This is a genomic window from Methanosarcina sp. UBA289 (genome assembly GCA_002496565.1).
GTDB lineage: Archaea > Halobacteriota > Methanosarcinia > Methanosarcinales > Methanosarcinaceae > Methanosarcina.
Map to the genome: position 1 here is coordinate 48,953 of DAKJ01000015.1, position 57,671 is coordinate 106,623.

At 41.1% G+C, this 57,671-nt stretch carries 52 protein-coding genes and 3 tRNA genes (1 of these 55 cut by a window edge); 26 read left to right on the top strand and 29 right to left on the bottom strand.

What is annotated here, in order from left to right; genetic code table 11:
- The coding region (locus tag BP549_RS04545) for a hypothetical protein (protein WP_292378524.1) at window positions 1-2,300 on the top strand (2,300 nt) is incomplete at its 5' end.
- 315 nt (window positions 2,301-2,615) lie between these two features.
- Here BP549_RS04545 and BP549_RS04550 read toward each other — a convergent pair.
- Window positions 2,616-2,828: a zinc ribbon domain-containing protein gene (locus tag BP549_RS04550; protein WP_292374656.1), complete on the bottom strand. Its 213-nt coding sequence runs from the start codon at window positions 2,826-2,828 to the stop codon at window positions 2,616-2,618.
- Window positions 2,829-3,033: 205 nt separating this feature from the next.
- Between BP549_RS04550 and BP549_RS04555 the strand changes: the two genes are divergently transcribed.
- The 3 genes from BP549_RS04555 to comE all read left to right on the top strand — a co-directional run bounded on the left by BP549_RS04555 (window position 3,034) and on the right by comE (window position 6,215).
- Window positions 3,034-3,492 carry a hypothetical protein gene (locus BP549_RS04555; protein WP_292374654.1) on the top strand — a complete coding sequence of 153 codons (459 nt, stop codon included), beginning with the start codon at window positions 3,034-3,036 and terminating at the stop codon, window positions 3,490-3,492.
- 266 nt (window positions 3,493-3,758) lie between these two features.
- Window positions 3,759-5,009 carry a cysteate synthase gene (locus tag BP549_RS04560; protein ID WP_292378835.1) on the top strand — a complete coding sequence of 417 codons (1,251 nt, stop codon included), beginning with the start codon at window positions 3,759-3,761 and terminating at the stop codon, window positions 5,007-5,009.
- A 57-nt stretch (window positions 5,010-5,066) separates the two neighbouring features.
- Window positions 5,067-6,215, top strand: a complete 1,149-nt coding sequence (gene comE, locus BP549_RS04565) for a sulfopyruvate decarboxylase subunit beta (protein WP_292378526.1) — start codon at window positions 5,067-5,069, stop codon at window positions 6,213-6,215.
- A 98-nt stretch (window positions 6,216-6,313) separates the two neighbouring features.
- Here comE and BP549_RS04570 read toward each other — a convergent pair whose 3' ends face one another.
- A complete protein-coding gene (locus tag BP549_RS04570) occupies window positions 6,314-7,630 on the bottom strand; it encodes a methanogenesis marker 16 metalloprotein (protein ID WP_292374651.1) in 1,317 nt (438 codons plus the stop codon).
- Between the two features lie 362 nt (window positions 7,631-7,992).
- Here BP549_RS04570 and BP549_RS04575 point away from each other — a divergent pair.
- The 5 genes from BP549_RS04575 (at window position 7,993) to BP549_RS04595 (ending at window position 9,131) form a co-directional block, all read left to right on the top strand.
- Window positions 7,993-8,066 (top strand) — tRNA-Val (locus BP549_RS04575).
- Window positions 8,067-8,144: 78 nt separating this feature from the next.
- Window positions 8,145-8,219, top strand: a tRNA-Phe gene (locus tag BP549_RS04580).
- A 7-nt stretch (window positions 8,220-8,226) separates the two neighbouring features.
- A tRNA-Gly gene (locus BP549_RS04585) sits at window positions 8,227-8,298 on the top strand.
- Between the two features lie 495 nt (window positions 8,299-8,793).
- Window positions 8,794-8,922, top strand: coding sequence for a hypothetical protein (locus BP549_RS04590; protein WP_292374649.1), 129 nt, complete (start codon window positions 8,794-8,796; stop codon window positions 8,920-8,922).
- Window positions 8,919-9,131 carry a MoaD/ThiS family protein gene (locus BP549_RS04595; RefSeq protein WP_292374648.1) on the top strand — a complete coding sequence of 71 codons (213 nt, stop codon included), beginning with the start codon at window positions 8,919-8,921 and terminating at the stop codon, window positions 9,129-9,131. The genes BP549_RS04590 and BP549_RS04595 overlap by 4 nt, the downstream gene beginning before the upstream one ends.
- Before the next feature lie 556 nt (window positions 9,132-9,687).
- On the opposite strand, the gene BP549_RS04600 is transcribed toward BP549_RS04595, so the two are convergent.
- The gene (locus tag BP549_RS04600) at window positions 9,688-10,086 is read right to left on the bottom strand and encodes a transcriptional regulator protein (protein ID WP_048105677.1); all 399 of its coding nucleotides are present in this window, start codon (window positions 10,084-10,086) and stop codon (window positions 9,688-9,690) included.
- 1,036 nt (window positions 10,087-11,122) lie between these two features.
- Between BP549_RS04600 and BP549_RS04605 the strand changes: the two genes are divergently transcribed.
- Window positions 11,123-11,551, top strand: coding sequence for a MarR family winged helix-turn-helix transcriptional regulator (locus BP549_RS04605; protein ID WP_292378528.1), 429 nt, complete (start codon window positions 11,123-11,125; stop codon window positions 11,549-11,551).
- Entirely contained in the window at window positions 11,548-12,948 is a 1,401-nt protein-coding gene (locus BP549_RS04610) for an MATE family efflux transporter (RefSeq protein WP_292378531.1), read from the top strand. Before BP549_RS04605 ends, BP549_RS04610 begins: the two co-directional genes overlap by 4 nt.
- A 263-nt stretch (window positions 12,949-13,211) precedes the next feature.
- On the opposite strand, the gene truD is transcribed toward BP549_RS04610, so the two are convergent.
- The 6 genes from truD to nifS all read right to left on the bottom strand — a co-directional run bounded on the left by truD (window position 13,212) and on the right by nifS (window position 19,255).
- Window positions 13,212-14,528 carry a tRNA pseudouridine(13) synthase TruD gene (gene truD, locus BP549_RS04615; protein ID WP_292378534.1) on the bottom strand — a complete coding sequence of 439 codons (1,317 nt, stop codon included), beginning with the start codon at window positions 14,526-14,528 and terminating at the stop codon, window positions 13,212-13,214.
- 40 nt (window positions 14,529-14,568) lie between these two features.
- Window positions 14,569-15,795: a transglutaminase-like domain-containing protein gene (locus BP549_RS04620; RefSeq protein ID WP_292378536.1), complete on the bottom strand. Its 1,227-nt coding sequence runs from the start codon at window positions 15,793-15,795 to the stop codon at window positions 14,569-14,571.
- A 126-nt stretch (window positions 15,796-15,921) separates the two neighbouring features.
- Window positions 15,922-16,269 (bottom strand): peptidyl-tRNA hydrolase Pth2, encoded by a 348-nt coding sequence (pth2, locus tag BP549_RS04625; RefSeq protein ID WP_292374640.1) that lies wholly within the window; start codon window positions 16,267-16,269, stop codon window positions 15,922-15,924.
- A gap of 216 nt (window positions 16,270-16,485) precedes the next feature.
- A complete protein-coding gene (gene mptN, locus BP549_RS04630) occupies window positions 16,486-17,472 on the bottom strand; it encodes a tetrahydromethanopterin:alpha-L-glutamate ligase (RefSeq protein ID WP_292378538.1) in 987 nt (328 codons plus the stop codon).
- A gap of 163 nt (window positions 17,473-17,635) precedes the next feature.
- The gene (gene nifU / locus BP549_RS04635; protein WP_292374638.1) at window positions 17,636-18,025 is read right to left on the bottom strand and encodes a Fe-S cluster assembly scaffold protein NifU; all 390 of its coding nucleotides are present in this window, start codon (window positions 18,023-18,025) and stop codon (window positions 17,636-17,638) included.
- A gap of 39 nt (window positions 18,026-18,064) precedes the next feature.
- Window positions 18,065-19,255: a cysteine desulfurase NifS gene (gene nifS / locus BP549_RS04640; protein ID WP_292374637.1), complete on the bottom strand. Its 1,191-nt coding sequence runs from the start codon at window positions 19,253-19,255 to the stop codon at window positions 18,065-18,067.
- Window positions 19,256-19,742: 487 nt separating this feature from the next.
- On the opposite strand from nifS, the gene BP549_RS04645 reads away from it, so the two are divergent.
- The 3 genes from BP549_RS04645 (at window position 19,743) to BP549_RS04655 (ending at window position 21,575) form a co-directional block, all read left to right on the top strand.
- Window positions 19,743-19,934: a hypothetical protein gene (locus BP549_RS04645; protein WP_292378541.1), complete on the top strand. Its 192-nt coding sequence runs from the start codon at window positions 19,743-19,745 to the stop codon at window positions 19,932-19,934.
- 445 nt (window positions 19,935-20,379) lie between these two features.
- Window positions 20,380-20,856 carry a CidA/LrgA family protein gene (locus tag BP549_RS04650; RefSeq protein WP_292374635.1) on the top strand — a complete coding sequence of 159 codons (477 nt, stop codon included), beginning with the start codon at window positions 20,380-20,382 and terminating at the stop codon, window positions 20,854-20,856.
- A gap of 2 nt (window positions 20,857-20,858) precedes the next feature.
- On the top strand, window positions 20,859-21,575 hold the full coding sequence (locus BP549_RS04655; protein ID WP_292374634.1) for an LrgB family protein: 717 nt from the start codon (window positions 20,859-20,861) through the stop codon (window positions 21,573-21,575).
- Between the two features lie 99 nt (window positions 21,576-21,674).
- Here BP549_RS04655 and BP549_RS04660 read toward each other — a convergent pair whose 3' ends face one another.
- A complete protein-coding gene (locus tag BP549_RS04660) occupies window positions 21,675-22,088 on the bottom strand; it encodes an FxsA family protein (RefSeq protein ID WP_292378543.1) in 414 nt (137 codons plus the stop codon).
- A 500-nt stretch (window positions 22,089-22,588) separates the two neighbouring features.
- On the opposite strand from BP549_RS04660, the gene BP549_RS04665 reads away from it, so the two are divergent.
- A complete protein-coding gene (locus tag BP549_RS04665; protein ID WP_292378544.1) occupies window positions 22,589-23,776 on the top strand; it encodes a tetratricopeptide repeat protein in 1,188 nt (395 codons plus the stop codon).
- Between the two features lie 221 nt (window positions 23,777-23,997).
- Here BP549_RS04665 and BP549_RS04670 read toward each other — a convergent pair whose 3' ends face one another.
- Window positions 23,998-24,801 (bottom strand): serine/threonine protein phosphatase, encoded by an 804-nt coding sequence (locus BP549_RS04670; RefSeq protein WP_292378547.1) that lies wholly within the window; start codon window positions 24,799-24,801, stop codon window positions 23,998-24,000.
- A 372-nt stretch (window positions 24,802-25,173) separates the two neighbouring features.
- Between BP549_RS04670 and BP549_RS04675 the strand changes: the two genes are divergently transcribed.
- Together BP549_RS04675 and BP549_RS04680 are read left to right on the top strand one after the other, a co-directional pair.
- On the top strand, window positions 25,174-25,563 hold the full coding sequence (locus BP549_RS04675; protein ID WP_292378549.1) for a hypothetical protein: 390 nt from the start codon (window positions 25,174-25,176) through the stop codon (window positions 25,561-25,563).
- A 160-nt stretch (window positions 25,564-25,723) separates the two neighbouring features.
- Window positions 25,724-26,773, top strand: a complete 1,050-nt coding sequence (locus BP549_RS04680; RefSeq protein WP_292378552.1) for a tetratricopeptide repeat protein — start codon at window positions 25,724-25,726, stop codon at window positions 26,771-26,773.
- A gap of 22 nt (window positions 26,774-26,795) precedes the next feature.
- On the opposite strand, the gene BP549_RS04685 is transcribed toward BP549_RS04680, so the two are convergent.
- Window positions 26,796-27,521, bottom strand: coding sequence for a DUF434 domain-containing protein (locus BP549_RS04685; RefSeq protein WP_292374623.1), 726 nt, complete (start codon window positions 27,519-27,521; stop codon window positions 26,796-26,798).
- A gap of 196 nt (window positions 27,522-27,717) precedes the next feature.
- Between BP549_RS04685 and ala the strand changes: the two genes are divergently transcribed.
- Both ala and BP549_RS04695 read left to right on the top strand, forming a co-directional pair.
- Entirely contained in the window at window positions 27,718-28,698 is a 981-nt protein-coding gene (gene ala / locus BP549_RS04690) for an alanine dehydrogenase (RefSeq protein ID WP_292378555.1), read from the top strand.
- Window positions 28,699-29,200: 502 nt separating this feature from the next.
- Window positions 29,201-29,938, top strand: coding sequence for a metallophosphoesterase family protein (locus tag BP549_RS04695; protein WP_394339061.1), 738 nt, complete (start codon window positions 29,201-29,203; stop codon window positions 29,936-29,938).
- Window positions 29,939-30,001: 63 nt separating this feature from the next.
- On the opposite strand, the gene BP549_RS04700 is transcribed toward BP549_RS04695, so the two are convergent.
- Both BP549_RS04700 and BP549_RS04705 read right to left on the bottom strand, forming a co-directional pair.
- Window positions 30,002-30,919, bottom strand: a complete 918-nt coding sequence (locus tag BP549_RS04700) for a metallophosphoesterase family protein (RefSeq protein ID WP_292378558.1) — start codon at window positions 30,917-30,919, stop codon at window positions 30,002-30,004.
- Window positions 30,920-31,144: 225 nt separating this feature from the next.
- Window positions 31,145-31,858 carry a phosphoribosyltransferase gene (locus tag BP549_RS04705; protein WP_292378561.1) on the bottom strand — a complete coding sequence of 238 codons (714 nt, stop codon included), beginning with the start codon at window positions 31,856-31,858 and terminating at the stop codon, window positions 31,145-31,147.
- 302 nt (window positions 31,859-32,160) lie between these two features.
- Between BP549_RS04705 and BP549_RS04710 the strand changes: the two genes are divergently transcribed.
- Window positions 32,161-33,117 (top strand): hypothetical protein, encoded by a 957-nt coding sequence (locus BP549_RS04710; protein ID WP_292378564.1) that lies wholly within the window; start codon window positions 32,161-32,163, stop codon window positions 33,115-33,117.
- A 158-nt stretch (window positions 33,118-33,275) separates the two neighbouring features.
- On the opposite strand, the gene BP549_RS04715 is transcribed toward BP549_RS04710, so the two are convergent.
- The 7 genes from BP549_RS04715 to BP549_RS04745 form a co-directional block, all read right to left on the bottom strand.
- Window positions 33,276-33,827 carry a superoxide dismutase family protein gene (locus tag BP549_RS04715; protein ID WP_349682335.1) on the bottom strand — a complete coding sequence of 184 codons (552 nt, stop codon included), beginning with the start codon at window positions 33,825-33,827 and terminating at the stop codon, window positions 33,276-33,278.
- Window positions 33,828-34,194: 367 nt separating this feature from the next.
- Window positions 34,195-35,085: a thiamine pyrophosphate-dependent enzyme gene (locus BP549_RS04720; RefSeq protein WP_292378566.1), complete on the bottom strand. Its 891-nt coding sequence runs from the start codon at window positions 35,083-35,085 to the stop codon at window positions 34,195-34,197.
- A 2-nt stretch (window positions 35,086-35,087) separates the two neighbouring features.
- Entirely contained in the window at window positions 35,088-35,213 is a 126-nt protein-coding gene (locus BP549_RS04725; RefSeq protein WP_292378568.1) for a hypothetical protein, read from the bottom strand.
- Between the two features lie 523 nt (window positions 35,214-35,736).
- Window positions 35,737-37,098, bottom strand: coding sequence for a PFL family protein (locus tag BP549_RS04730; protein WP_292378571.1), 1,362 nt, complete (start codon window positions 37,096-37,098; stop codon window positions 35,737-35,739).
- A gap of 40 nt (window positions 37,099-37,138) precedes the next feature.
- Window positions 37,139-37,417 (bottom strand): ACT domain-containing protein, encoded by a 279-nt coding sequence (locus BP549_RS04735; RefSeq protein WP_292378574.1) that lies wholly within the window; start codon window positions 37,415-37,417, stop codon window positions 37,139-37,141.
- Window positions 37,418-37,835: 418 nt separating this feature from the next.
- Window positions 37,836-38,345 carry a shikimate kinase gene (locus tag BP549_RS04740; protein WP_292378576.1) on the bottom strand — a complete coding sequence of 170 codons (510 nt, stop codon included), beginning with the start codon at window positions 38,343-38,345 and terminating at the stop codon, window positions 37,836-37,838.
- A 456-nt stretch (window positions 38,346-38,801) separates the two neighbouring features.
- The gene (locus BP549_RS04745) at window positions 38,802-39,089 is read right to left on the bottom strand and encodes a hypothetical protein (protein ID WP_292378577.1); all 288 of its coding nucleotides are present in this window, start codon (window positions 39,087-39,089) and stop codon (window positions 38,802-38,804) included.
- Window positions 39,090-39,843: 754 nt separating this feature from the next.
- Between BP549_RS04745 and BP549_RS04750 the strand changes: the two genes are divergently transcribed.
- Window positions 39,844-41,304 carry a protoporphyrinogen/coproporphyrinogen oxidase gene (locus BP549_RS04750; RefSeq protein WP_292378579.1) on the top strand — a complete coding sequence of 487 codons (1,461 nt, stop codon included), beginning with the start codon at window positions 39,844-39,846 and terminating at the stop codon, window positions 41,302-41,304.
- 96 nt (window positions 41,305-41,400) lie between these two features.
- On the opposite strand, the gene BP549_RS04755 is transcribed toward BP549_RS04750, so the two are convergent.
- The 6 genes from BP549_RS04755 to BP549_RS04780 all read right to left on the bottom strand — a co-directional run bounded on the left by BP549_RS04755 (window position 41,401) and on the right by BP549_RS04780 (window position 48,149).
- Complete coding sequence (locus BP549_RS04755; RefSeq protein WP_292378581.1) at window positions 41,401-41,934, bottom strand: tRNA (cytidine(56)-2'-O)-methyltransferase; 534 nt, start codon at window positions 41,932-41,934, stop codon at window positions 41,401-41,403.
- A 58-nt stretch (window positions 41,935-41,992) separates the two neighbouring features.
- Window positions 41,993-43,513: an AMP phosphorylase gene (locus tag BP549_RS04760; protein ID WP_292378583.1), complete on the bottom strand. Its 1,521-nt coding sequence runs from the start codon at window positions 43,511-43,513 to the stop codon at window positions 41,993-41,995.
- 552 nt (window positions 43,514-44,065) lie between these two features.
- Window positions 44,066-44,293 (bottom strand): hypothetical protein, encoded by a 228-nt coding sequence (locus tag BP549_RS04765; RefSeq protein ID WP_292374597.1) that lies wholly within the window; start codon window positions 44,291-44,293, stop codon window positions 44,066-44,068.
- Between the two features lie 354 nt (window positions 44,294-44,647).
- The gene (locus BP549_RS04770; RefSeq protein ID WP_292374596.1) at window positions 44,648-44,869 is read right to left on the bottom strand and encodes a hypothetical protein; all 222 of its coding nucleotides are present in this window, start codon (window positions 44,867-44,869) and stop codon (window positions 44,648-44,650) included.
- Between the two features lie 804 nt (window positions 44,870-45,673).
- Entirely contained in the window at window positions 45,674-46,843 is a 1,170-nt protein-coding gene (locus BP549_RS04775; RefSeq protein ID WP_292378585.1) for an ABC transporter permease, read from the bottom strand.
- Between the two features lie 145 nt (window positions 46,844-46,988).
- The gene (locus BP549_RS04780; RefSeq protein WP_292378587.1) at window positions 46,989-48,149 is read right to left on the bottom strand and encodes a hypothetical protein; all 1,161 of its coding nucleotides are present in this window, start codon (window positions 48,147-48,149) and stop codon (window positions 46,989-46,991) included.
- Window positions 48,150-48,597: 448 nt separating this feature from the next.
- Here BP549_RS04780 and BP549_RS04785 point away from each other — a divergent pair, with 448 nt between their 5' ends.
- The 4 genes from BP549_RS04785 (at window position 48,598) to thsA (ending at window position 55,111) form a co-directional block, all read left to right on the top strand.
- Window positions 48,598-50,055 carry a cobyric acid synthase gene (locus BP549_RS04785; RefSeq protein ID WP_292378590.1) on the top strand — a complete coding sequence of 486 codons (1,458 nt, stop codon included), beginning with the start codon at window positions 48,598-48,600 and terminating at the stop codon, window positions 50,053-50,055.
- Between the two features lie 783 nt (window positions 50,056-50,838).
- Window positions 50,839-52,173: an aspartate--tRNA(Asn) ligase gene (gene aspS, locus BP549_RS04790; RefSeq protein WP_292378593.1), complete on the top strand. Its 1,335-nt coding sequence runs from the start codon at window positions 50,839-50,841 to the stop codon at window positions 52,171-52,173.
- Between the two features lie 149 nt (window positions 52,174-52,322).
- Window positions 52,323-53,021: a ribose 5-phosphate isomerase A gene (gene rpiA, locus BP549_RS04795; RefSeq protein ID WP_292374589.1), complete on the top strand. Its 699-nt coding sequence runs from the start codon at window positions 52,323-52,325 to the stop codon at window positions 53,019-53,021.
- Window positions 53,022-53,467: 446 nt separating this feature from the next.
- Entirely contained in the window at window positions 53,468-55,111 is a 1,644-nt protein-coding gene (thsA, locus tag BP549_RS04800; protein ID WP_292374587.1) for a thermosome subunit alpha, read from the top strand.
- Between the two features lie 204 nt (window positions 55,112-55,315).
- On the opposite strand, the gene BP549_RS04805 is transcribed toward thsA, so the two are convergent.
- Window positions 55,316-56,059, bottom strand: coding sequence for a DUF2119 domain-containing protein (locus BP549_RS04805; RefSeq protein WP_349682336.1), 744 nt, complete (start codon window positions 56,057-56,059; stop codon window positions 55,316-55,318).
- Window positions 56,060-56,072: 13 nt separating this feature from the next.
- Window positions 56,073-56,783 (bottom strand): S4 domain-containing protein, encoded by a 711-nt coding sequence (locus BP549_RS04810; RefSeq protein WP_292378595.1) that lies wholly within the window; start codon window positions 56,781-56,783, stop codon window positions 56,073-56,075.
- 400 nt (window positions 56,784-57,183) lie between these two features.
- Between BP549_RS04810 and BP549_RS04815 the strand changes: the two genes are divergently transcribed.
- Window positions 57,184-57,671, top strand: the 5' portion of a protein-coding gene (locus BP549_RS04815; protein WP_292378599.1) for a bile acid:sodium symporter family protein. The gene runs 493 nt beyond the window's last position; the window shows 488 of its 981 coding nt (coding positions 1-488); its start codon is at window positions 57,184-57,186; its stop codon lies off the right edge, out of view.

Genomic DNA, 57,671 nt, shown 5'->3' on the forward strand with positions numbered 1-57,671 from the left:
AGGCTAAACAAAGGTACGAAAAAACATTAGCGATTTACACAGAGCCGATGCAGTATCTGACTATAGGTAGAAAGTCCCATTCGATAATGAAACTTATTGAGTTAAATACAGAGCAGGCAAAATCTGAAACTAATTCTCACCGCCAAATCAAATATCTAGAGAAAGCGTATCAAATTTGCAAAAACAATCAGGAATTCTTTAGCAAATATGGGCTGAAGCATGAAAAGAAGCTGGTCATGGAAGCTGGCCTCAGTGCTTATGTAGATTATGTCATAAAAGATATTAGAGAGGAAAAAGACTCGGAAAAAAGGGCAGAAGGATACGAAAAAGCAATTAAAGCACTTGAAAAGTTGGGGAAAATTGAGGATGATGAAGAAGTTGAAAAAATTGCCTCTTCTACTGTTTGTTATCTTGAAGGAAGAAAACTGGTCAATGAAGCTCTTGGATCTGAGCAACCGGATCTGGAGTTGATCAAGCAGGCTACAAATCAGTTCAAGGACGCAAAAGAGACTTACAAAAAAGCAAATGTTTGCTACTGCATTTATATCGGATTGCTTAAAATTCTGGAAAATGTAGAACTCTTTGAAGAGGAAAACGGCTCGAAAGCAAAAGAAATGATTAATCAAGTAATTGAAATCCTTCCCGAAAATATTGATTCAGGAATAAGAGCTGCGTTTGAAGAAATTGCAAAAATATTCGATGAAAAGAACATAAAGAACCGTAAAAAGCATCTGGAAGAATTTGACGGAAAAATAAGATCTATTGAGTACAAAGCGCTTGAAAACCTCTTCGGGCATGTTCAAAAGAAGCTCAAAGACTACATAGAGGAGCCTTTTAGCCCTAATCTCTTTTATAGCAATTGGAAGCTTAGAATCACATTTGATGCTGAGAAGATAAAAGGCAAACTGACAGTAAAAACCGGAAATAAGATTCTTTTCGACCGAGCGCTGAACAGGGAAGAAATCAAAGACAATGCAATTGAAATTGATTATATGGAAATAAGGTATGTCCCAAGCAGCGAGGATGTAATTATCTTTGAAACTTCTACTCAGAAATCAGTGGTTAGAGATCTTGATTACTCAGAAACGATAAGTAAAAACAAAAAAGCTCGAATCTTTTTACATGATTGCTGTAACGGTGTCTGTGCCGCTGGTGATTTGAAAGTTGCAGCTGTACAGTTGAAATATGATGTGTATGGCGAGGACTATGCAGTAAAAATTCTGGAAAGTGAAGCCTATAAAAGAAAAGTAATGACAATACTTGAGGCTGTTAAAGAAGAAGCTAATATTGTCGTATTCCCTGAATTTTCGATACCATTTGACTACCTCGAAGATATACAGAAATATGCTAACGAAACCGGGATAATTGTTTTCGCAGGTACACACTACGTTACGGAGGAAAATCTTGAAAAATACGAAATATTGTTTTCTTCTGATTTTGGAGAAGAAGATTTTCGAAAGAATATCTGTCCAATTGTAATACCAAATTCAAGAATAATACACAGCGAAAAGATGTTCGGAGCAAAAGAAGAACGTGACCTATTTTTCCATAAAGGAATGAAACAGGGAAAAGTCAATCATATTTTTAAGTTGCGGGATAATCTTAACCTTGGAGTTCTTATCTGCTTCGAATACCTTAATGACGAACTGAGACACCGCCTGATTTCTGCCTGTGATGCAATTCTTGTACCTCAGACGAATCCTAATCCTTCAAGATTCTATGGCGTCGCAAAGAATGATCTGAATAGTCCTCTTTGTGCCGGAAACAAGGCATGTATAATGGCTAATGGCATTTTCAGGATAGGAAAAACGAAAGAGGGAATTGAGGAAGGGTTATCCGGCATGAAAAAGGAATTTGAAGGAGGATCATCCGGCATTTTATTAACTCTCGACAAAGACTCGTATAAAATGCAGGACGAGGGAATAATCTCCCACGTTAAAGATCAAAAAGAGCAGTTTATTTTGCTGGCTACAATAAATACTCAATTTTCCGCTTCAAGAGACGTGCAATCCGGACATGAGCCAATAAAAACATCGTTTATACATATCTTTGAAGAGAAAGAAATACGCCTTTTCAAAAGCGAAAGTATTACCAAAGAGAATTCCGAAGAATTTTTGGCTCTGATAGGAAATATTAGTGCTTGTAAAGACCGAAAAGAAATTAAAACTCTGATAGAAAAAAACAGCTCTCTAATTAAGAAATACTCACCGCTTATGCATGAAAATACTAAGAACCTGAATAATCTGGATTTTGAGGAAATAAAGAAAAAATGCCGGTGCATCCTTATTTCGGCCAGCTAAAAGGTACAAAAATTCTGTTCTGGTTCGTTTCAATTCTCATTCTGTGATTTTAAATATTCAATTTTGTACAGGCCGCTCTCCTTCGTCGAGCGTGACAAGAACGGCCTGATGTGATGAATATGGTTGTATGGGTCAGATTATAAGTAATTCAGTCCTCTTGAGCGGAGCGAAAAGGACTTCGTGCTCCCGAAGCGAAACTCGGGCGTGAAAAAGCTCCCGTAAAGACGCCACTCTCTAGTCCCAAGTAATAGACGGTCAAAAAACGAAAGAAGGGAGAAAAAGTAATTTCCACTAAAAAACTTCTATATCGGCTCATTACGATGTGAACAGGTCGAAAATATTCCCCAGCATGCTACTGTCTGTCTGATAAAATTCGGTGTATTTGCAGCGCTTGCAGGTGACATGAGTGAATTTCTTGTTCTGGACATCGAAGAGTTTACTGAGAAAGCCGCCTGTGGTGCGGATCTCACCGGTTTCGTAGGAGGTGTTCCCGCATTTGGGGCACACGAAGTTAAATTCTTTGCTCATTCTCTGGTCTCGCTATTATTTTGGTATCCTTATTTGAGTCTCATTATTTTTAGTCTCTTTATTTGTATTCTTGTTTTTATCTTACTGGAACCTCACTGGAAATTGCCAGTTAATCAGGGGTAGCTTCAATCTGGCAATATTTAACATTATTGCAAAAACATAGGAAAGAGATATTAGAATAAAAGATAATTACTGCGTAAGAGCTATGAAAACAAAAGCTATGATTACAATCGCCCTGTTAATCTCGGCTGTGCTGATGGCTGCAAGGGTATCCCCGGGAATTGATAATGATCAGTTCAGGGAAGGGAAGTATATTCACCTTGACAGTATGGAAATTGCATTCAGTAAAACTGATGCAGACATCAGTATTGAATACCATCTGAGTCCTTTTGCTCAGACTTACATATTTCTTTTCGGAAGCAAACATCTGGAGCCCAAGATAAAAGATATTTTCTTTGACTTTGATAACGTGGAAGTCAAGGAGATAGGGAGAACAAGTGCTTCGCTCCAGATACTAAACATTTCTAGGAAAGAGGCCGGAAACTACCTGTGTGATCCTTACGAATTAGGAATACAATCTGATAGCCTTACCTTTGTTTATCCTCCCAAAGGCGTGAAAAAGAGTTATGAAAATGTGAGAGTTACTCCGCCGGTCTTTTATTAAGTAAAAGAGAAGAGTTGATATAAATTACCTGCTTAACATTAATTACCCATTTACTTTTAGTTTCTTCTACTTCCTCAACCCTTTCTTCTCCCAACTACCTCTTTTTATTTTACTCATTTGTTAATCCGATAAAGTGATTCTCTTCTCATTAGTAAGGTTTAATATCCGGATAAGACAACTAATTTAAAAACGTAACACAAAAAGGACATTTTATACATATTTCAGGAATGTATTTTTAATAAGAAACCCAATTTCCTTTGATAGCGATGGGAAGATTTAAACTGAAATGTCTTAAGTGCGGAAAAGAATATGGCCAGGAATACAGGCTCATGTGTGAGAATGATGACTCCTTTTTGCGGGCGAACTACTCCGAAAAAAGACTGGAACTAAGAAACCAGCCAGGCATTGGAAGGTTCCATTCCTGGCTTCCAGTTCAGGAAGAACTTACTACGGATGCAGGACCTATAACTTACAAAAGTGAAGCTTTTGCCAGAGAACTCGGGCTTTCAAACCTTTATATCGGGTTCAGCGGTTATTGGCCTGAAAGGGAGGCTTTCACTAAAACCTGCAGTTTTAAAGAGCTAGAAGCCCACCCGACCATGCAGCTCCTGAAAGAGACCGGAGGAAAAGCCTTAGTACTTGCCTCTGCTGGAAATACCGGCCGGGCCTTTGCGCACGTCTCGGCTTTGACAGGAATTGATGTCTATATAGTTGTACCGGATTCCGGAGCTTCGAATCTATGGCTGCCTGAAGAACCCACTGAATCTATTCATCTCATCAGTATGAGTCCAGGAAATGATTACACTGATGCTATTAATCTCGCAGGCCGGATTGCAAAGCTGCCTGGCATGGTTTCCGAAGGCGGAGCAAGAAATATCGCTAGAAGAGACGGAATGGGCACTGTAATGCTGGATGCAGCATTAACTATAGGAAAAATGCCTGACCACTATTTCCAGGCAGTAGGAAGCGGTACAGGAGGAATTTCAGTATGGGAAGCTGCAATACGCCTCAGGGCCGATGGGCGATTCGGACAAAAACTCCCGAAACTTCAGCTTGCCCAAAACCTTCCTTTTGTTCCCATGTACAATGCCTGGCAAGAAAAAAGAAGAGAAATTATTCCAGAACTTGACATGAAGGATGCAAAGAAACAGGTAGAAGAAACCTATGCTACCGTGCTTACCAACCGTACTCCTCCGTATGGGGTCACGGGCGGGTTATACGATGCGCTTGTCGATACCGACGGAATAATGTACTCAATTACTAGAGAAGAAGCCCTTGAAGCTAAGGCCCTTTTTGAATCCCTGGAAGGAATCGATATCCTGCCCCCGTCAGCAGTTGCGACCGCTTCCCTATTAAAAGCCGTGGAAGCAGGAAACGTTGGAAAGGATGAAACTATTCTTCTGAATCTTGCAGGCGGAGGATACGAACGTCTGAAAGAAGACTTCACACTTTACCAGATCGAGCCAGTAGCTACTGCCAAAAATTCTGATATTCCATTAGAAGAACTTAATCTCTGAATGCGAAATAACTCTGAAGAAGAAATGTATGAAAAAGAAAGCTGAAGAGGCATGTGCATGGCAAATCCGGAAGAAGAAGTCATAGCAATAATGAAAAAGGCAGGTATCGATCTTGCCGCAACTCTTCCCTGTGACAGGATTAAAAACCTGCTTCCCCTGGTTTCTGAGAATTTTCCTGAAATCAGGTTAACAAGAGAAGAAAACGGTGTGGGCATTTGTGCCGGGGTTTACCTTGCAGGGGGGAAGCCCATGATGCTTATCCAGAGCACAGGGCTTGGGAACATGATCAATGCTCTCGAATCCCTGAACGTGATCTGCAGGATTCCCTTACCTGTTCTGGCAAGCTGGCGTGGGGTTTATAGTGAAGGCATCGAAGCCCAGGTTCCTCTTGGGTCTCATCTCCCGGCAATCCTTGAAGGAGCAGGGCTGGAATATACAATAATTGACGAAGCCGAAAAACTCCCTCTCCTTGAAACCGTGATAAAAGACGCTTTTGAGAACCTCAGGCCACATATAGCCCTGATTTCCCCGAAAGTTTGGGAAGGTTCGGATTGCTGTGCCTGGGAAGCGGCGGGACTGCCCGAAAAACCGGAGCTTATGGAAAGAACCTGCAGTTTTAATCTTACAAGGGAAACCCTCAAGCCAGTAATGCTAAGGAATGATGCTATCTGCGCAATTGCTTCTCAACTTGATGACGAAATTACGGTAACAAATCTGGGGGTTCCCTGCAAGGAACTTTATGCCTGCAAGGACCGGGAGCTCAATTTCTATATGTTTGGCTCAATGGGGCTCGTTTCGTCGATAGGCCTTGGCCTTGCTCTTCTAACCGAGAAGATGGTTGTGACCTTTGATGGGGACGGTAGCCTGCTTATGAATCCCAATGCCCTGCTCGAAATTGCCAGAGAAGCCCCGAAAAATCTTATAATTATCGGCCTTGACAATGGTGCATATGGTTCTACAGGTTCGCAGGAAACCTGCGCCCTTCGTTATATTGACCTGGAAACTTTTGCAACAGCCTGCGGAATTCAGAATACGGCTAAAGTAAACAGTCCAGAGGGGTTAATAGAAGCTTTCAGGAAGTTTCGTGCCATGCAGGAACTTTCCTTTATCCATGTAATCCTGAAGCCTGGAAATACAAAAGCTCCCAATATCCCCCTGAGCCCTGAAGAGGTTACAAAACGTTTTAAAGAGGCTTTAAAAGCCTGAAGGCCGAAGATATTTCAAAAACAAAGGGATTATGAAAACAAGCATCTAAAAATAAAAATCACAAGTTACAAGAATATGTAAAGGAGAGAAGAACGTTGTCACTCTCTCCAGCTTATTTTTTCTACAGGCTCACTAAGCCTAAATCTTCCTGTGAGAATTTTCTCTTTGAGTTCTTCGGCCGCCAGAATTGCCCTTGCGCGATCGGACTGGCGCAAGGTTACCTTAATGTCCCTGAGGCAGCCTCCGGTTGCGCACCTGACAGAGCCCAGGTTTGCACTGAATGCTTCCCCCCTGCACTTTGAGATACAGAGCCCGCAGTTAAAGCAAAATTCCGGACTGTGTACAGCTCCGTTTTCTCCTCGGCTTACCGCACCCATGGGACAGGCTTCGATTACAAGGCAATCCTTACAATTAAGGCATTTTTCGGGCTCGTACTTAATATTCATGTCCACATTATCCCATACATCCCCGTAGGTGATTTCACAAAGTGGGATTCGCCCTGCTAGGTCTACGAGCTTCAGCGGGATTTTCTTATCCAGCTTCAGGATATTTTCCAGTATTCCTTCGTGAAGAATCGGAATCGGGACAGCCCAGGTATTGATTATTTCAGGGCCGGCAGAAGTTTTGAAGCCTCCCATGTACTCAGGGGTCATGTCATGCATGTCCGCAAAACCAGTCAGGTTAGGATTATCAGGAGCGCTTCGAGTGCCAGCCCCAGTAACAAATCCATCCGCTCCATTGAAAAGTACTCTTGTTCCGATTCCTATGGTCTCTAGCTTGGGATCGTTTTCGATTGGATTTAACTCGCCACAGCCACAAAACGTCATTTCCTTAAACTCACCTTCAAACGGCAGGGCATGGAAGATAGTTTTGATAGGCTCTTTTCCGGGATTTACAAATGCCCTATAATTCTTAAAAGCATGTCTTGTTGCATTGAGTTTCGCATAGGGGATATCGGATAGCCGCGTTTCTACCGAGAAGCGTTTTCCTTCACTGGTAGTCACATCAACTTTAACGTTTTTTCCTTCTACCAGTTCTCTGAACAGGTGTCCGCCTCCGTAATTAGGATCAAACTTACTGTGAGCGGTTCCGAGTACGATTAGGTCCAAAATTCCAAGCCTTTCGTTAGGGCAGGGACCTACAACTGCCGGCACGCCGTTTAGCAGGACTTCAGATGCCTTTACAAATGAGTCAGGCTCTGAAACTTTGAACGAAAGTACGGCATAAGTTCCGCTCATAATGCCGCGTGTTGCAGTTGTTACAACATCCACGTCTTCGAGCTTTATCTCCTCTCCTGCTCGAATTCTCTCGCTAATTTCCGCAGCGGTAAGAACAACTGCGTTTCCCTCATCAATTTTATTCTGGATTTCCGAGATTGTCCGGGACGTCCCTGTATTATCAAATGCTCCGTTCATGTTTCCCTCACCCGGGATATTGAATTCATCCTATTTTAGTGACATGTTCGTTCTTAAAGGGGTAGGATTTCCTAGAATAGTGTTTAAAAAACAGATTAAAAAGAGGCCATTAGTAAAGAATAAAATAAGTAAAGAAGGAAATAAGGAATGAAAGATTTTTAAGGATTGAGCAGAGGATAAATTTGAGCCGGGATTTCAAAGTATGAGGTAACAGCGAAAAAACACTTGATAAGAGTGTAAAGTCCTTTGTCTTTCGAGGCTGATTGATATAGAAGTAATCCAAACCACCCAAAACTTATATAAATGATGATGCGTACTATGGAGTTGCACTTTGGTGCGAAAAACGTAAGCAACAAGCTAATGGGCTCGTGGTCTAGACGGTTATGACGTCGCCTTGACATGGCGGAGGTCCTGAGTTCGAATCTCAGCGGGCCCACTAAAAAATTTTCCGGAGCTTTTTTCGGAAAATAAAAGCAGGCTACTACTCTTACATAGATATCAAACTTATCTGCCTGCCCAGGTAGCTCAGTGGGAGAGCGCTGCCCTGAAGAGGCAGTTGTCCCCGGTTCGAATCCGGGTCTGGGCACCATCATAGGACATCAGTAGTGTAGCGGTCATCACCGGGCGTTGCCAACGCTCGAACCCGGGTTCGAATCCCGGCTGGTGTATACTTATTCTCCGAGTCAATTTCCAATTCTATTTACTTTTAAGAAAAAAAGTAAGCTTTTAAAGTTTTTTGTCTTTTCTTCTTACTTATTCTTTTTTAGCGCCATTTTTCCGGACAGATCCTATATTAAAATTTTTTGCTTTGAGTTTGAAATATTTGTTATATTGACCAGTTACACAATTAAACTTTAATTTCTAAATAATTATCTATAAAGCTCGTCTCATAATATTAGTGCCTTATCTTTTATTGTCAATACTTTGAGTGATATCCAGTTCAATGTTAACCTATGGTTAAACCTTTTTTTTAGTGTGAATAGTTACTATAGAGTTTGAAAGTATAATATGTTAACTAACTTATTGTCAACCAAAAAATTAATTAAAATAAAAAATCATTATAATTATTGGATATACATCTCGAGAAGACAGAGAGACAAGTCTGCTTGAAGAGATCTATACCAACTATGTTGCAAACCTGAAAAATCGTAAGGAGATCTAAAATGACAGGAAAGTTCCAGAAGAGAAATGCAGAACGGAAAGGCATCAGAAAAGAATATGAACTGGAGCAGAAGTTAATAAAGGAAATCGTAGGCGAAATTCAGGTAAGCGGCGGTGGATCAATAGAGTGAGTAAAAAAGTACACATAACAATCCAAGCTGGAGAGATTTCTGAGCAGACCGTAGAAATAGCTGAAAGCGCTACCTACGAAGACCTGCTTAATACTTTGGATATAAATCAGGAAACAGTACTTGTATTAAATGAAGGGAATGCTGTTCCCCTTGACGGGGCAGTCAGTTCTGATAGGCTAACAATCCTCCGAGTTGTCACAGGGGGCTGACCTGCCAGCAAAAGGCAGAACCTCTCATTTATTACAATTTCTTTTTTCCACCTTTTTTAAAAGTCCCTGTTTAGAGTTTTCATTATTGGAAGCTTTTCTTTGAGTTTAAACATTATTTCCTCCCAAATTGCGTGTCAGGATCATGGAAAATTAAATATTTTCTATGAGTTTCTATATAATCACAACAGCACGCTGCTCTTTTTCCTTTTTGGGAACACAATTTCTTTTTTCACTCCTTTCTCAAGCAGACCGATTTAAGATGTAATTAAAGGGGGATAAAAGGAGCTAAAAGGAAATTCATAAGAAAGAGCTGTTAGAAGTAAAAGGCAATTAAGCCTAGAAAAAATAACAATAAAAGGTACGATATTAGGTAAAAAAAGTCTTAAATGAAGTCAATTTTCAGCGCGGATGTTGATTAAGAACAGAAAAATCCAAAAAAGTAAAAACAGGGGCGAAAAATGACGAGAAGAATTTTAAGAGGATTTTTACTTCCATAATGGTCGAATTCCAGAGAAGAATTGTCAGCCATTATGGAGTAAATTTAGTTTGAGGGTCTTTACTTTGTGGGAGTAAGAGGCACCTTTTTACTCATAACCTTCAGCTTCTTAATTGCTGAGATGGTCGCCTGAGATTCTTTGTATATTTTGTCTTCGTAATAACTGATGATCTCGTCAACTGGAGCTGCAAGAGCATAGATTTTTATTGGGCGTCCTTTCCCAGGTTTCTTTTCCGAACGAACGCTAACCCAGGACTGGTTGCGCATCAGTCTCATTGCAAGACTTACTTCGGGTTGTCTTAATCCTGTACTGATTTCTATTTCACGGGATGAAGCCTCGTCAACATTCATAAGATATGCCATAGTTGTAGCGACATTTCTGGACATTCCAAGGTTTCTTAACGTTTCAATAAAAATGTGGTCGTTTTCGTCCAGCACTTTTACTTCATAGTCTTTCATGATAACCCCTTCATACTTTTAATTTAATAGATATGTTTGTCAGTTAAAAAATATTAAGATGATTATTTTTAGACCTTTAAAGAATACTTTTATAATTATCTTTCAAAACTGACAACAATTGCTAAATATATACACTGTTGATATATTTATACGGTAACCTGTTTCGTTTTGAAATTTTAAAGTTAATAAAAAAACGTTTTTACGTGATATAGCGGATTGTTTCCGTTTTAAGTCCAACAACCGGTTATTAAAAACAAACAGCTTATGTTCATAACCGACTACTAGAGCCCCGTTTTATGAGATTGATGGGAAGGGCTTTACAGATTGATCAATTAAACCTGTATACGTATATAATTAGAAGGTTATTCATCTCCAACAATTAATAATGTACTCATACTATTTAAAGTTGTATATATTAAAAAGGAATTGAAAAACTTTCAATTAGCCTTGACATGAGCTACTTTATGAAAATATTGGCATAAAAAATGCATTCTAATATCTTTATTCAAATAAAAAATTTCATGCGTCATAGTAAAAATATTATAATTCTACTGATTAATAATTTGGATCTAGGTTTCAGGGTAAAGTGGAATTCAAGAGTATATTGGAAATTTACATTTTCATTCAGATGAAGGATAAATAATATTCAGATAAAGGAAAACTAATAATCACACTGGTCAAATTAAATTTATAAGTTTCCCTTAAATACCAATCATTTCTCTAAGAAAACAGTCCAAGTTAACTACCCAGCCATCCAAATCTGACGATTTGTGAGATAACTGTTTCCTTTGCTATACCTTATAATTTTGCTTACAAGTCTACAGGCTCTTCCCTACATTTCGTAGATGTCATATAACTATAAGATTTCAATCTTGAAGAGAGTTTTTTGATACACTGTTTCCTGCAGAACCTGTTCTGGAATGAAGAAGCGAATTTTCAATTCTATTTTTTAGCCGAAGAGTATTTTATATATTAATCGACTAACAAGTTAGTTAGCCTAACTAAATATCTTGAATTTCATTTATGGAGAGCGAAAATGGAAATTTCCAAGTTTCTTGAAAAAATGGATCATTATTATCAAAAAAATCTAAAAGAACATGAATTTTTAGAAGAATACAGTGATATCACCTACAACATCTTCCTCTACCTAAGGAAAATTAATTCCCTGGGCAATCCCACAATATCCGAACTGGCAAAGGCTATGGAGGTCAGCAAACCCTCTGCCAGCAACATGGTTTCTAAAATGGTGGATAAAGGCCTGCTGAAAACAAAGGCTTCCCCGAAGGACGGAAGGGTTTGTTTGCTCGAGCTTACCGATAAAGGAAAAAGGGTCATTGAGATCGAAAGTTGGGCTGATATGAAGTTTTTTGAAAAAATCCGGGAAATTCTGGACGAAGAAGAATTTGAGGTTCTGGAAAGAATCTTTGAGAAAATCGCTTCTGGACTCGAAGAGGAAAAAGCATGATTGATGAACGGGAAATGAGGTATGGAAGCATCGGAAAGCTTTTTCTGAAATTCGCTCTACCGGCAACTATTGGATTTATTGTTGCTGGAATCCAGGGAGTCATTGACGGTTTCTTTATCGGGAATGCGGTGGGCAGCCAGGGGCTTGCAGGAGTGACTCTTGCATTTCCTGCACTTATAGCCATAGTTGCAGTAGGCCATATGATTGGGATCGGGACTTCAAGTCTTGTGGCTCTGGCCCGTGGGAGAGGCGATCTTCAGGAAGCCCTCAGGCTTGTACATAATGCTTTTCCCCTGCTCTTACTTGCAGGAATAGGGCTTACTGCCTTCGGGTTGGCTTTTTCGGACTCTTATCTCCGCCTGCTGGGAGCTTCCGGCACGGCCTTTGCCATGGCAAATGCTTATCTCCGTGTCCTTTTTGCAGGTTCGGTATTTATGCTCCTGGCAATTGCCCTTGATCCACTTGTTCGAAACGACGGAAAACCAGGATTTGCCATGATATGTCTGGTTGTGGGTGTTCTCATAAATCTCGGTCTTGACTACATCTTTGTTATGCGCATGGGAATGGGAGTCACAGGGGCTGCCGTAGCCACGGTAATCGCTTTTTCCATTTCCGGAATACTTCTGTCACTCTACCTTTTCAGCAGGTGGGCCGGACTGAGGCTAAATCACCGGGCTTTCTGCCTGGAGCCGAGAACTATTATCAAGATCATGAAAATAGGTCTCCCCTCCTTTGCAATGCAGTTTTCAACTTTCTTCCTACTCTTTACTAACAATTACATGCTGCTTAGATACGGCTCGGAACTTGCGGTTTCAGGCTACGGTATCATAGGTTACGTCTTCTCGATCTTTTCCCTGATCTTTGAAGGAATCGCAGTCGGCACCCAGCCAATTATTGGTTTCAATTATGGGGCGCGCTGTTACTCCAGGGTTGCCGGGACCCTGAAGATAGCTTTCATCTCCTGCCTCGGGACCGGAGCAGCCGGGTTCCTGTTCCTCTCAATATTTCCAGAACAGGTTATCCGTATATTCAACCACGACAGCCCCGAACTCCTGGAAATTACTCTTAACGGTATGGAAATTTTTATATTTTCTCTCCTTGCTCAGGGGACGGTTATGCTCGGTTCAGTGTATTTCCAGTCCATAAACAAGGTCAGATCCGCTCTTTTCATCCAGCTCGGAAAAGTTTTTCTCTTTCTCCTTCCCTTGCTCTTGATTTTACCTCCATTACTTGGCCTTAATGGTGTCTGGCTCGCAACCCCGGCTGCGGAATTCCTAATTTTAATGGTCGTATTGGGCTTGCTCTGGCAGGAGTTTGGTTTCTTCAGAAGTAGAAAACCTTTAAGTGAAGAAGGTCATTGCCCTGCTTCTGAGAGTACATTAACTCCCAACAACTAAAATGAACCAATGCTCCCGAGAACACTGCCTTCAAAAATCCCTGCATAAAGTAGTTAAGGACAACGGTGTCAAGGGGGCAAAAACTACATCATCCTTTTTGAGGTCATAATAGCCCACTATTTCCATTGTGAGCATTGAGGGTACAACAAGTTTTGGGAAACTGATAGCTTCCCGAACTAAAATGAATAGATAGCTGCCTTTAACAACCCGTTTTTCCTACGGACAAATTCTTTTCCAATCCGGCTTGCTAGAGTTATCGGCTCTTAACTCATCTGCAGAGGATCTACCTTCATGTACTCTCGGAGTACGGTTGTTGCGTAACTTCCCTTTGGCAGCATGAATTCAAGCACAGCCTTTGACTTTCCAGGGTTCAGTTCATCATCTTCAACCTCAAATTTTGGTTCAACCTGTAGAATAACTTCCCTGCGAATGCCTTTAGAACTCATTTCAGGAATTTTTTCTATATTGAAACCCTGCAGAGGAACTTTAAATTCATCGAGAACTGCCTGTTCGATCTCTCCCGGAATACAAGAAGCAAACTCCGTATTATATCCCGGAAGGGGGGCGGTTATGAAGGCCCGGTTTCTTTTAATCAGGCGATTCATGGCATTTACGGTTTCTGCTGTGACTTTTTCGGTCTTTGAAGAATCCGGCAGGCCAAGTTCATTCTTGAAACAGACAATATCGCCTTCTACAGCTTCGTTTAAGGGGAGTCCCTTCTCGATTCGTCTACACAGAATTGTATTATATATATAGGACTGGTAGCCATGCACAAACATTCTGTAGAGGTTTTTCGGGAGAACAAGAAAAGCGCCTGCAAAGTCGTCCGGGTTTGCTATCAGGTGGTTCATCATTGCTCTTTCATGACCAAGGCGGAGAGGATATGTTTTTAATCCTTCTTTGAAGTCGCGAGTCTCTTTAACAAACTGGCGGGCTTCCTTTGTTTCTTCCGGCTCATCTGGGAAGGGTTCGGCGATATAGAGCAGGGCAGCTTTTTCAAAATCTCCTTCAACAATAGCTTTTCCTACCAGATGTGTAACAGGGCGTACAGAGCCGAAGCGCTGTATCCCGAAGAAATTCGGGACGCCGCCCTGAGCCAGGATCTCATTTGTAGTCTTTTCAAGCAGTTTGTCTGTTTCCTCCCGCGAATGGGTTATATTTCGGACGGTAATTCTGAAATCGTTTCCCCACAGGTCTCCGAGTTCAACGGACTTTCGGGAGCGGCCCAGGACTTTCAGCTCTATGTCTTTTAAATGGATCTTCTCAATTTCCGGGGTGTCAATATCAAAAATGCTGATTTTCTGAGTGGTAAGTGCACGTTTGTCTTTTGTGCCTGCAACGCTGATTCTCTTCTGGCTTATCTGGAGGATTTTTGCGAGAGTCCGGGTCAGGTGATGTGTATCCCAGTCACGTTTTACGAGTTCAAGAATAAGGTATTTCCCTTCTTGCCCTTCTTTTCTGTTCGTAATCTCTCTAACCATAAAATCTTCCACTTCCTGGCGAAGCTGTCCTCCTAGGCCGTCAGTATCTGTGGAGTAAAGATTTATTCCGATCTGTTTTTCAATTTCCGGCACCTGCATGGGTTAAAAACACTCCTCTATTACATATATGGTGAAAATTTTATAAAGGCCATCTGGGGTTGATATCTATAGCCTTTATTTCGCTCGTGTTTACGAAAGTCCAGCTTCTGCATGCTTCATTTCCTTCAGCGGCTTTAACTCTTGCCTGGGCAGTTTTTCCAGGAAGCCCACCTGCATAAAGGCTTGAAGTCGGGTCGAGCATAAGCCAGGAACCGTATTCATCGGTCAGGTAATTCACATCAACGTTTCCGTAATATGCCCTGACCCCTTCGACTGCAGCATTTGTCGCATCGGTTCCATTGCCAATGTAAACCGCTGCAAAGGCATGGCTGTTGGTCAGGTAAACTCTGGTTGTGCCTCCTACAGCTTCGAGCATGGACGAAAGGAGAATTGCCTGGTCTTCACAGTCTCCGGCTTCTATTCTTAGAGTCACGTTGGCAGGCTCCCAGATGTCATTGCCTCTAGGATCGCTGACATATTCTATTTTCTCATTTACCATGTCAAAAAGGGCACATACCTGATAAATATTGTATGCTCCTGGATATGAACGAGCCACCTGGGCTGCCTTACTCCTTACATCAGGCTCGGCTGGCTCCACAAGTCTATTTATGGTTTCAAAGTAAGATGAGGGATTGTATCGGTACACAGGATTCGATTTTTCTGGCATTGGCTTCAGGTTTACAGTGAAGTTTTTAAGGGGATATGGTCCGTAGTCGTGCCATTTTCCTTCTGAGGTCGAGGCAAGCAACCAGAGGATAATATTGAAATTGGCTCTTTCTTCTTCAGGGATCTGAACTGCAATTACTCCGATATTCTGCTCTTCACCGGGATTGATCAAAACTCCGCAGTCCTCTGAATAAATTAGGTTTTCGGAAGCATTAACTGAAACCCCGTACCTATCAATAAATATTGGGTTTCGCCCTTCATTTTTTATGCTGATTTTAACATAGCCCATTCCTCCCTGGAAAAATTCTGAAGTCTGATAGTTGCTGTTCAGGGAAAAACCAGGCTGCAATGGAGTTCTCAAGATGGGAGTTAGTTCGCTTTCTCTGGGGGAATATGTGGGTGTTGCCGGGAAAGTAAATGAAGTCGGTTCAGGTGTAAAAGCGCCATTCTTGCTTCCGGAACCCAGGCCTAAGGATATATAATCTGTTACCTCATCTCTAAAATTCTCTATAGAATCCGAAGCGGTGAGTGCTGCGAGTACAAGGCATACGCATAAAACAGCAATTATTGAGGCTGCCTCTTTTCCTCCTGAATTCTTCATGATCTCCTCCTGAATTGAACACAGACAGAACCTCTTTCCTAATCGGAGGAGCTATCGTTTAGATAGCCTCGGCTCGGTTTAATTTTAGTGCAGTTTTCCCAAACATGGTTTTCAGGTTCCTCGCACTTAAACAAGTTTAAGGTCCCGCGTAATTTTATCTATAAGCTCTTCTTTTGCCGGCCCTATTCCGAGGACTGTAACCGTTCCCGGAGGAATTTCAGTAAGTCCTGCATCCTGTATAAGAGCAGTAGGTAACCCTTCCCTTCTTGCCTTTTCCTTAAGCTCATAAAGGTCCTTAAGGGTAGGGACTTTGAGGACAATTTTTTTCTGCCCGCCTTCCTTCCATTTTTCAAGATCACTTTTGCTTGCCCACTCGGCAGCAGAAATGGCAGCATGAGCTACCTGTACTGCAAACTTACCTTTGGAAAGCTTCAGGTCATCCCGGGTAACTATACACTGTTTATATTCACTCATCTTTTGCCTCGGGCTTATTGAAGGTCAGTCTGTTTCTTAAATGTTTTCGATGATAATCTCCGAACTTTTTTCATATCCCAATTTTTATATTTATTTCCAATTATCTGTATCTTGATCGATCCGGGCCCAAATATTATAATATTAAGCAATTTTAGAAATCTACAAATTCGAATCGATATATTGCTGATATTATGACCAACATCATTTATAATTATTTCATAAAGTTTTTTGGATATGTTCTATGATATAATCTGCAGGATTTATTCCCCAGGCATCAAAAATACCTTTTCCTGAAGGTGTTCCATTAACTTCAAGAATTTTAGGTCTTCCCTCAGTTTGGCTGGAATTAAACTCAATTCCATTATTAAGATCTCCAGTAAACCCTTCTATAATATCAACACCAGCAAAAGTTGTGCTTACTGCCAAGGCAGCCTTTTCAGCAAGCTCTTTTTGTTCTTTTGTGAGCACACACCGATCTGCATTTCCTCCCTGACTCAGGTTATTGACCCAGGAGCCGGATGCTGCCTTGCGATAAATTGCTCCAATAGCCTTACCACCAACGACAAAAGCTCTAATATCTCTTCCCGGATTCTCTATGAACTTCTGGATATACAGCATACCTCTTTCTTGAAGCAGCTTATTGAGAGTTGTTTCCAGGGACGATGGTTCTACTTTTTTATCTGAAAACTGGACTTCACCATTCTTTACTCTTGCAATATCCTTTCCTTTATATCCAAAAACAGGCTTTATGACGGCATCTCCAAATCTTGATATCGCCTTTAGAGCTGCTTCGAAATCCTGCACAGCTACGGTTTCAGGTACAGGCAGTCCGGCTTTTGCCAGAAGATAAGAAGCATGGTATTTATTTGCGGCATTCCGGATAGCTTCAGGGGAATTGACGACAGGAACCCCTTCGTCTTCCAGTTCACGCAGGATATCAAACCTGAAAGATACCCCTTCGAAAGTCCCTGCACCTGCATCCCTTACAATTATCGCGTCAAGGTTAGAGAGCTTTATATCCCCTACTTTGAAGACTGTAGCTGATTTCTCAGCTTTTGATTCCTCCGCTGCCGAATTTATGCTGACCTCTGCAGCCCTGAGATCCAGAACAAAAGGAGAAAAACCTTTTTTTCTCGCTGCGTCAGTAAGTGCTCTGGTTGTCCAGTCCTCCGGGTCAGTGATGACAATCCCTATTTTTTTCATAGAGCATCATCGGGAGAATACCAGATCAAGTTTGCGATAAAGAAGTACAAAAATATGGAATGCAGGAGATTAAAGGCTTTTGATGACCTTATTATGAGAATACTTAATAAGGTAACAGGCGTTTCGGTAAGCCCGGAGGTTAGTATCTTCTATTATTCTTTGATCAGGTCTGCTCAGGAAGGGCATCAAGACCCTGTTTTTTTCGGTATTCATTTATTGCGCTGTGGATTGCTTCTCTGGAAAGAACTGAACACTCTAGCTTGCCTGGAGGCAATCCTTCAAGAGCCTCAGCGACTGCCTCGTTTGTAAGCTCCCAGGCTTCTTTGAGGGTCTTTCCTTTTATCAGTTCAGTTGCCATGCTACTGGATGCGATTGCTGCCGCACAACCGAAAGTCTTGAACTTGGCATCTTCAACTCTATTGTCCCGAATTTTCAGGAAAATTTTCATGTGGTCCCCATGTGGGTTTCCTGCTTCCCCAACGCCATCAGCATCTTCAATTTCCCCTACATTTCTCGGATTCATGAAGTGATCCATGACTTTTTTATTGTACACAAAACTCCCCCAATTCTCACATTCCTGTACATTTTCAATTTATTTTTTACATGCAGTTTCAGGTTTATAGAAAGGAGACATAGCTCTAAGCTTTTCAACGGTTTCAGGCAAGACCTCAAGTACATAATCAATATCTTCTTCGGAATTTTCATCCCCAAGGGTCAGGCGAAGAGAACCCTGAGCTATTTCTGGAGGCAATCCTATTGCCCTGAGTACATGTGAGGGATCTAGAGAACCTGACGAGCAGGCACTGCCTGTAGAACTGCAGATCCCCATCGCGTCAAGCATGAGAAGAAGGGACTCACCTTCAATGTACTCAAAACTGAAGTTCAAGTTATCCGAAAGGCGCTTTTCGGGATGCCCGTTAAGCCTACAACTAGGAATTTCCAGGATTCCGGCAAGTAGACGGTCTCTCATTTTTCTCATTTTCACATTGTGCTCCTCAAGCATTGGTGTTGCGAGTTCTATCGCCTTTCCCAATCCCACAATACCTGCAACATTCTCTGTTCCAGCTCGTTTGTTGCGTTCCTGGCCGCCTCCATGCATATAGTTGTCGATTTCTGTTCCTTCTCGTAGATATAGTGCTCCTACTCCCTTAGGTCCGTAAAACTTATGGGAGGAAAGGGAAAGCATATCTACATTCCTGTCTTTCTTTTCCATATTGAGGGAAATCTTACCTATTACCTGTACGGCATCGGTATGAAAAGGAATCCCATATTCTTTTGCAATCTTACCTATCTCAGGAATTGGCTCTATTGTCCCTATCTCATTATTTGCATACATCACCGATATTAGGATGGTATCTTCCCTGATTGCGGCCTCCACTTCTGCCGGATCTACAAGTCCGTACCTGTCCACAGGCAGATAGGTCACATCAAAACCTTGAGTTTCCAGATACTCACAGGGATAAAGCACGGCATGATGTTCGATCGGCGTGGTAATGATATGTTTTCCTTTCTTCCTTCTGGCAAAAGCTGTTCCCTTGATAGCCCAGTTGTCGGACTCAGTTCCTCCAGAGGTGAAATATATTTCCTCAGGATTAGCTCCCAAAGCCTTTGCAAGCTGCTCACGGGCGTTTTCCACTGCCTCTTTACCTTCTCTCCCTATTGAGTACAGAGAAGAAGGGTTTCCGAAATGTTTTTTCAAAAAAGGCAGCATAGCTTCAATGACTTCAGGTTTCGTGAAGGTGGTGGCTGCGTGGTCCATGTAAACAAAGCGCTTTTCTCTCATCAGAACCCCCTATGAAAATAGGGTTTTGCTCAATATGAATTTATTGCATTCGCTTTCTGAAGTTTCCACTTACTGGAATTTTTTAATCACAAGATTTTTTTAATATTTTCATTCCTCTTTAGGAAGCCCTGGCTTTTCAATGTAAACGATTTTTTATTATAATAAATATTGAAGATCCTTATCCTGACTTTTCTGGCATTTTAATGATTTTGAATCACCTTAAGGTTCTTGAACAATCTTACTATTTTTGAATTATGATGATCCTATATTACTAATGGTGCTATTTATAAGTCTATTTTATATAATAACCAACATATTTATAAATAAAGTTCTGAATCTAAACGCTAAGTATTATGTCACCTGGTAATGGGTAGCATCGGGTATAACATCTACGACAATCTCTGCTGGAGAGCTGACCTATCACAGTTGATTCTTTCAGGAATATACTGGATCTGGAGAACTTGTCGAATCATTACCTGGAGGAAGGATGATTTGTGTGGGTCATTATATTGTAAGGATTCGCACCGATACATGGGATCGGCTGCGTGACCTTCAACGCCTCTACGGCCTTGATGTCTTTGGCCAGACGGCAAAGCAGCTTGCTGACGGTTCATTTGAGATCCAGGGAGTACTCCCGGACGAGATGATTGAATATCTGTCCAGAAAGGATACCAGATAGAGATTCTTGCCGATGCTGAGGAGATAGTAAGAGAGCGCGCGAAGGGTGTGGTCGGTCCTGGTTCACAGCCCGGAAACCGGGTAGACCAGTAATATTTATTACTTACGTAGCTGAACTGAAAAACCAATAGCATTAAACCTTTAAAGATCTAAAACGCAAATTCAAACAACAAGTGCTTATTGTACTTGATTTTGTACCTCAAATACGTAAGTCCTAAAAATGAGTAAGTCTTGAAAATGCATAAGCCCTAACAGTAATGAGTAAAACAATTACGGTTAACAGACTGGGCAGCACTCCTGCTCTCACAATATTTCTTTCACTTTTTTGAATAACAGGTAAACTCATTTTCATCGAATACGGGAATACAAGATAATCTGATAAACCGAAAATTAGATATATGAGGTTTTTGTAGTCCCATTTCTATCTAGTGGAGGAAAATATAAATTTGTTAAAGCAATTTTCAATAATTCTGAGCATATATTTCCTAGGAGAAATAATACAGAAAGCTTCAGGAATACCAATTCCAGGCAACGTAATAGGAATGCTCATCCTGTTCTTCGGTCTGTATACAGGCATAATTAAACTCAATCTTATTGGTAAAATAAGTGAGTTTTTGCTTGATAACCTGGCTTTTTTCTTTCTTCCCGCAGGCATTAGCCTTATAACTTGTTTTACCCTGCTTGAAGGAAAATTGACTGTGATTATTGTAGTTTCCCTTATCTCTACCGTGGTAACAATGGCTGTGACAGGACTTACAGTGGAACTTGTTAAAAAGTTCCTCGCGAGAAAGCCTGCAAAGGCAGCCTGCTGCATAGAAAACGGGGGCAATAAAGGCAGTAAAAGCAATAGCAATAAGAGCCGATCTGGAATCAACACAAAAAGAATGCATACCTGCGAGAAAAGAGCAGAAGAGGAGAGTTGAAGGTGAAGATAGAATTTTTGAACGAATTTCTCAACACGCCCCTGTTTGGAATCTTACTCTCTTTGATAAGTTTCCAGATAGGTACCCTGCTGTATAAAAAGACCCGTCTCTCTATCCTTAATCCTCTTCTTGTGGCATCGATACTCGTGATTACTTTCCTCCTCTATTTCGGAGTTGATTTTGAGACTTACAACCGTGGAGGAGATTACATCTCATTCTTTCTCGGACCGGCTACTGTAGTTCTTGCTGTTCCTCTATACAGGAAAATCCGGTTGTTGAAAAGTAATGCCCTTCCTATCCTTGCTGGGATTATTGTAGGCTGCACAGCCGGGATTTCAAGTATTCTTATGCTATCCAACCTTTTAGGGCTTGATGAGGTCATAAGCCGATCCCTCGCCCCAAAATCCGTAACAACTCCCATCGGAATAGAAATCTCAAAACAGATAGGTGGCTTGCCTGCATTAACAGTAGCCGCAATCGTATTTACCGGGATCGCAGGAGCTATCTTGGGTCCGTTTATATGTCGCTGCTTCCGGATAAAAGACAAAGTTGCAGTCGGTGTTGCAATCGGCACTGCCTCACACGCACTTGGGACAACAAGGGCAATAGAACTTGGAGAAACCGAAGGTGCAATGAGCGGGCTTGCAATAGGTATTGCAGGCTTGCTTACGGTTTTTCTGGTTCCTTTGCTTTTTTACATTTTCGGACTTATATCTTAAACGGCAAATGGCTGATCTTAAACAATTGAATTCCAGTTTCAGGTGCAAATACTACTCTAATACTACTTTTTTACCAATGTTTTTTTGGATTTTTTCAGGTTATCGGAAATTCGTGTACATTCTCATCTGCCACTGACCATTCTGTATTCTTTTTCTTATAATTCCTTTCGCCATTGCCACATAGATTTCCCTTATCTGCGGTATAAGCATAGAGAACCCTATTATATCAGACAGGAAGCCCGGAGTTAGAAGGGCAAAGCTTCCAACTAATACAAAGAATCCGTGCAGGAGCTCGTTCCCTGGCATGTATCCCCTGCTTGTTGCTTCTTGGATCTCGCGGAGTACGCGAAAACCCTGAGATTTTGCAAGGTAAGCGCCCAGACTTGCGGTTATCAGGATAATAAGTACAGTGTTTAGGGCTCCGATCATTCCCCCGATCTTAATGAGCAAATAAAGCTCAATAATGGGGATAATCAGGAAAACCGAGAAGAGTTTAAAAAACATGCTGATCATTTTCAGAATTTTGAATTATTATAGTACTGATATGTACTTAATAACAAATATCAATAAACATTATTAATAGTTAAAGTACGTTTTTAAGTCTTACATTAAGAAGCTACTACTTTTCTTATATCTTTTGTTAAACTTCAACATTATCTTCTTTTCCGTTGAAGATATTAATCCTTCAATTTTTATATATTTATTTTTCTTGATTTTTCCTTTAACAAATCTACTTTTATTCTGCAAACTTCGCTTTGTCAGGAAAGTGTTGTTGCTTTAAGCAGGCAATTTTTTTATTTAGCGATACAAGAGGATAGTCTGTTATATGATTGGTATAATACACTATGTTCATAATATAACGCACGATCCATAAAACTAATATTATACTCGAGATTTTACGCACTACTCACTCACTAATATATTCTATTAAATGTAAAATATACTCCGGATGTTACAAAGATAGTTTCATTTATCCCCTAAAAAAACATTTACTTTTCTGAGGTGCCGGGTATATGGACTTTGATGTAGTTGACGAGTTTGTATATAGTATTATTGGATTTACAGGATCCGATCAGAAAAATCTGTGTTCTGCAGTTGATTTCGCTTTGGATCTTGCGGAAAAAAGCTCACTTTCCCCCAACATCTTGCTTGATCTTTCAAATGCTTGCAAGCAACAGAAAATGATCACGGAAGAATATGTTCTCGCAAAAGCCTGTTCACTACGGGCCTCTGGAAAACTCCGTGAAGACGCCTGTTTTGCGCTAGGTATTGCAGCGCATGTTCTGGGCTTTTCCCTAGAAGCTGAGGCAAGCTATCTGGAAGCTCTAAAAGAAAATCCAGATAACGGAGATGTAAGGTGTGCCTATGCCGAGCTACTTTTAGAACTCGGAAGGTCTGAGGATGCTGAGGAGGAATTTAAAAGAGTACTTGAAGCCTCTCCAGAGCATGTAAAGGCGAACACAGGATATGCTTACCTCCTGACTGAGTACGGGTATGTAAGGGAGGCAGAAGAGTGCTACTCAAGGGCGCTTACGGCAGATTCTGACTATGTTCCTGCGAGAGGCGGGTACGCAAACCTGCTCTTCGAACTGGGAAGGCTCAGGGAAGCGGAAAAGGAATACAGGCTTGCAATAGAACTGGATCCTGAAGACCCAAGCCTCCATCACAACTGCGGGGTTTTACTTTCTTTCCTAGGGCGCTACTCAGAAGCTGAAGATGAGTACAGAAAAGCTCTTTCTCTTAATCCGAGACACAGGCGGACTCTTTTTAACTACGGAAATCTCCTTGCAAGAGAAGGTAGAGTTTCTGAAGCCGAAGCGCAGTACATGGAAGCTCTTGCTCTTGATCAGAACGATGCAAAAGTCCATTCCAATTATGCAAATCTTCTGGCTCGCTTTGGAAGGAGGTATGAAGCTGAAATGGAATACAAGAAAGCGCTCAGTCTGGACCCTGAGAGTGCGGAAGGACACTACAGTTACGGAAATCTCCTTTCAGAGATCGGGCGCTTCTCAGAAGCCCAGGACCAGTATGAGAAGGCTCTTGTCTTGAATCCGTATTATCCTCCTCTTCATTACAGTTACGGCCTTCTTATGAGAAAGATGGGGCGCTTTAACGAAGCCAAAAAGGAATACACAAAGGCCATGCAGCTAGATCCGGATATAGGAAGCAAAATGACAGAAACCTGGATCATAATGGACTAGATCAATGTTAGAAACTTTACCTAATATATCCCTATCTTATTTTCTGATAAAAAATATCCAACCCCGGCATTTTCTTTTCTACTTTTGATTAATTCTCTGTATGGGCTGACATATTCGGAACATACTAAAGTAGAGTTTTTCGTAGATCCTAACGGCTCAACAGGAGTCAACTTTGTCTTAGGATAAGCTTTCTTTCTGAGTAAGCGTTTTTCATATTCCTATTAATTTCCGAAGATGAACAATTTAATCTCTTCTTTTTCATATAGCGCAAAAGCTGCCGCATTTCCGAGTCCCACGTAATCAGGACAGGAAAAAAGGGAGAGTAGTTTTCCATCAAACCACCACTTATATCCGTTCTCAAGGGCTGTGTGGCCTCTAATAATCCTTTTCAGGTTATTTGTCTCTAAAAAGCCATCCACAATATCTGGCCCGAATTCTTTTACAGTCGAACCTCGGATTGAAGAGGTAAGTCCGGCACGTTTCGATGGATCATTCCAGAGATATGGAAAGGCAAAGGCTTCTTCCTTCCTGATACTATCAATGCTGCCGGTTCCGTTAATTCCTCCATGTACGCAAAAGGTGTGCCCCAAAAGTACCGCAGCTATAGGCATTTTATCGTACGTTAGGCTGATTCTCAAGAGAAACTCCTGATCTAAACCTATTTCCTCAAAAAAACCGTAGTAGAGATTCATGTCCACAGTTTCGTGGTTTCCCCTTAGAAGAAATATATGGTCAGGATCTTCAAGTTTCAATCGGAAAAGCCTTATAAGGACTTCTGTACCTTGCGGTCCTCTGTCTACGTAATCCCCGAGAAAAAGAACATTCTTACAATTCAGTTCTTTCCTTTTTCCTATTACGAATTCAAGGGCCTGCGAATCTCCATGAATATCTCCAATAATCATTACCGGATCGGCGTCAATTCGAAGCACGGCAGGTTCTGCCTCCAAAACGCGGTCTATTCTAGGGAGAAGAAGAAGCAGTTCTTCCTTTGCGGCAGTTTTCCTGGAGACCTTTTCTGATACCATGGACTCACCCCTGTTCAAGGCCCTCTTTGGGAGCCAATTTCAATTTTTCTATATGGATTGATAGGGAAGCTAATCTGAAAATGTTCTTTGTATACAGGGAATTTTTACGCGATAAATATTTCCAGGGTCTCAGAGAGAAACTTTCCACTACCCATATATGCCTTCTGATTCTGAATTTTTCGTTTTTGAAGGCAGGCTTATAAATTCCAAAGTATAAAATCAAGTATTATGAACTTAGTAGTCTAGGCAATTAGAAATCCAGATAATCAAAAAGCCAGGCAATAAGTATTCCAGGCAATTAAAATTCCCAAAAATTTGATTGAGTCATAAAATAAATAAAATTTTTATCCGTTATATATGGGAGGCATATTCTTGGAACTTGATATCAATGAGCAAGATCCTGAAGACATGGATCTTACTGATGTTGTGCTTGAATACGATGACATTGTCTCTGCAATCTCAGTTCTCGAAAAGCGCAGAGATGAGCTAAGAACGCGTATCCTCAATGCCCTGACGGAAAAAGACATCGATGTACTGATAATAGGAGATGTGGAACTCAGGCGGCAGAAGGTTGAGTGGAAGCTCTGGCGTATCAACAAGTTAAAAGCGTATCTTATGAAAAAAGATCTCTGGGATGTAGTCGAATCAGTTGACAGGAAAACTCTTAGCAAACTGATAGAAAAAGGAATCCTTACTGAAGAGGAGCTTCAAGGTACATATGACGTAGAAACACGTTACAGTTTACATGTAAAAAGGGCCTGAATAAACTAGATTTCTTATTTTTTCTAAATTTTAGCTATCAATTTTTTCTATATTGTACAGAATTTATCTTGAGGTTTTTATTAATACAGTTTTACAGCCAACTATTTATATCCAGTTGAGTAACCTCTCTTTATAGGTAAATTTCAGGAGGTTTTTAAGCATGGAGATTGATGCTGTAGACAAGCTGGTTTTTCGTGTAATCGAACAGGTTGCAGCTGATAACTGTGACTTTGATAAGGTCATTGAGTTTGTCGTTTCCTTCTCAGATGAGCATTCGCTTTCCCAGGAAACCCTGCTGAAACTTTCATCTATTTTTGGTAAAAACTCTATGTACAGGGAGAAGTATGTTATTTCCAGAGCCTGTGCTTCGCTCTTCTCAGGAAAAGCCCGGGAAGACGCCCTTATGGAGGCAGGAAAAATAGCTTTTCTACTGGGTTTTAATGAACTTGCTCTACGGGAATTCAAAGAAACACTTGAGCAGAATCCCCAAAATGTCGAGGCACTTTGTGGGTGTGGAAAGGTTCTGGCTAGAGAGGGAAAAAACGATGCTGCACAGGTTCAGTACGAAAAGGCATTGGAATTCAATCCTTTCCACGTCGATACGCTTTGCAACTATGGCTGCCTTCTTTTCAAGCTCAAAAAACTGGATGAGGCCGAAGAAGTATATAGCAGAGCTTTGATTATTGATCGGAATAATGTAAGCGCCCACTGCGGCTACGGGACTTTACTTTCAAAACTTGGGCAAACAGTCGAAGCAAGCTATCACTATACTCGAGCTCTTGAGCTTGACCCTGACCATGTGGAATCCAATTTTCGCTATGCTCGTCTCCTTGAAGAAAAGGGAGAACCTCTTGACGCCGAGAAGCACTACATAGTAGCCCTCAAAGCTGATCCTGAAGATCCACGTCCACATCTTTTCTATGCCCGTTTGCTTGCAGAACATGGGTTTATTCACGGGGCAAGGATACACTTCAGGTATGCTCTTAAACTGAAACCTGAGGATGTTGAAGCTCATTGCGAATATGCTAGGCTGCTAGCTAGGTTCGGGCACAGGCATGAAGCTGAAGTCCAGTACAAAAAAGCCCTTGAGCTTGATCCCGGACATTTCAAGACCCTGAGCGGGTATGCGGATTTGCTAAAAGAAAAAGGGCAGTACGCAGATGCCGAAGAAATTTACAGGCAGGTTGGGTTCTTTAAACGGAGTGCCTAATAATTGAGTGTCTAGTGACCGATTAGTACAGCCTGATCGGTTCAATCCCCGTTTTTTCCATCAGACAGGCAGGGATATCGAGTACCTCAAGAACCGAATCTACAATAATTCCATCAGAAGTTGCCACAACTATTTTCTTTTCCGAGTTTCCCCCTTCCGTTTTCAGCTCGAAATCCGCAATTTTTGAGGTTTTTGCCTCGCCTGGAATCCCATATTCTTTCATTTTGTGGCGGATGAAACCTGCAAGCTCCCCGCTCCGGCTGATCTGGACGTCAAGGAGAAAAACGACTGATTTTGGACCTGTTTCGGAAAGAAATTTGAGGACTGCGTTGAGGGCTTCCTCTATATCTTCGGCCTGTTTTGCCTTGCTGAAATAGTAGCGCGTGTCTCTTATGTACCCGTCATCGCAGAACCACATGGTCTCTTTTTTTAGCAGACTATCCACACTCAGCAGAACATTGTACCCGTCAAGGAGAAGATCTCTATCTTTTATGCATTCACAGGCTACTTTTTTATTTATCCTGGAAACTATCTTGTTCGGAGGCATAATCACCCTTGTAAGAATGTGTCGTTCTTCCAGGCTGAGCTGGAAGTGGTCAGCCACGAAGCGAATGGTCGAAAACTTGGGATAGCCCCATCTGAGTATGCTCCGGATATCCCGTGCAGGTTTGAGTAATTTTTCTTTGAGTAATTCATCTTTCAGACAGGAACCGGAAAAATTAGTTGAATTTACATGCGGATCTCTCATTAGCGATTTTCTCCTTTTAGGAAGGGAGTTCTTTAAATGAGTGAAGATATGTTATATATACATATTTACGTAAATAAAAACAATAATATGATCTCAGGCCGTCGGTTTGCCTCTTTGGTTTTATTCCGGTTCTATTCAGTTTTATCTTGATGTTCAGCTGTGGGCCAGCTCACGGTTCCGGCTGGAGGGTTATATTATGGAAATATTATGGCTGACTCAGGAAGAAGTAACAAGTGTTATTGATATGAATTCTGATATGCAGGTCGTGGAAAGGGCTTTCAGGCAGCATGGCCTTGGCAAGGTCCAGATGCCTCCCAAATCCTACCTTTACTATACGGCCTATAACGGAGACCTGCGGACAATGCCTGCATATCTTGAAGATGAGAATATTACTGGCGTGAAAATTGTAAATGTCCATCCCGGAAACCCTTCTCGGGGACTTCCCACGGTAATGGCACTTATTGTCCTTATCTCCCCGGAAACAGGTGCTCCTGTTGCAATTATGGATGGAACCTACCTGACCGATGTCAGAACTGGCGCTGCGGGGGGGATTGCCGCAAAATACCTTGCAAGAAAGGATTCAAAGGTTATAGGCCTTGTTGGAGCCGGAAACCAGGCAAAGACCCAGCTCGAAGCTCTCTACGAAGTTTTTGAGCCCGAACTGGTAAGAATTATTTCCAGGACAAAAGAGAGCTCTGAAAAGTTTATCCGGGAAATGGCAGATGTTACCCCTTGTGAAATCCGTTATGAAGAAAGCATTGAGAAGGTCTGCGATTGCGATATCCTTGTTACGACCACTCCTACAAGAAAACCTATCGTAAAAGCCCAGTGGATAAAAGAAGGCACTCACATTAATGCGATAGGAGCTGATGCGGTAGGAAAAGAAGAACTTGACCCTGAACTTTTAATTCGATCCAAGATAATTGTGGATGATATTGTCCAGGCCCTTCATTCCGGAGAAGTAAATGTTCCTCTATCCAAACACTACATCTCGGAAAATGATATTCATGCCGAGCTTGGTGAAGTGATTGTAGGCCTGAAGCCTGGCAGGACAAGTGAAGAAGAAATTACAATTTTCGATTCAACAGGCCTTGCTATTCAGGATGTTGCAAGCGCGCACCTGGTTTATGAGAGAGCTATAGGTAAAGGGCTCGGCAAGCAAGTTCTTATGTTTTGAAACGCAAGCCATTTCAAAAAATTGCTTGCCTGCAAGCCTTTTGAGATAATGTTTGAGCGCAAACCTTTTTAAAAAAGTTTGATCGAAAATCCCCAAGTAGCGGTGTGATCAACCGGCGAAACGGTTAAGTAATCTATTTTTAAAAGTTTAAGTCTTTCTGCCTACCCATTTTGGTATTTTTGTGACAATGTGATGACATGGAGTCTGTCGCAAGCCTGACTAATGGGAGAAAATGGGCTGAAATGGACTATGTAATTCTCGAGTAATTAAGGTTTTGTAATTTTTTATAATCATTTTCTATGAACAATAATTAAATACATATTTATAGTGCCCAAAAGGGTTTTGAGATATAATCTTTCTTTTTTAATGAATTATAATTAGATACTGTCAAATATGTAGATTTTATGAGATACCTATATATATTGGTACCGAACTACTGGGCTCTGAGTATAAAAAAATTCTACTCATACTACAAATTAAGAAATAAGAGGAAGAAAAAATTATACAGATTGTACATCTTTCAGATCTTCATTATTCAGAAGCGTATTTTGTTCCAGAGATTGCAGAATCTATGGTTGACAGCATAAATCAGCTGAAACCTAATCTTGTCGTGATTACAGGCGACCTGACTGAAAATGGGTTTTCAGCGGAATATGAGGGAGTAAAGCAGTTTATTGACAGGATTGAATGTGAAAACAAGATTCTTGTCCCGGGCAACCATGATTCGAAAAACGCAGGGTATGTTCACTTTGAAGATCTTTTCACTGACCGATACTTTTCGCGAAATTTCAAGAATATCACGGTAGTCGGGGCTGACTCTTCACAGCCTGACCGTGATGAAGGACATGTAGGAAGAGAGAACTATGGTTGGATCAAAGATGCTTTTTCAGGGGATGATTTCAAGGTCTTTGCCCTGCACCACCACCTTGTTCCTATCCCTCTGGCAGGCAGGGAAAATACTGTCCTTGTAGATGCAGGAGACGTCCTTGACCTTCTAAACCGCTGTAAGGTGAATCTAGTCCTTTGTGGGCACTGCCATATTCCCTGGGTCTGGAACCTCAATAACATGCTTGTAGTAAATGCAGGTACCTTCTGTTCTTCCAAAACCAGGGGAAAGACCACGCAGTGTTACAACCTGATCCAGGCCGAAAATGAAGCCTCAGATGGAAACTGGAAAGTCCGGGTATCCAGAGTCTTTCCAAAAGGAAATCTGGAGCTGGTCACTGAAACAGTAATGTAAGACTCTCCGGGGTTACTAAAACCCCTCTGATCAAGGAAGATATGTGTTAGTGGGGTTACTACCTTATTCCAACTGAAAGCTATCCTTCGTGACCCATATTGGGTCACTTGATCCATTCCAGGCTTTCCATTCAATATTTACCTTATCTCTATCTACTGTAACCAGTGAATATCCATAATCTACCTGATTATGATACTCAAGCTTAAACCTAGAGTTTTCTTTGCCTTTTGAAGGGTCCCACTCTGCAAAGGGTGCCCCGCCTGACCCACTAATTACTTGGTAGATTTCGTTGCCTGAGTCGTCCTGTATGCGCGTCCTGTTATAGAAGTGATCATGGCCGCAGAAATAGACCTGACCTCCGGCATCACCTATACTATTCCAGAACTCATCCCGATTTTCAGGATAAACTTCCAGACAATCTTTGTGGTTAACCCTGAACGCGGGTTCATGGCCAAAAAAGAAGATATGCTGCTTGCTGTTATTTTTCAACTGACTGTCGACCCATTCCTGATTTACCTTATGAGTGTGATGATCGGCATACTCATCGATCCCTATAAAGAAAGCATTCTTATGGATAAAACTATAGGTAAGATCTTTTTCACCCTTGGGGCCATTGTCGGGGTTATCGGCACCAAAAGCCTGAAAATAGGCATCTTTAAACGCGGGATCAATAGAGTCTCCAGATTCATGGTTGCCGCGAACTGTATAGACTTTGATTCTTGCATTATATACCGGACTCATTGCAGTTTTCCAGTTTTCAAATTGTTTCTCTGTAGAGAGATTATTGTCCTTTGAATACCCGTTGATCAGATCTCCAGGAATCAAAACAAGGTCACAGCCATTTTCAACAATATCTTTAGCCATAGCTTTTAGAACAATATCGTTTACGCCCGTGTTACTGTATTCGCTACCACCCCTAGTATCACAAATTACAGCGAAAGTCCAGGGTTCCTCTTCATTTAATTTTGGCTGAAAATCCAAACTCCATAAAAAGCAAGAAGAGAACTCAGTACAAAAAAGATCACCAACAATAGTCTATTGTGTTTCATATCGACACACTTTTGGATTTATCTGTCGTGATGCAGACTTTTTAAAAATATCTCTCGATTGCAGAATATCGATATACAAACAATATTTATTTTCCTGATTTTATTTAATATTCCTATCTTTATGGACTAGATTTTTGATTCAAAAGAGTCAGAAATTTTATATTTTAGATCTCAAACGCCACCTCAGTTTATCCCTTTTAAGGCATTCGATTTCTCCCCTTTCGACCAAATCATCCAGAATTTCAAGTAGCTCTGTTTCTCCAATCTCTATTTCATATCTGTCCTTGAATTCATCTATGATTGCAGAAAGGTTCAGTGTCCTGTCTCCAAGAACTTTTTCTGTAAATCCTGCCAGGTCCTCATACCTCGCCCATGGGTAAATGACCCAACGCCATTTGAGAATTTTCTGGGCGTAAAAATCAGGTGTGTAAGCCGAGCAGATCTTATGCTGGAGCACTGCAGTCCTGACACTTGCCGGATTAAGGCTCAGGGCGTAATCCACTGCAAGCTTGAGTGTCTCACCGGTATCGGTAATATCATCGATAATCAAAATCTTTTTTCCGGTTATATCCACAGGAATAGGGAACTTTAGCCTTGTCTCTTCCCGCATGTCTGCAGCTCTTGTGTAATGCTCGATCTTCATTGAGGTAAGATCATTGAAGAGTAAAAAATCGGAAACTAGCCTTCCAGGTACATAACCCCCTCTACCGATAGCGACAATCAAGTCAGGCATATAACAAGAAGTTTTGATTTTTCGGGCAAGGATCCTGGAAAGCCGCAAAACTTCCTTAAAGCTTACAAGCTCACACTTGAATGAGTCCTTCTCTGCCTGGCATCGGGATTGTTGAGACGGAGTTTTTCTTTCCTGCATCAGATAAAGCTCCTTCCTCCTGTTGTTTAATAGCCTTCAAGTAATGCGAATTGACAGATGCCTAGAAAAGGAAACTAACTATCCTTTTCTAGCGAGTTTGTCAATTTTATCTAACGAGTTTATCAATTTAATGTCTTATTAATCCGTCTGAACTCACTGGCTGCTTGAAAATACTTGAATCAGGAAATAGTTAATCAAGAGTCTTTTAAAAAGGTATATGATAAAGTATCTGAAAAATAGTGTGCAAGAAATATGGAAGCTGGAACAAACGAGAGTAAAAGAATTTATGAGAAGAGCTTTAAATGATCTTCTTGCGAGCTTTTGATAGGAATTATACCGACCGAAAAGAAGTGTCTTATACCATGCTTTCTAAGGAAGAGGAAAAAGTGGTGAGTTCAGGGTTTAATTCTATTAATGATGGATTTGACGATGGAGTGAACCAGGCCCTTAACTTTCTAACCGAAATCGGCACAGTCTATCTAAATGAGAGAAAGGAGCCAGAAGCCGATAAAATAGTTGGTTCCATAAAGGAGATTGGAAAGGCTATTGCTCTCCGGGGAATGGAGAATGTCGCAGTCAACGCTATCCGCGCCCTTGAAAAACTGCTGGAACGTTCCATGGAGCTAAATATGCAGGGTACAACTGTCCGGGTGTTGCTTTCATTTGGAGCGATAGGAAAAACGGCTGCTGAACAGCAAATGGAAGTAGTAGCCAGGCTAGCGGCCTCAGTGCTCGGGAAAAGTGGGAATACAGCAGCTCTCCATAATAAGGAAAGAGAAACCATAGCAGTTGTAATCGGGCTTGGAGAAATCGGAAAATCGGTTTCCAAGATGAAGTTTCCTGATCTTTCGGAAAATACGGCAATATGTATCTCATGTCTTGGTGATGTGGGAAAACTTACGGCTCAGAAAAGCCTTGAAGAGGCTGCAGTGGGAGTAGAACTCATGCTTCAGGAGATGGCTGCCGCAGCCATGCAGGAAAATCTCCAGAATACGGTAAGAAGTATCGCAAGTTCTATTGAAGAAATTGGGAAAAAAGCTGAGGAAGAAAACATGGAAAATGCCGTTGTCCAGGCAGCTTCCGCCCTCCAGGCTATTGTAAGCAATGCAGGAAGCAGATATCTGAACGATGTCTCAATCGCAGCTAAGCTAGCCCTTGAATCTTTCAATGAGCTTGACATAATAAATGACGAAGCTAATATAAAAAAGATAGAAGCAATAAGGGAAATGATGAGAGCACTTTGGGCTGATTCTAAATAAAGAATCTTGAGTTCTAAATAGACCCAATAGAATGTTAAGTTACTCTTGAAATCCCTTATCTAATTTGGTTCTCGTTTCTTTAAATATTCACTGCGCAGTTGGTGACCTCGGTGCTTATCGACTCATTCAGCAGCTTTTTTTCGCGGGTAAATGAAAAGTTATTTTTTCTCGATGACTCCACAGACGATCCGAGCGCCGCTGTTGCCGGCAGGATTTGTCATCTGGTCGTCAGGACCAGCATGGATAATCAGTGAAGTGCCGTTGGCTGTAAATAGAGTGGTTGGCCCGGGTGATAGTGTCACAAGTTTAGTGGTGACATTCATATGTCCTTTCCCATCCTTGCCCACTTCGAGGTTTGGCAAATCTCCAGCATGAGGGCCTTTTGGGTTATTGAGCCCATGTTCTTTACTCAGTGGGTTATAGTGTCCGCCAGCAGAAGTAAACGACGGTCCAATGCAGTCACCTTTTTCGTGAATGTGGATACCATGTAATCCCGGCGTCAGACCACGCACATCTACGTTGATCCGGACAAGGCCGCTGGCATCCTCGGTAAATGTGGCCAGCCCCACAGTATTGCCCTTTGTGTCCTTCATGACAGCTATGGCATTATCTGTTATGGTATTATCTTTGGCACTTTCACTGGCATAGACCGTAGTTGAAAATACCAGCATCGCCGAGATGGTCATTAGTAATATTAACCCATATTTCATAAGCTAATTCCCCCAAAAATGACAATTTGGTTTAAAAGAACTTTCCTGTCAAAACCATGGACGAAACGGATACAGATCCCCCAATCTTTGACAGATCTATTGAATCTCTTTTCCCGACATCCGTATGTGTTCCGTCTCCGTTCCAACTCCGGCATAATACTTGTAGTCGTCTATACTGTTTAAATGTCGGAAGTCGTCAGTTCGAAGAATATCGGTAAACATACATCTAAGGCAAAGATGCTTAGATATTATAAAAATGCTATTATAATACTATTATTATATTTCACTGTCTCAAATTAGTCCTTAAAATCTATAGTCTAATTTCATGCTTGTTCCTTTGGATTTCACCAAAGTTCGAAGTGTTTACTCACTGAAGTCCAAAGTGCTTTATATTCCAGTCTGCAGTAGCCTGGATCTTCTTTATTTCTTCTTCTCCTCCTTCCATAATAAAAAGATGTTTAAACCTTTTCTGAATTCTTAGGTATTCCTCAACTGGTCTGGGATCCTTAACCTTTCTTACCTGGGTAATTTCTCCATTCTCTATCTCGTACATTGGCCAAAGGCAAGTTTCAACTGCGAGTTTTGCGATCTCCAGAGTCTTTGAAGTATCAAAGCCCCATCCCGTTGTACAGGGAGCATGGGCATGAATATAAGTTGGACCCACGATTTCGGTCGCTTTCTTGACTTTACGCATCATATCCCTTGGGAAACCTATAGAGGTTGTTGCAACATAAGGAGAACCATGAGCTGCCATGATGGCAGGCATATTCTTTTTGGGGAAAGGGTTTCCAAAGGAGAATTTTCCGACTGGAGTAGTTGTGGTGCTTGCATCGAAAGGAGTTCCACTGCTACGCTGGGCACCTGTATTCATATAGGCCTCGTTGTCCATACAGACATAGGTAAAGTCGTGACCCCGTTCAAACGCCCCTGAAATTGCCCCGAAGCCTATATCCATCGTAGCGCCGTCGCCTGCGATAACTATAATCTTAGTATCTTTCTTTTTGCCAAGGGCTTTTAAGCCAGCATCGATACCTGAAGCTACTGCAGCTCCGTTCTCGAAGAGGGAGTGGATCCAGGGAACCTGCCATGAAGTCAAAGGAAAAGGTGTGCTTGTAACTTCCAGACAGCCTGTCGGGTTAACAATAATACTCTCGGGACCTGCTCCCATGAGTGTAAATTTTGCAGCAAAAACGTCACAACAGCCCGGACAGGCGCTGTGTCCAGATGTGATATATGTTTTCGGTGCAGTTCTACCCATTGTTATGCCTCCTTAAGGTCAAGGAAGCGATTTTTAACTCGAATTGCTGATTTTTCAATTTCCTTAGACTCTTTAACCTTCTTGCATTTTCTCAATAACTTTTCAACGCTCGTTGAGTTATTTCCCATGTGTCTAACCTCCGCAATCTGTATTGTATCCAGTTATCAGTACACGGATCTTAATGGCGTCTAGGTATGAGGAATTTTCATCAAATGAAAACTGAGAATTTTCATCAAAAAGAAAGATAAATTAAAAGAATAACAAGAAGAGGTCCAAAGGCGCTAATCCTTTCACTGTATCCCCCAATACAGCCTCGCCGAAGATATTGTGTTCCCCCAAACACGTTTCTTCGAGGAGATGGATCAGCAGCCTTAGGAGGTTAATTTACTTATTATTACCCCAGTTTGTCCCCTTACTCCAGAATATACGAGTAATATAAATTATTTTAAATTAATTATTCAAAAAATTGTATTTAAGCAAAAAATTGTTTGGCATAAAATTATAAATCTAGAAAATTTTCAAAACTTTTACTCAATTGCAAAATTCACTAATTCCCATATTGAAAAGATAATGATTATGGGTCGACTCTCCTCTGAAATACAAAAAATAAATTGCCGGATTTACCGGCTCGGTTCACCCATCCTGAAAATATCAGTTCGTGAGTGACTGGATTGGAGCTGGAATTCTCCCTCCCCGTTTTACAAAAACTTCAGAACTAAAACCGCTTACTGGCATAATAGGAGCATTTCCAAGTAGGCCGCCGAATTCTACGGAATCTCCAATCCCTTTTCCAGGTGCTGGGATGATTCTGACTGCTGTCGTTTTTTTATTTATTACACCTATTGCCATTTCGTCAGCGATAATAGCTGATAGGGTGGAAGCAGGAGTATTACCAGGCACTGCAATCATATCAAGACCAACAGAACAGACGCTGGTCATAGCTTCAAGTTTTTCTAGGCTGAGGGCTCCAGCCCTGACGGCTTCGATCATGCCTGCGTCCTCACTGACAGGGATAAAAGCTCCACTAAGGCCGCCTACCGAAGAAGAAGCCATAGCTCCACCTTTTTTTACGGCATCATTAAGAAGAGCAAGAGCTGCAGTCGTTCCGTGAGCCCCGCAGCGCTCAAGCCCCATTGCCTCCAAAATTGCAGCAACGCTGTCTCCTATCGCAGGCGTAGGAGCCAGAGAAAGGTCAAGAATACCGAATTCGACTCCAAGTCTCCGTGAAACTTCCCGACCTACCATTTCGCCCATACGGGTTATTTTAAAGGCCGTTTTTTTGATGGTTTCCGAAATTTCCGTAAGATTCGGGTTTTCAAGCTCGCAGATTGCAGCATTTACGACGCCCGGCCCGCTGACTCCAACATTGATAACGCACTCGGGTTCACCTATGCCATGAAAGGCTCCTGCCATAAAAGGATTGTCTTCAGGGGCATTTGCAAAGACAACAAGCTTGGCACAGCCTATACCATCTCTATCCGAAGTTAAATCCGCAGTCTTTTTTATGATACTACCCATCAGGCCAACCGCATCCATATTAATTCCGGTTTTTGTAGTGGCAACATTTACTGATGAGCAGACCTTTTCCGTACATGCAAGGGCTTCTGGAATGGAATTAATAAGCTTCAGATCCCCAACAGTTGCTCCTTTGTGGACAAGGGCACTGAAACCTCCTATAAAATCCACCTGTGAGTCTTTTGCAGCTTCATCCATCGTTTTTGCGATGGAAGCAAAATCATGAGACTTGCAGCTTTCAGCTGCAACAGCTATTGGAGTTACTGAGATTCGCTTATTGATTATTGGAATTCCATAAAGGCTCTGAATTTCATTAGTTACGTGCACAAGTTCTTTTGCACGGGTGGTTATCTTTTCATAAATATTCTCATTGAATACCTCAATATCAGGGTGACTGCAGTCCCTCAGGCTGATACCCATTGTCACAGTTCTAATGTCAAGATGTTCCATCCTGACCATCTGGATCGTTTCCAGAATTTCGTTCGGGTTTATATGCATGAAAAACTACCTCTCGTTTCAGACTGATTGATTTTCCAGTTCAGACCCTGTGCATGAAGCGAAACGCATCTTCATGCTGTACCTTGACCTCGACTCCAAGGCTCTTTCCCTCAGCACTCATAGCCTCCTGAAAAGCCGAAAGGTCAAAGTTCTCCTGTGGAGCTTCTGCAAGCATAATCATAGTAAAGATACCCTGCATGATAGTCTGAGTGATATCGACAATATTTACATTGAAACTTGCCATCACAGTAGTGACCTTGGCAACGATTCCTACTCGGTCGCTGCCTATAACCGTAATGATGAAACGACTTGATGCCATTTTATATCTCCTGCCGCTAGGACTTTTTTCCTGCAGGCTGATGCTTAAACGTTATAAACTAAGAAATTTCTGCTCAGATTGAAGACCTGATAGCTAATAAAGTAAACTGCTGTTTTAAAGTAAGCCATTCTACAGGTTATTTACAAGATAAATCATTCCAGTGAACTGTTTTTAAGTAGGCCATCCTTAAAGTAAATTGCTCGCAAATCGGACTGTTCTTAAAAGAAACTGTTCTTAAGAGAACTGTTTTTTAAGAAAATTTTTCTTAAAGAGAACCGTTCTTAAAGGAAAACATCCTTAAAATAGTCTATTCTAATAGAAAGCTTAAGATAACACATAAATTGAAAAAGGAAGGACGAGAGAGAGCATAGTTAAAAAACAGATAAGTACCTTATATAAATATATTTAATTATAAATTTCAGGTATTTTCTTCAAAACAGAGTTCAATAATTTTTTCAGTGATTTCCTGGATGTTTTCTTTTCCTCTAAGTTTTATTGAAAAATCAGCATATTTATGATAAAGGACTATCCTTTCTTCAAAAAGCTCTTTCAGACTCCTATCTCTGAGTCCTACTATGCCTCTTTTCCTTGCATTGGGAAGCCTTCTGGAAATGCTTCTGAAATCAGTGTCCAGAAAGATTATTTTTGATATTTTTTTTAAATGCTCCATGGCTTTTTCGGAATAAACTACGCTTCCGCCAGGGGAAATAACACACTTGTCCACCTGCCCGAGACTGAGAATAGCTTCTTCTTCAAAGCTGATAAGAGCTGAATCTCCCTGTTTATCTATAAGGGTCTGAAGGGGCATTCCGGTGTTTTTCTTGATAAGGTGATCCACATCAATAAAAGTATAGCCAAGACGCTTTGCAAGTATTCTCCCAATAGTACTTTTTCCTGCTCCCGCCATGCCAATTAATGTTATATTCATTGCCACACTCCTTTAAACTCTGAAAACAACAGAAACCGATAATTGAAGCTTTCCGGCATAAGTATCATTGAGACTTAAATCTTTTGGACAAAATACACTTTCTAGCTATATAAAACGTACAACGTTAATATTTATACAACATGGTTTATTAATAACTATTTAAGGCTTAAAATTAAATTAAAAAATTAAATTAAAGATCATGAATTTTCCATTCGATTGATATTAATTATTTGATTGGAAATAAATGAATAGCGCATGGAAATTATCCGATGAAATCAAGAAAACTGTCTGATGAACAAAAATAAACAGCCTGTAGTACTCCAGTAAAGTGTAACTTGGGTGGAGCTTCTAGCAAAAATAAGTCCGGAAATAAAAAGTTTAAAAATAAAAGTAACTGGTTTAAGGAATTTATTTTTATTAACAATTTATTCCTTAAAGATATATTTCCTTAAAAATTTATTTTCTTGAAGAACTCTTCCTCAAATATTGGTCTTTTCTGTTTGCGGGCTTAGCGTTGAGACCGAGAATTTGCCTTTCACTCTTTTTCGGAGAGTGAAAGAAAGAAAGTATATGCTCAGAAAGGACAATTCTGGTGCCCGATATATAGTGCTTCAAAAGTCCTTTGGCAGTTAGTTTATCTACCTGCTCGAGAGAAACAATTGCAAGATACATGAGAAGTCGAATAGAAAACACAAGATGAAGCACAAGCATCTTGACCCAGGGACTGTCCGAACTGATTGCCATCCCGCAGATCCAGCTGCAAAGCTTGAGAGAACATGGAATAAGCCTTTTTTTATAATAATTCAAAAAAAGTAGGAGAAGTATTATAAAAGATATACTTCCAGCTATGAGATATATTTCATGTAACGAATCCATAAGGATCATAAATCCTTACTTTCTGTTACTATTTTAATTTATGTACATTTATCCGTTTTTCGGAGCATGTAAGAAAATTACGAAGTTGTAACGGAGTTTACAGCGTTAATTAAGGAGTGGACTTGATTCAGCTAATAGTACAAAAGGAAATAAAAATAGCCAGATCGGATGCTCGGAAAAGCAAAAAACTACCTGAAAAAAGTTTCCGCTTTTGTATTTCTCTGCCAAGCTTTAACACAGTTTTCCTGGAATCACTATGTTTTCACATCTACTATTCCCTTCTGGAGGAACGGAGAACGGAAAAAATAGTGCTGCTTTAACAGGAGGAATAGACCTGTCTGTAGACACTTCATTCGAGGTAAAACTTGTATTTAATACTTTTCTCATAAATAGTAATAACAAATATAAATAATACGTAATGTTCTCAGAGATTTATTTTGATTCTCCCTGTGCCCCTGGACAAACTTTTGTTAATTAAAGAGTCTCCACAAAGTTAAAATTAAAAAGAGAAATTCTAAAATTATAAGCAAGTTTTGAGTAGTGACAATTAAAATAGTTACATTGGCTAGGAACTTGCCTAACGGGAAAAATATAGGTCATAAACATATAGGTCGTTGTGGAAATGAAAAAATATGATGTAGTCGTTGTCGGGGCAGGAATAAGCGGGCTTTTAGCAGCTCTAACGCTTTCCAAACATGGAAAAAAAGTCCTTGTTCTTGAGAAAAGGCAGCATATTGGAGGAAATTGCAATAGCTACATGATAGACGGCTATCAAGTAGACACAGGGGTGCATGCGATTACTCATCTAGTGGAAGGGCCTCTCAAGATGCTGATGGACAATTATTTTGATTATTTACCTGTATTTGAAGACTATGGGTATTACTATATTCGAACTGAAAACACTTTCGTTAAAGTTCCTTCTAACCTCAAAGATTTCGTTACCTTTGACGTGCTTCCTAGAAAAGACAGAGTTTTGCTTTCCCAGACCCTTACAAAAGCTTTTACTCTCTCCTCATTCGGAATAGATCTTTCGAATAGATCGGTATATGATTTCATACCAAAGAGTCTTTCTGAAGATACATACGACTTCGTGGACACAATGTGTAGGTCTCTTTCTGGAAAAACTATGAAAGAAACTTCAGCTCAACGTGTCCTGTATGGCAGTAGTTTTGTAAGGGATAGCGTTACTCAAGAGCAGTTTGATGCCGTGATAGGAAAGCTTGAGCCTAAAAAACGTCAGTCTGCAGAATCTATTCTTGCCTCAATCCTTCCGTATCATCTCCATGCTTCACTTCAGGCCAGAATGACAAAAATCACGCAGCCTTTTACATCTCTGGAAAGACTTGCTACAAATGAGGTAAATGATTCTCAGGGTTATCCCAGAAAAGGATTAAAGGCTTTGCTTAATGCTATCCTCTACTCGCTTCCGGAAACCGTTGAGATCAAAAAAGAATGTGAAGTAAGCTCTATTTTAGTACAGGACGGGAAGGTATTAGGTGTAGAAGCTGATGAGATCTATAGCTCAGATATTGTTATCTACACGGGATTTGCAACAGAGCTTCCCAAGCTTATAAAGGATCTTCCTTCAGAGTATATAGCAGACCTGAAAGATATTGTCCATAACAAAAGCCTGACTATCTGGCTTGGAATGGAAAAAAAGATCCCAGAATTTAATTACACAGGCTCAGAGATTTGGTTTAAGGATCTTGCTTACTGGGCATCTCCTATAAGCAATTACGATCAATCACTTGCTCCTAAAGACAAACAGCTTATAGGCTTTACTTTCATTATCAACGAGAATAATAGTGAAATGCATGAACTTAAAAAAGCCTACGACACCGTTTTCCGCGCTATTCCAAATGCCGAGAAACATGTTGATATGCAGCATGAGCAGATAACAATTCCCGAAAAAGCTACAGTCTCAATAGATGGAAAGTTTGTAGATATCAGAACTCCGATTCAGAATCTCTATATAGCTGGTACAGATACAGATAAACGAAGCATGGGAATCACCCGGGCTTCGTATTCGATCATTGAGCTCTTAAAAATTCTAAATGAAGATGGAAATCTACATGAAACATAAAAAGGTGGAAATCTGAAAATTAAAAACCAGAGCCAAAAGCAAAGATCCTGAAAAATAGAGGACACAGGCTGTGAAGAAAAGTTAAAAGGGATATACTTAATCCCTGATATTTTCTATAACCTGTTTACCCCTTTCTGCTGGCACAATTGTTAACTCAGCATTGGAAAACTCTCTGTAAAGCGGTTCGCCATCTGCAATCCTATCCAGAGTGATTGCAACCGCTGCAACTTCGGAATGGGGCTGGCTTCCAACTGCAACATTCCAGTCAGCAAGCTGGTAAATTTCGGGAGGTACCTTCTCTGCTCCTACGACAATCATAAGCCTGTCACAACTTTTAAGTTCTCCAGTGATGCTGGGCAGATTTACTCCATACATCGAAAGATGACAGACTTTTCCGCCGTCAGCTTTCCATTCCTTGATTTCCTGTTTAAAATTGACGTTATTCTTGATATAGAATTCTCCACCCCAACGCTTTACAACATCTTCAAGAGTTTTTACTATTCCGGGGTCATTCGAGGCAAGGAGCATACCTTCTGCACCAAGTAACCGTGCAGTTAATCCCACGTGGGTGGTAATTCTTTTATCCCTTTCCGGGCGGTGCCCCAGGCGCAGCAAAACAATCCTTTTCATGCTCGTGCTAAAATCCTACAAGGTATTAAAGGATTTCACTGAAAAAAGTTAGAGAAGATTACTGGAACCCGTAAGTTCCAGGAATTCTCCTCAAAAGCATGCCTTCAACAATTATCGGGTTTGTTCTCTGAGCTGTTGTCAATGCGTTTTCGAGCTTGAACTCTTTCTCAGCATAAATTGTAAGGATAGGGTCTCCCTTCTTAACGGACTCACCCATTTTCTTGTGAATAGCGACTCCGGCTCCTTTATCGTTAGGAGCTCCAGCAAGTCTGGCAATTTCAATTATCCACTTATTGTCAAATTCGATAACATATCCATCTGCAGAAGCAAAAATATCGGCAGTGTATTGTCCTACCTGGATATCATTTGATGTAATATTCGGGTCTCCACCCTGGGCTTCAATAATCTGTTTCATCTTTTCAAGGGCTTTTCCGCTCCTTAGCGTTTCCAATGCAATTTCTTTTCCGCGGTCTCTTGGAGCCGCACCTCCCATCTCAAGCAGGATACCTGCAAGTGCTGCACTCTTTTCAATGAGGCTGTTTGGACCTTCCATGCTCTCCATCACTTTCAGGGCTTCCCTGACTTCAAGAGAGGGCCCTACTTTTCTTCCAATCGGAGAAGAACCGTAGGTAATTGCACACTCTACATTCATTCCAAGCCTGTGCCCAAGGTTAATCAGGTCTCTTGCAAGTTTTTGCCCTTCCTGAACGGTTGGGACTTTTGTGCTTGGCCCGACGGGGATATCCATTACCACATTGTCGGCTCCTATAGCTCCCTTTTTTGCCATAATTGAGGCGAGCATCTGGTAGTAAGGATCAATGGAAAGAGGATATTCAATTTTTATGAGTTTATCATCGGCAGGTGCAATATTAGTGGCTCCACCCCATACAAGAGCACCCCCTACTTTTTCAGTTATCTCTTTGACTTCCTGGGAACTGAACTCTACAGGACAGAGCACTTCCATAAGGTCTGCGGTTCCGCCTGCTCCTGTGATTGCCCTTGAACTTGTCTTTGGGATGAGAAGTCCGTTTGCAGCAACAATAGGGACAACCAGCAGAGATATCTTGTTTCCGGGTACCCCTCCTATCGAGTGTTTGTCCATTATAGGATGGGTATCAAATTCGATAGTATCTCCACTCTCAATCATGGCCTTTGTAAGCCATTCGACCTCATCGTCGGTCATTCCGTGAATATAAGAAGATGTTATAAAGGCCGAAAGTTCAATATCACTAAGATTTTCTTCCACAATATCGTTTACAAGCACTTTAATTTCATCCTGTGCAACAGGTCTTTTATCCATCATTTTCTTGATCACAGATGTAGATTTTGAACGGAATGTCGGAAAGACTTCGACCGGCTTTTCCCAATCCTGGAAGTGCTCATAAACTTCGGAAAAGACTCCCAGCGTACCTGGAGGAACCATATCATCCGTTGTATCCACTATAGCAGAAATGCTCTCATGCCCTCGGATACGGACCCTATCCCCTGGATTAACCCCCAGTTCTTTTGCATCCACAATATTTAGTAACACTTTATGCTGCCCTATTTTTATGTTGAAATGTTCCAGCTTCAACTGCATTAGTAAACTCCTTCCATTTTGTTCTAAGTATAATTGTAAATTGTCACTATAACTTATTTACCCAGATTTTACTTTCTGTTTGTCTACCTGGGAAGCTAACAGTCCAGCCTGAAAGCTCTAGTAAATTGATAGTAAATGTGCATAACAATTAATAAAATGTGCATAATATATGTGAATCTTAAAGTTAAACTGAGGTAATATATTAACCTTCATATTATTTTAATTAATTCCGTAAAAACATTCAGAAATTAAGGATAAATATATAAAAAATTTTTTGTTAAAGGAAAGTTAGTAGTTTTGCCTTTAATCGATTCCACAATTACCTGTAGAGTATCTTCAGGAAAAACCTAAAAATTTTAAAGAATTGTTATAAAAAGCTTAAATCAAGCCTGAATGAAGAATAAAATAGATATTATGGGAATAATTTAACCTGGAATATTATTCTTTTATCTCCAGTATAACTATTGTTCTCATTAATTGTTATTTAATATTATTCAGCCAACATCTGGTCTTAATTATTTTATATTTATTCAAACTTGTCAATTTATCTGCTCATTTGCCATAATTATGTCTGGATATGGAAACAAGACCTTTGGCAATCCCCAGTGCTATAATTCCTATCAGTGCTGCCGTTAAGAGAACCATAAACAGGTTTTCCTCATCAGCAAATTTGAACATGAAGTAAAACAAAATAATATCTAATATTGCTCCAATGCCCACCAAAGCTATTGCCGGGCCCCCTAAAGCTTTTCCAGTATCCCTGCCCATTTTCTGATCCATCCTGAAATAATTATTATCAAATTAAGATTTAAGGCTTATAGATTCCAAATTCAACAATTAAACTAATTGATTTTTAGCAAAAACGAACTCTTTTCGTAGATTCTTTTCTTAACAGGAACCGAATGCGAGAACTCATGAATAAAGTAAGCCTGTAGCTAAGCGTAATGGTTCCTGAGCTTTATCAGAGAATTGGGGTAATTGCATATAAACTTTAGGAAAGTATAATCCTTTAAGTCTGAACAGGCATTCTTCATTAAATATTTATAATCCTTCATTAAGTGTATTTATATAATAAGCAGTTACATATATTTTTTAAAAGTTATCTTAAGAACGTAAACTCTTTAAAATTCAATGTCAGAGAAATTCAAGGCATAGAGATACGTAATACTCTCTTGCGATCCTCTTGAGCCAATCAGGCACAACGCAATATCTGTCAACTATAAGCTCATTCAGATAGTATAGAGACTCCTCGGTTTTACAGTCACATAGCCGCCTTATAGCCGTTCTCCTTCCCCATGCTGATCTTTCATCATCCAGTGCTTCAAGGTAAAGCTGGTATTCTCTACTGTTATCCATTACATTATAAATATCTATGAATCAATATAAATATTTGCATTGGGATTCAGGAATTAAAATATGTTACAGATATATCACTAGAATGTCTTTTCCTGCAGCTTATTTCAAAAACTAGCGATAATAAATAAGTTAAAAAAGAACGATAAATTAAAAGACAACCAATAAATTATCAAATAAGAAATATATTGTAAAAATTTTCCTCAATAAATGTGAATTATTGGAGAATTCGGTATATAAAAAAGATCATAGAGATCTTATGCTGAAGATACAAAAAGATTACACGAATTTTATGCATAATAGAAAAATAAGAAAATAGAATTCTCATACAGTGATCAGTTGATGAGAATTCATGCACAAGGTTTTTGTTCGCTCTTGTTCGCTATGCTTTAGTATGTAAACATAAGCTAAAAACGATATATAATTAACGGGAATTAAATTTTAAACTCGGAGAGATATTAGTTAACATTGAAATGTTTAATGAGAGCTATTATTTTAACCGCGTTACCAATTTTTATTACTTATATAGGTAATTTAAAAGGAATGCTTATATACAAAAAAATGGTAGATAAAAAAATATTTCTGTACGGTACAAGAATCTTTAAAATTGCTTCTTATTTTACTAGGCCAGACTGTGAAATCAACTATTTTAAATAATTTAAAGTACTTCCCAGTACCGGTTGAGTATATCCGCTAATAAATATGTGAATAACGAATATGTCCTTTGATTATAATTATAAGTGTCACTAATTATAGCTTAATTTTACAGATAAGTATATTTTTAATGTATAAATGTATCAAATCTATTCATTTTGAGCTTATAGCTTTTACAGGATCAAGTTTTGCTGCCTGCTGGGCAGGATAAATCCCGGCAAGAAGGTTCAGCAGAAAAACTGCAATAATAATGAACAGAATATCTCCGATCCGGATTATAATGGGAATAGTTGTAAAGCCACCGTAAAGTTCTGAGGAAGCAGTCGGTATTTCATACTGGCCTATTGCCAGAGATATTACGACCCCTGTAAGAGTACCTGCAAGAGCACCCAGCAGACCAAGGATACCGCTTTGAAGAATAAAGATTGTTCGGATACTTGAAACTGTAGCACCCATAGTTCGGAGCATACCTATCTGGCTTGTTGCACCGATAACCGAGAGATTCAGAGTGCTGACCACGCCGAAAGAAGCAATTATGATAATAAGGCTAAGAACAACATTATTCGAAGTACTTTCAATAGCAATCGTCCTAAGAATTTCAGGATTTGTTTCGGTCCAGCCTCTTGCTTCATAGCCTGTTTTTTCAATCTCGGCAGCTACTTCCCTATCCTTATTAAAATCCTTAAGCCTGACAGAAAGCCCATTTATCACATCAGGAACATCGTAGAATTCCTGGGCGGCATTCAGGGAAGTATAAGTAAGGGATTCATCTAAAGGAGAACCAGTATGAAAGATTCCGACAACCCTCAGGGAAAGAGGATTTGCATTGGGAAAAGAAACATCAACGGAATCACCCAGATTAACTTCAAGCTTATCTGCCAGCTTCGAGCCAATTACCACGGTGTTTTTGGAATATTCAAGCTCCCTGAAATCTCCTTCTACCATATCGGCTTCAATATCGCTGATATTATTTTCCTGTAAAGGAAGAATGCCTTTCAGCTCGGCATTAAAGGAATTTGTCTTAAACATGAAAGAAGCTTTTCCAGTAAGAAAAGGAGAAACTGCCGAAACGCCCTCTATTTTATCAATATCGTCAATAAGGGTCCTATAAAGGTAAATGTAGTCTTCACCTTCCTGTGGTGATACCGAGACGTGAGGAAATTTATTTACTGTAGTGTTATAGAGCTCGCCCGTAAAACCAACCATGACCGCCTGAGAAACGGTAAGAACCATCACGGCAAGAGCTATAGCTCCAACCGAAAGAATTGTCTGGAATTTCCTTGCTCGGATCTGCCTGAGAGAAATAAAGAGTTCATAACGCATGGCTCACAGCTCTGTATGAGATTTTCCTGCACTTTTAACTTGAAATTTTTCTTTGCATTTTAGATTTCGTTGAGCTCTATTCGCTTTTATCTCTCAATCATTCTTTGAAGATCGCGTTTCACTGAGCTTCATTATTCTTTGAGCTTTATCTTTGAGATTTCCTCAAAAAAATCGACACTGCAATAAGCCCTGTAATTCCTGAAACTAAAGGAAAGCCAGGGGCGCCATTATCTCCTTTCTCGTCCTGAGTTACTATCTCATTATCGGTATCATTTACTGAGCTCACTTTTGAAGCTGGAGAAAGGTTGGATTCGATTACAGTTTCTCTGTGCTCAATAACGTCACCGTCGTTTCCCACAAGCTCGATCTCAAGCCTGTAAACTCCTTTCGATAATCTTTGGCTCCAGGCAACTTCGACAGTCTCGTCGTCATTATTCAAAAGCACTGGAACTCTTGCTCGAGTAGATTCCACTAATTCGGAATTCTCATTTCCTGAAGTTCCGGACAGTTCATATACAGAGAAAATAAGTTCTCCTTCAAATGGTACCTGGGAACGCCCAATAACTGTTGCACTCGCTCCTGTCTCATCTTCATAGATGTCGGTAATCTCGACATCATCCCTGGCAGTAAACCGCTCGCTTGAGCTTATAAACTCCCTTTCAGGGGAATATACATGAATTTTGACCCGTCCGACATAGTCCTTATTATTCTCAATAAGCGTACCCCAAGACGCGGAAAAAACATCAGGCGCACTGGTAAGCGATAATTTTTCAGTTTTTGTTGTGTAAACTACATCCGAGCCGTTTACAAGCATGTATTCGATATCAAAAATTGAGGCTTCTTTTGGAGATAGTGCAACACTGATTCCCTGGGAATTAGGAACCAGGTCATTGACCTGAAGCCTTGATACAGAATTGCTGCCATAAGCAAAGTTATATTTCGCCTCTGAGAACACCTGCTCCTCTTTAACGAGTCTTGCCTTTAGCCTATAAGCTCCACGTTCAGAATCGCTGACATTCCAGAAGCCAACCTTCGTAACTTCTACATTTGCAGGAAGACTACCTACTAAAAACACCTGACTGTCAAGTGTCTTCTCACGAGTTCCTTCGGAACTTACAAGAAACACCTCAAGACTCAGGTTTTCTTCTGGCTGTGTCGAGTAAAGAGTCACGTCAAAAGACTCAAGGTCGCTGTAAAGTTCGGCTATGCGAGCCGTATTCGCTTCTCCTACAGGAGAGCCATCTGCTGCAAGTGCTGGAGTCACTGAAATGATAAGTAAAAGAAATAAGAAAAGCACGGCTTTCATTGTCTTTTTTCCCCGGGTCGATTACCAAAAAGGTCGATTACCAAAAAGATTGTTTTAATATTATTTAAAAGAAGGGTAGCTGGAGAAGGGCAGTTTTTCATGTTCAGTTAAAAAGATAAAATCCTTCAAAGAGGAATGGAATAAAACACTCCAATCAGAGGCATAATTAGAAAATAAGCTTGAAATAAGAAAGTGATGGTCACAATAAGAAAACAAATCTTGATAAAAGAAAATGCCTGAAATCCGATCAGTTTTTTAAAGTAGATAAACAAAACCTGCAATGAATCCGAAAGTATTTATTCTTTAGTTTAAGTATAAAGAGGATAACATTAGCGATAAACAAGTTTACTTGATTTACATCCTTCGGAGAAAAAATAAAAACTAATTTATACGAATTATAAAAATAAGTTTTTTAAAAATAAGTGTTCGAGCAGAAGGTGTGGTAAAAATGGAAAAGAAAAGCGTCTTGATCCTGGGAACTGCCTCCCATGTTGGGAAAAGTTCAGTCGTGACTGCTATATGCAGAATCCTGTCAAGGGAATACAGGGTTGCCCCCTTCAAGGCTCAGAACATGAGCCTGAATTCCTGGATCACAAAGGATGGAAAGGAAATCGGAATTGCCCAGGCAATCCAGGCAAAAGCTGCAGGCACCGAGCCCACTACCGATATGAATCCTGTCCTTCTAAAACCCAAAGGAGACTGCGTTTCCCAAATTATCCTGCTGGGAGAACCTTATGCTGACAGGAGTGCAGGTCAGTACTATGATTCCATTGAAGAAATGAACCAAGTTCTTGAAGGAGCTCTCGAAAGACTTTGCAGGAAACATGATATTATTGTCATGGAAGGGGCTGGGGGAGCTGCCGAAATTAACCTGTACGAAAGAGATATCGTAAATATCGGCACTGCAAGACTTACGCAAGCACCCATAATCCTTGTCGGGGACATAGAAAGAGGAGGCGTTTTTGCAAGCCTCTACGGTACAGTTGCACTTCTTCCCGAGGATGTTCGGAAAAACGTCAAAGGGTTCATAATCAATAAATTCAGAGGCGACCTGGAGATTCTGAAACCAGGTCTGAAGCAGCTTGAAGAAAAGACAGGCATTCCGGTTCTTGGAGTTCTTCCTTATTTCAAGCTTAATATTCCCTCTGAGGATTCGGTTTCACTTGAAGATAAAGAAGGAGAAAGAAACGAAAAAGAAATTGAGATCGCAGTTATCCGCCTTCCAAGGATCTCTAACTTTACGGACTTTGAGCCCCTGGAAAGATCTGCTAAAATCCGCTATGTGGAGCTTGACGAAGACCTTGGAACTCCAGACGCGATCATGATCCCAGGAACAAAGAATACGGTTAACGACCTGCTCGACCTTAAGGCAAGCGGTATGGCCGAGAAAATCCAGGCCTTTAAGGGAAAAATCCCGATTTTCGGAATCTGCGGAGGCTACCAGATGCTCGGCAGGACAATTTATGATTCCGGAGTTGAAAACGGAGTCGAAGCCGAATTCGAAGGGCTGGGCCTTCTGGATATAGGAACAAAGTTCGGAGAATATAAAAAGAGAACAATCCAGGTCACAAAAAAAGTGAATGCATATGGCCCGATATTAGCTCCAATAGACGGACAGGAAATAAAAGGATACGAAATCCATATGGGCATAACCGATTCTTACCGCAACATCTTTGGAGATGACGGAGCAATCGATGATGCTGGCTTGGTAATTGGCACTTATCTGCATGGGCTCTTTGACAATAAAAATATAAGAGATGCCCTTATGCGATACCTCTATGAGAAAAAAGGACTTGAGTACAGCCCTGAAAACATCATGACCGAAAACGATGCCTACGAAGAACTTGCAGGTGTAGTTCAGCAGAACCTTGACATGGAAAAAGTCTATGAAATTATAGGGATCTGAAAATAAATCTCTGAAAATGCAGGCATCAGAACCTTCAGGTGCTGCAAGGCAGAACACCTGATAAAACTTATTTTTTGAAACTTGTTTTAGGAACGGTATTGTGCGTAAAAGTATTGAGTGTAAAAAAGATATTGAGTGGTTTTAGGGAAACATTGGGATAGTCGGAACTAAAAACCTGTATTATTGGGGGTAAATTGCAGTACTCGAGGAGGGTATAACCGAACTCCAAAGACCACTCAATGATAAATGACTTATTGCTAATTATTTATGTATTGTGAATTTGTTCTATTATATTTTCGAATTTTAAGACTTATGTTAAACTTTCCCAACTTCTAAGCAGGAAAGTATGCCTGCATCCAGCTTATTTTCTTTATTTCCATTACTTTCTGACCGGCGACAGTTCTGGCCTTAACCCACTGCAATCTCTGTAGCGACGAGATATACCGAAAACGCGAATAGATTTAACTTCATAAACTTATCCTATTAGCCGTGCGAAAAGCAGTGCTGTTTGCCTAAGAACTCTCTTTAGTGAGTAGAAAGTGATTCTATCTTCCACAAATCAGCCCTTTTGGCTCAGCTTAGTATCTTCATTATAGTTCAGCCCTCTTGAGCGAACGAGGTGAGCGAAAAGGGCACCGTCCTCCCGAGACGGGACTCGGGAGACGGAACTCGGGAGATGGAACTCGGGCAACAAATAAATTAATAATGAGTTATGACTATTCACCTACGTTTCAGCTTCATTCTTACATTTTTTATTTAATTTACTCCAATCTAGGTGAATTTATGTCATTAGCAAAACTCAGAACACATTATACAGCCGATGTCAAACCCGAAAATGTTGACAACGGTAAGAAAATTACCCTGGCAGGATGGGTCCATGAGGTAAGAGACCTCGGAGGGATCTGTTTTGTAGTGCTTAGAGACCGGGAAGGAAAGGCTCAGGTTACCCTTGTAAAGAAGAAAATTGATAAAGACCTGTTTGATGCTGCAAGAAGACTTGTCCGCGAGTCAGTAATTACAGTAACCGGCTCCGTTAAATTCGAAGAGAAAGCTCCGAACGGATACGAATTGCTTCCTGAAGAGATCACTGTCCTGAATGTTGCAGATTCTCCGTTACCAATGGACACTACAGGCAAGGTGGAAGCTGAACTGGATACCAGGCTGGATTCGCGATTTATAGATCTCCGACGGGCCGAGACAACTGCGATTTTCAAGATCAGGCACCAGGCTCTCCAGGCTATCAGGGAATTTTTTGTAGAAAACAGATTTATCGAAACCGCAACCCCCAAGGTTGTGGCAACTGCAACCGAGGGCGGCACTGCACTTTTCCCGATCACTTACTTTGACAGGGAAGCTTTTTTGAACCAAAGCCCTCAGCTCTTCAAGCAAATCCTTATGAGCGGCGGGTTTGACAGAGTCTTTGAGATCGGTCCGATTTTCAGGGCCGAAGAACACGATACCCGCAGGCACCTGAACGAAGCTACTTCTATCGATGTCGAGGTCAGCTTTGCAGACCACTTTGATGTAATGGAGATTCTTGAAAACCTTGTGGCTTATGCCTACGCCCAGGTTATTGAGAAGTGCAAGCCTGCCCTTGAAACACTTGGGATTGAGCTCAAAGTCCCGAAAACTCCTTTCCTTAAGCTCACCTATGACGAAGTAATCGAGATCATAAATGCTCGCTCGGAAGAGAAAATGCACTGGGGAGATGATCTTGGCACGCTCGGAGAACATATTGTGGGCAATTACGTCTACGAGACTACAGGAGAATCCCACTATTTCCTTATTGATTGGCCAACTGAGATTAAACCGTTCTATGCCATGCCGTATGAGGACAGGCCGGAGTACAGCAAATCCTTTGACATGATGCACCGCACAATGGAACTCTCCTCAGGAGCTCAGCGCATCCATATTCCTGACCTGCTTAAGAGCCGGATAGAATCACAGGGCCTGAACCCTGACGGCTTTGAGTTCTACCTTAAGGCTTTCGAATACGGCATGCCTCCACATGCAGGCTGGGGCATGGGCTGCGAACGTTTTATCATGACCATGCTTGGGACCGAAAATATCAGAGACACGGTACTCTTCCCAAGGGACAGGAGAAGACTTTCTCCCTGAAATCCCTTATTTTTGGAGTTTAAACTTCTCTAGCTTAAACACTTCTTGTTTAAATTTTCAGTTTGTCTTCAGTTTAAGCATTTCCAGTTTAATCTCCAGTTTAAGAATTTCATAACTTTTTCAGGATTCGAATCGGAAGGGAAAATAAAATGACAGAACGAAATATATCTACCGATTCCCCGGAAAAACGTGCAGCTGGCATTGCTGCATCCCGGATGGTAGAATCGGGAATGGTTGTGGGGCTTGGAACGGGCTCAACAGTTGCATATACAATAAAAGAACTTGGCAGGCGGGTAAGAGAAGAGGGGCTCGATATCCTGGGTGTTGTTACTTCATACCAGTCTGAAATGCTTGCCATAGAAGCCGGTGTCCCTCTTGCTAATCTTGCTCAGCATCCTGAACTGGATATTGCCATTGACGGAGCGGACCAGATCGACTCGAAACTGTATGCGATCAAAGGCGGGGGAGCTGCCCATACCCGGGAAAAGATAGTATCGGCATCTGCAAGACATTTTCTAGTCGTGGCTGACGAATCAAAAACGAGCACCCAGCTTGATAAGGTTGTTCCGATTGAGGTTCTGCCTTTTGCAAAAACCCTTGTGATTAAAAAAATTAAAGAGCTGGGAGGAAAGCCCGAGCTAAGGTTAGCTCTGAGAAAAGACGGGCCTGTGATAACCGACAATGGAAACTTTGTACTTGATGCTAATTTCGGCGTGATAAACGATCCTGAAGGTTTGGCTCTTCGACTATCTTCAATTCCGGGAGTTGTTGAACATGGAATCTTTTCCAATGTGGATGAGCTCTATATCGGGAAAAAAGACGGATCAGTGGAGATTATCAAAAAGTGAAAGTAATCAGGAAATATAAATTATAGTCAGGAAGTAACAGTGGCCAGAAGCGAAATTGATCAGAAATTAAAAGGTCAAAGTTGTTATGGATAAAAATAAAAGCCGTAGCGGCCAATTTTTCACTATCCATAAGAACAAACTTTGAGGGAAAAAGTAGTGGGCAGTAACAGGCAATGCACTTTCTAAGGCAATACACTTTCTAAAATTATTCCTTAGCCTTACGAGGAAAGCTAGTTTCACCTTCAAGAATCGGAAGGTACCCGGTATATTTTTATAGAAGTATTATCAGTTATTTTCTGATCAATACTGCTTCAGATAAGGCAACTGATAAAATTATATTTTCAGGCTGATCTCGGGCTAAAGGTGACTGTAAGCCAGGGCGACTTCAAATTATCAAGTAAAAAACTTCGATACATATACTTCATTTTAAGGAGGTTTTGGTTCAGATGGAAAAAGGTGGCCAGCCAATCATAATAATAGATCCTAGAAAAGAGCAGACAAAGGGAAGAGAAGCACTCAGCATGAATATTGCGGCTGCAAAGGCAGTGGCCAGCATAGTCAAGAATACGCTCGGACCGAGAGGAATGGACAAGATGCTTGTCAACCCTATCGGAGACATTACGATCACAAACGACGGTGCAACCATTTTACACGATATGTCCATCGAGCACCCGGCAGCCAAGATGGTGGCAGAAGTTGCAGAATCACTTGAAAGCTCGGCCGGCGACGGGACTACAAGTGCTGTCGTATTTACAGGCAGTCTGCTAGAAAAGGCAGAAAACCTTATTGAGAGTGGAGTCCACCCGACAATTATTGTTAATGGATACAGGCTTGCAGCCGAGAAGGCTGTTGAGATTTTAGAGAATCTGGCAGTCCCAACCGGTGAAGACGAAAAGGAGATGCTTGTAGAAGTTGCCAAAACCTCTATTACGGGCAAGGCTTCCGAAAAATACAACCGTTTGATTGCAGAACTTTGCGTGGATGCTGTGCTTGCGATTCGCGAAAGGGGAATAGTCGACCTTAAAGATGTTATTATTTCAAAAGACGTCGGCGGCAAGATCGAAGATACCGAGTTTGTTGAAGGCATTGTAATAGACAAGGTTGCTCTGGACAAGGAATTCCCTCTTAGAATCGAAAATCCAGCAATTGCTCTGATTGATGCCCCTATGGAGACAGGCAAGACTGCAAATAAAGCGAAACTTCAGATAAGCGCATATGGCGATCTTGAAAATTTTGTAAAGCAGGAAGAGGCAGCCCTCTTCGAAATGGCAGACTATATTATCAGGGCAGGTGCAAATGCAGTCTTCTGTTCAAAGGGCATGGATGACAAGATCGCAGCCTACCTGCAAAACCGGGGAATTTATGCTACCCGCAGGGTTAAGAACGATGACATGCAGCACCTTGTAGATGCCACAGGCGGAAGACCTATCCGCAATATCAAAGAACTGACCCAAAAAGAACTCGGACATGCCGGACTCCTCGAACAGGATCGGGATGGAGACCAGGGCAAAACCTACCTCAGAGACTGCAAGGGTGCAAAATCCGTGTCAATTGTCATTAGAGGCGGTACCGAACACGTGGTTGACAACCTTGAACGCGCAATTGACGACGCTCTCAGAGTAGTAAAATGCGCAGTAGAAGACGGCAGGATTGTTGCAGGTGGCGGTGCTTCTGAAATTGAAGTCGCACTCGGGCTTCGTGCATATGCTCCCAGCGTAGGCGGGCGTGAACAGATGGCAATCAGAGCTTTTGCAGATGCCCTTGAAGAAATCCCAAGGACAATTGCCAGAAACGCAGGCCTGGACACTATCAACACAATAGTGAATCTCAGGGCAAAGCACGCCGAAAACAAAAATGCAGGCCTGAACATCAATACCGGCGCCGCTGAAGACATGCTCGAAAAAGGCATAGTTGATCCTCTCAGGGTTAAGATCAACTCCGTCAAAGCCGGTTCCGAAGCCGCAGTGATGGTACTCCGAGTGGATGATATGCTCCGCGCCCAGCGCACTGAGATGCAGAATGTCAAGCCCGAACATATGGCAAGTACCTACGACGGTATGGCGGCTCCTGCACTTAGCATGCGCAGGTAAAAAATTAAGTTAACATCTACTAAAGCACGATAAAGTACTAAAGCGCGGGTAAGCACAGAAATCTCTGTGCCCGTGTTTTTAGTTCACATTTTAGTTTTTTGCGTGATTAATGTTACTTGTGAACTTCTCAGCTCATCTTTAAGTCTAAAAACGCTATACGTCTTCTAGAACTCTTCAAATTGCTGGCTGCTGGCAGAGTGAAAATCAGATTTCTCCGTAAAACCGTTGGTAATCTTCTATTGCCTTTTTCGCTTGAGCAGGAAACTCTTTTTTCATATATTCAATGAAGTCGTCCCTTGATTGAATTTCCTTGAGGATTTCAAGCATATGGGCAGTAAATCTTATTGATTCCATACTCCCTTTTTGGAGTTCAAAAGAGAGGCAGAGAGCTTCTTTAGGAAAATACTTTCTTCTAACCCAGGGAGAAACCGAACCAAGGAGCACTCCTTCTTTCAGAATGCTGTAAGCTGGCACTCCTATGAGTTTGAGCCTGTTCTTTCCAGCCAGTTTTTCAAGGTTTTCGCTGGAATAGGAATGAAGCTCAATGTAGATTTCAGGTTTTAGCTCCTCAATCGCCCTCAGTATCTTTTTTCCGTTTCCGGGATAGTAATCTTGGTTCAGGGTTGAAATGTACTTTCCACAATCTACAAGTGGGATCAGAGCCAGAGTCCCGGTTTTTGGATGTTTGATATTCTTCAGGAGTTCAGTTGTATCTTTCCATTCATCTCCGTGGAGACCTGCAACAAAGAGCCGAACTGGTTTTCCGCGGCCGTAAATTCTCATCCCGAAATCCGGATACGAATCTGGTCGCATTTTTGTGCTTTCGTGATTGACGGGAAAAGAAGTTCCGAAACTCTTTTTTCCACTAGAATTCTTTATTGTTTCGGAATTCCCTATTTTCTCAGAACTGTTTATTCCGCCTGAGTTCTCTATTCTGTCAGTATTCATCTGTTTTGAGGCCTCAGAACTCCTTTTCTTCGGGCTGATCTTCTTTGAGTGGCTCTTTCTCTTCAGACAGAGGCTTTCTAGCGACCACATATATTTCCTGTTTTTTAGGATTGATGACCTGCTGAATTTCAAGCCCAAGTTTCTCGATTTTACTCAGGATAGGCTTTGGGTTCTTCTTTTTGGGAATTTTGATAACCTGAAGCAGCTTCCCTCCGGCTTTCAGCAGAGGCAGCACTCTTGAAAGCGCCTTGATCGAGTCCTCGGGTTCAAGGGTCATATCCGAAAGAATAACATCCACGGGCTCTTCGGAAAGTAAACTCAGGGGTACGGTAAAAACATCTCCGAACATTACATCAACGTTTTCTTTTTCATGTGCGATTTTTCCAAGTTCGCTCCTGAAGTCCTTGCTGAATTCTATGCCTTTTACATGGCCTGCAATTTCCGAGGCAAAGAGAAGAAAGCCGCCTGCACTGGAGCCAAGGTCAATCACTTTATCCCCAGGTTTAAGAATCCCGCTTTCCTCCTGAATAAGCTTGAGTTTAAAATAGCCCTGAGGCTGGTCCAGGCCCTCAGTAACATCTATTATATCATCAGTAGACACGTCTCTGGAGACCTTTGTTACCGCTGTTCCATTAACCTTAACATTTCCGGCAAGAATAGCTGTTTTTGCTCGTCCCCTTGATTTGAAATAACCCATATCTACAAGGTATGCATCCAGTCTCATGGGGCATTGTATCGGCAGAGCCTGTATATATAGGTAGCAAGTAGATTACAAGACTGGAAATCGAAGATAATAAGGATAAGGAAAAACTGGTGAGAAAGTATTTGAAAACGTAAAGCTTCTTTTAACTCACTGAACAATGTATTTGCCTGGAATTTAAGGTTTCCAAATTAATTACAGTTTTATTATTTATCGAAAAGAAATGGATACTTTTTAATGAATACTTCATCTATCTATATAGGGCGTGTACCCAGTTCTTTATTAAGATTCTTTAATGATATTTTACGTCAATTGATTCCTTTTTAGTCGTTGCTTTATCTTGTTTACTTTTAGCAAGTTTACTTACTAATCTCCTGTTCAATACTTTGGGTATGCGGCTTCATCCTGCAAATCTGGTGAGATAGTGTATCAAAAAATACTTCAAAAATTTACGTCTCTGTTTCCTCTCTGGGCGGTTCTCTTATCGGCTGTTGCATATTTTTATCCTGAGTACTTTGCTCCCCATCAGGGACTTATCGTACCTTTTTTAAGCCTGATTATGCTAGGGATGGGAATCACTCTCTCGGTGGACAGTTTCCTTGCAGTCTTGAAGAGACCTTCAGTATTTCTCCTGGGTACCTTAATGCAGTACACAATTATGCCGCTTGCAGCCTGGATTGTCTGCCTGATTCTGAAGCTCCCGGCTGACCTGGCTGCAGGCGTGATCCTGCTGGGTTGCTGTCCGGGCGGTACGGCTTCGAATGTGATTTCTTATTTAGCAAAAGCCGACGTGGCTCTTTCAATAGTCCTTACCTCGGTTTCTACCCTAATTGCTTTTCTTGCAACGCCTTTCCTTACCTGGGTTTTTATAGGCCAGACCGTAGAAGTCGACGTCATGGGTATGCTTGTGAG

Excerpts from the sequence above, each read along its gene's own strand:
- BP549_RS04760 (WP_292378583.1), bottom strand. The coding sequence starts at position 43,513 with ATGCAGTTGAAGCTGGAACATTTCAACATAAAAATAGGGCAGCATAAA.
- BP549_RS04765 (WP_292374597.1), bottom strand. The coding sequence starts at position 44,293 with ATGGATCAGAAAATGGGCAGGGATACTGGAAAAGCTTTAGGGGGCCCG.
- BP549_RS04720 (WP_292378566.1), bottom strand. The coding sequence starts at position 35,085 with ATGGGTAGAACTGCACCGAAAACATATATCACATCTGGACACAGCGCC.
- BP549_RS04590 (WP_292374649.1), top strand. The coding sequence starts at position 8,794 with ATGACAGGAAAGTTCCAGAAGAGAAATGCAGAACGGAAAGGCATCAGA.
- BP549_RS04555 (WP_292374654.1), top strand. The coding sequence starts at position 3,034 with ATGAAAACAAAAGCTATGATTACAATCGCCCTGTTAATCTCGGCTGTG.
- BP549_RS04710 (WP_292378564.1), top strand. The coding sequence starts at position 32,161 with ATGATCTTCTTGCGAGCTTTTGATAGGAATTATACCGACCGAAAAGAA.
- BP549_RS04685 (WP_292374623.1), bottom strand. The coding sequence starts at position 27,521 with ATGAGAGATCCGCATGTAAATTCAACTAATTTTTCCGGTTCCTGTCTG.
- BP549_RS04660 (WP_292378543.1), bottom strand. The coding sequence starts at position 22,088 with ATGATCAGCATGTTTTTTAAACTCTTCTCGGTTTTCCTGATTATCCCC.
- comE (WP_292378526.1), top strand. The coding sequence starts at position 5,067 with ATGGCAAATCCGGAAGAAGAAGTCATAGCAATAATGAAAAAGGCAGGT.
- truD (WP_292378534.1), bottom strand. The coding sequence starts at position 14,528 with ATGCAGGTGCCGGAAATTGAAAAACAGATCGGAATAAATCTTTACTCC.
- mptN (WP_292378538.1), bottom strand. The coding sequence starts at position 17,472 with ATGAAAAAAATAGGGATTGTCATCACTGACCCGGAGGACTGGACAACC.
- BP549_RS04560 (WP_292378835.1), top strand. The coding sequence starts at position 3,759 with ATGGGAAGATTTAAACTGAAATGTCTTAAGTGCGGAAAAGAATATGGC.
- BP549_RS04605 (WP_292378528.1), top strand. The coding sequence starts at position 11,123 with ATGGAAATTTCCAAGTTTCTTGAAAAAATGGATCATTATTATCAAAAA.
- BP549_RS04680 (WP_292378552.1), top strand. The coding sequence starts at position 25,724 with ATGGAGATTGATGCTGTAGACAAGCTGGTTTTTCGTGTAATCGAACAG.
- BP549_RS04715 (WP_349682335.1), bottom strand. The coding sequence starts at position 33,827 with ATGAAATATGGGTTAATATTACTAATGACCATCTCGGCGATGCTGGTA.
- BP549_RS04730 (WP_292378571.1), bottom strand. The coding sequence starts at position 37,098 with ATGCATATAAACCCGAACGAAATTCTGGAAACGATCCAGATGGTCAGG.
- nifS (WP_292374637.1), bottom strand. The coding sequence starts at position 19,255 with ATGAGAGAAAAGCGCTTTGTTTACATGGACCACGCAGCCACCACCTTC.
- BP549_RS04705 (WP_292378561.1), bottom strand. The coding sequence starts at position 31,858 with ATGCAGGAAAGAAAAACTCCGTCTCAACAATCCCGATGCCAGGCAGAG.
- BP549_RS04740 (WP_292378576.1), bottom strand. The coding sequence starts at position 38,345 with ATGAATATAACATTAATTGGCATGGCGGGAGCAGGAAAAAGTACTATT.
- BP549_RS04600 (WP_048105677.1), bottom strand. The coding sequence starts at position 10,086 with ATGAAAGACTATGAAGTAAAAGTGCTGGACGAAAACGACCACATTTTT.
- BP549_RS04610 (WP_292378531.1), top strand. The coding sequence starts at position 11,548 with ATGATTGATGAACGGGAAATGAGGTATGGAAGCATCGGAAAGCTTTTT.
- BP549_RS04750 (WP_292378579.1), top strand. The coding sequence starts at position 39,844 with ATGAAAAAATATGATGTAGTCGTTGTCGGGGCAGGAATAAGCGGGCTT.
- aspS (WP_292378593.1), top strand. The coding sequence starts at position 50,839 with ATGTCATTAGCAAAACTCAGAACACATTATACAGCCGATGTCAAACCC.
- BP549_RS04570 (WP_292374651.1), bottom strand. The coding sequence starts at position 7,630 with ATGAACGGAGCATTTGATAATACAGGGACGTCCCGGACAATCTCGGAA.
- BP549_RS04780 (WP_292378587.1), bottom strand. The coding sequence starts at position 48,149 with ATGAAAGCCGTGCTTTTCTTATTTCTTTTACTTATCATTTCAGTGACT.
- BP549_RS04785 (WP_292378590.1), top strand. The coding sequence starts at position 48,598 with ATGGAAAAGAAAAGCGTCTTGATCCTGGGAACTGCCTCCCATGTTGGG.
- thsA (WP_292374587.1), top strand. The coding sequence starts at position 53,468 with ATGGAAAAAGGTGGCCAGCCAATCATAATAATAGATCCTAGAAAAGAG.
- BP549_RS04620 (WP_292378536.1), bottom strand. The coding sequence starts at position 15,795 with ATGAAGAATTCAGGAGGAAAAGAGGCAGCCTCAATAATTGCTGTTTTA.
- BP549_RS04550 (WP_292374656.1), bottom strand. The coding sequence starts at position 2,828 with ATGAGCAAAGAATTTAACTTCGTGTGCCCCAAATGCGGGAACACCTCC.
- BP549_RS04645 (WP_292378541.1), top strand. The coding sequence starts at position 19,743 with ATGATTTGTGTGGGTCATTATATTGTAAGGATTCGCACCGATACATGG.
- BP549_RS04805 (WP_349682336.1), bottom strand. The coding sequence starts at position 56,059 with ATGAATACTGACAGAATAGAGAACTCAGGCGGAATAAACAGTTCTGAG.
- BP549_RS04670 (WP_292378547.1), bottom strand. The coding sequence starts at position 24,801 with ATGGTATCAGAAAAGGTCTCCAGGAAAACTGCCGCAAAGGAAGAACTG.
- BP549_RS04735 (WP_292378574.1), bottom strand. The coding sequence starts at position 37,417 with ATGGCATCAAGTCGTTTCATCATTACGGTTATAGGCAGCGACCGAGTA.
- BP549_RS04810 (WP_292378595.1), bottom strand. The coding sequence starts at position 56,783 with ATGAGACTGGATGCATACCTTGTAGATATGGGTTATTTCAAATCAAGG.
- BP549_RS04770 (WP_292374596.1), bottom strand. The coding sequence starts at position 44,869 with ATGGATAACAGTAGAGAATACCAGCTTTACCTTGAAGCACTGGATGAT.
- ala (WP_292378555.1), top strand. The coding sequence starts at position 27,718 with ATGGAAATATTATGGCTGACTCAGGAAGAAGTAACAAGTGTTATTGAT.
- pth2 (WP_292374640.1), bottom strand. The coding sequence starts at position 16,269 with ATGAGTGAATATAAACAGTGTATAGTTACCCGGGATGACCTGAAGCTT.
- BP549_RS04755 (WP_292378581.1), bottom strand. The coding sequence starts at position 41,934 with ATGAAAAGGATTGTTTTGCTGCGCCTGGGGCACCGCCCGGAAAGGGAT.
- BP549_RS04745 (WP_292378577.1), bottom strand. The coding sequence starts at position 39,089 with ATGGCAATCAGTTCGGACAGTCCCTGGGTCAAGATGCTTGTGCTTCAT.
- rpiA (WP_292374589.1), top strand. The coding sequence starts at position 52,323 with ATGACAGAACGAAATATATCTACCGATTCCCCGGAAAAACGTGCAGCT.
- BP549_RS04775 (WP_292378585.1), bottom strand. The coding sequence starts at position 46,843 with ATGCGTTATGAACTCTTTATTTCTCTCAGGCAGATCCGAGCAAGGAAA.
- BP549_RS04665 (WP_292378544.1), top strand. The coding sequence starts at position 22,589 with ATGGACTTTGATGTAGTTGACGAGTTTGTATATAGTATTATTGGATTT.
- BP549_RS04725 (WP_292378568.1), bottom strand. The coding sequence starts at position 35,213 with ATGGGAAATAACTCAACGAGCGTTGAAAAGTTATTGAGAAAATGCAAG.